This is a genomic window from Kitasatospora sp. NPDC018619 (assembly GCF_044391605.1).
Taxonomy (GTDB): domain Bacteria; phylum Actinomycetota; class Actinomycetes; order Streptomycetales; family Streptomycetaceae; genus Kitasatospora.
In genome coordinates this window covers 55,728-110,949 of the sequence record NZ_JBISAI010000023.1, presented here as the reverse complement: position 1 = coordinate 110,949, position 55,222 = coordinate 55,728, and the positions used below count along the sequence as shown (strand labels likewise).

The window sequence follows — 55,222 nt, the reverse complement described above, 5'->3', positions numbered from 1 at the left end:
TGGACAGCCTGGCCCTGATCGGCGAGGCCCGCCCCCAGGTCCGCCGGGACGGCGCCGCCCGGCAGGTCGGGGCCTCCGAGATCGTCCTCGACGACACCGTGCTGCTCGGCATCGGCGACAAGGTGATCGTCGACGGCGAGGTCACCGAGGCCGACGGCCTGGAGATCGACGAGTCGCTGCTCACCGGCGAACCCGACCCGGTCCTCAAGCAGCCCGGCGACCACGTGATGTCCGGCAGCTTCGTGGTGGCCGGCGCCGGCGCGTTCACCGCCACCAAGGTCGGCCGGGAGGCCTACGCGGCCCGGCTCGCCGAGGAGGCCAGCAAGTTCACCCTGGTCAAGTCGGAGCTGCGCACCGGCATCGACAGCATCCTGCGGATCATCACCTACCTGCTGGTCCCCACCGCCCTCGGTCTGATCATCAGCCAGCTGGCCGTCGAGGGCCGGGACTGGCAGGAGGCCGTCCGGCGCATGGTGGCCGGCATCGTGCCGATGGTCCCCGAGGGCCTGGTGCTGCTGACCTCGGTCGCCTTCGCGATCGGCGTGGTCCGGCTCGGCCGCAAGCAGTGCCTGGTCCAGGAGCTCCCGGCGATCGAGGGCCTGGCCCGGGTGGACACCGTCTGCCTCGACAAGACCGGCACCCTCACCGAGGGCGGCATGGACGTGATCGACCTGCGGGTGCTCTCGAACGGGGAGCCCGCCGCCGTCGACCGGGACACCGTCCAGCACGCGCTGGCCGTGATGGCCGGCGCCGACTCCCGCCCCAACCCGTCCATGCAGGCCGTCATCGACGCGTACGGGCGCGGCGACGACGGTGACCGCTCCGGCCACGACGGCTGGCGGGTGATCGAGGCGATGCCCTTCTCCTCCGCCCGCAAGTGGAGCGGCGTGCAGCTGCTGGAGCCGCAGGGCGGCGAGGCCAGCTGGCTGCTCGGCGCGCCCGACGTGCTGCTGCCCACCGGGCACCCGGCCCTGGCCGAGGTGGACGAGCTGGGCTCCCAGGGCCTGCGGGTGCTGCTGCTGGGCCGCACCCCCGCCCCGCTGGACTCCCCCGACCCGGCGGACGGCCTCACCCCGCTCGCCCTCGTGGTGCTCCAGCAGCGGCTGCGCTCGGACGCCGCCGAGACCCTGCGCTACTTCGAGGGCCAGCAGGTCCGGGCCAAGGTCATCTCCGGCGACGCGGCGGTCTCGGTCGGCGCGGTGGCCGCCCACCTGGGCCTGCCCGGCGCCGACCACCCGCTCGACGCCCGCACCCTGCCGAGCGACCCGCAGGAGCTCGCCGAGACCGCCGACCGGACCAGCGTCTTCGGCCGGGTCACCCCCCAGCAGAAGCGCCGGCTGGTCGGCGCACTGCAGTCCCGCGGCCACACCGTGGCGATGACCGGCGACGGCGTCAACGACGTGCTGGCGCTCAAGGACGCCGACATCGGCGTGGCGATGGGCACCGGCTCCGACGCCACCAAGGCGGTCGCCCAGATCGTGCTGCTGAACGACTCCTTCGCCACGCTGCCGTCGGTGGTGGCCGAGGGCCGCCGGGTGATCGGCAACATCGAGCGGGTCGCTTCGCTCTTCCTGGTGAAGACCGTCTACTCGGTCCTGCTGGCGCTGCTGGTGATCTTCACCCACTCGCCGTACCCGTTCCTGCCCCGGCACTCCACCGTGCTGTCCTCGCTGACCATCGGCATCCCGGCCTTCTTCCTCGCGCTCGCCCCCAACAACGAGCGCGCCCGCACCGGCTTCGTGAAGCGCGTGCTGCGGCTGGCCGTGCCCGGCGGCGCCATCGCCGGCACCGGCACCTTCGTCGCGTACTCGCTCGCCCGCGCCGACCACGCGACCGACCTCAAGGCCGACACCAGCGTGGCCACCCTGACGCTCTTCCTGATCGCCGTCTGGGTGCTCGCCATCGTCGCCCGCCCGTACAACTGGTGGCGGCTGCTGCTGATCGGCAGCATGGGCGGCGCCTTCGCGCTGGTCCTGCTGGTGCCCCCGCTGAAGACCTTCTTCGAGCTCTCCCTGGTCGGCTTCCGCGACCCGCTGACGGGCGTCGCCATCGCGCTGGTCTGCGGCATCGCCCTGGAGGTCGCGTGGCGCGTCATGAAGCGCCGCGGGACGGACTGACACGCCCTAGCATGACCCCCGAGAGGGGGTGCCGGATGGCACGCGGGAACGGGGACCTGGAGGCGTTCACCGCCTTCCTGGGCGGGCTGCTGGCGGCCGGGGCGGCCGCCCTGGCGATGGCGGGCGTCGGCCTGGCGGCCAGGCCGACGCCCCCGCTGAAGGCCGCGGCGCTGGTGACGCTCGGCGCGGTCTGGCTGACCGTCACCGTCACCCTCTACCGGCGCCTGCGGCTCCGGGCCGCCCGCACGGCTCAGCCCTCGAAGTCCCGGGCGGCCGAGAGCTCGTAGGCGCGGTCGGGCTCGCTGAGCGCGGCGAGCACCTCGAAGCGGCGGTGCCACTGCCCGACCGACCAGGCCAGCCCGGCGGCGAGGCCCTCCGGGGTGGCCGCGTGCAGCAGCCCGGGCACCGGCGGGACGTCGAACTCGTCGTCCTCGTCGGCGGCCTCGGCCAGCTCCGGTTCGTACGGCGGCTCCGGGGCGTCCGCGCCGGTGTCCCAGCGCCAGTCCACCGCCGCCTCGGCACCGTCCGGGCCGACGACCAGCAGCTCCTCGTGCTCCTCGTAGGCGACCGGGCAGCCGGGCAGCAGCTCCCGCACCACCGCGGGGACGCGGTGCAGCACGCCCTCGGAGAGCACCCGGCCGCCCGCCACCTCGCTGGCCAGCGACACGTGCAGCCGCTCGGCGAGGTCGGCGGCCAGGGCCGGGGCGACCGGCAGCAGCGGGTACGGGTGCAGCAGCTGGACCAGGTCGGGGGCGTCGGCGACGACCGCCTCGGTGGCGTCCACCACCACGGTGTGGGCCGGGCGGCGCCCGGTGGCCGGGTCCAGCGGCGGCAGCGCCCGCACCACGTCCAGCGGCTCGATCCGCTCGCGGTCCACCCGGGCCAGCGCGGTGTGGAGGCCGTGCAGCTGGCGGTGGCCCACCTCGGCGTCCGGGTCCGTCATCCGGTCCAGCACCTCGTCCGGCCCGTGCGGCTCGGCGAGCAGCGCGGCCAGCGTGGTGCGCACCCCGAGCGCGTGCAGGAACTGCTCGTCCAGGGTGGTGCGGGCCTCGTCGTACAGGCCGCGCAGCAGCGGGTCGGCCCCGGCGGCGCGCAGGCCGGCCGGCTCGCGGCCCCCCAGCACCGGGTGGTCGCGCAGCCACCAGGCGGTGTACGGCGGCAGGTCGGCGTACGAGCCGTCCGGCAGCAGGGTGCGCACCGGGGCGACCACGGCCTCCCGGTACGGCGGGCGGGCCAGCGCGGCGAGCGCCTGGGGCCAGGCGTCGTCGTCCACCAGGTCGAGGTCGCGCACGGCCAGCAGCTCGGCGGCCACCGGCGGGACGCCTACCGCCTCGTCGGCCTGGAGCGCCTCCAGCGCGTCCTCGGCCCACTCGGCCAGCCCGTCCGGCGCCTCGTCCAGCAGGCCGGTGGGGTGCCCGCCGGCCGCGCGGTCGGCCGGGGCGGTGGGGTCGAGCCGCTCCAGGTCGTCCGGGTCGAGCACCACGTCCTCGGCGCGGACCAGCACGAAGTCGGCCAGCACGCCGACGGCGGCGAGCACCTCGGGGCCCCAGCGCTCCAGCAGCTCGTCGTCCACCCAGCCGGCGTCCTCCTCGCGCGCGAGCGCGGCGAACGGGCTTCCGGGCAGCACGAGTTCGCCGGCCCGGGCGGGCTCGCCCTCGTCGTCGAGCAGCGCCAGCCGGGCCAGCCAGGGGTGGCTGCCCGGCTCGGCGGCGGCGGCCTTCACCAGGGCCAGGACGGCGTCGGCGAGTTCGAGCGCCGCGTCCGGGTCCTCCTCGGCCAGGTCGTAGGAGCGGGCGACGGCGGCCCGCACCTCGGGGGTGTCCAGCACCCCGGCCGGGGTGGCGGTGCCGGCCCCCAGCCTGGCCAGCAGCGGGTGAGCGGCCTCCGGGTGGGCCAGCCGCAGGTCGAGCGCGGCGAGCGCGTCGGCCAGCGAGCCGGGGTAGCCGGGGAAGGCCGCCCAGTCGGCGTCCTCGGAGGGCAGCAGGACGCGCCGCGGCCCGGTGACGGTCCGCCCGTCGGCGAGCGGGACGGGCAGCGCGCCGAGCGCCTCCGGGTCGGCCGCGCCGAGCGCCGCGTACAGGTTGCGCCACCAGGCGGGCTCGCGGTCCAGGCCGCCGAGCTGGTCCACCACCTCGGCCAGCGGCACCCGGCGCACGTCCAGCACCCGCAGCTCGGTGCGGCGCTCCAGGCCGGCCGGCAGCAGCCCGGGGAAGATCGGCGCGAGCGCCTCGACCACCGAGCCGTCCGCGCCCTCCAGCAGCGTCGCGTCGCGCGGCCGCAGCGCGGGCGTGCCCTCCTCGACGGGCGCCGGGTGCGGCAGGAACGGCGTGCCGGGCAGCCGGGAGAGCACCGCGGCGCGCAGCGCGTTGTCCAGCGCGCCCCGGCCGAGCGGGGCCGGGACGAGGCCGAGCGAGCCGAGGTCGGCGCCCCGGGCGCGCAGCAGCTCGGCGTAGCCGTCGGCGGCCCGCTCGGTGAGGAAGTCGGCCAGCGGCCCGGGGGCGACGTGCCGGCGGGTGGAGTCCAGCGGGTAGGAGGCGATCAGCAGGGCGGGCAGGCCGACCGGCTCGTCGCTGGGAGTGGGGGCGTGCAGCACGGCGGCGGTCGCGGGCCGCTGCGGGGCGCCGTCCGGGCCGACCGGGACGGCCCAGGTCACCGTCCAGTACGGGCGGGCGCGCTCCTCGGTGGGCCGGTCCGCCAGCAGTTCGGCGGCGAGCGTGCCGGAGGTGCCGACGGTCTGCCAGACCGTCCGGCGCGGCAGGCCGCCCGCGTCGTCGGTGACGGTGACCTCGGTGACGCCGTCCGGGCGCGGCTCGGCGGCGTCCCGGGTGAGCGTCCGCACGCCCTCCGGGGTCTCCACCACGACCTCGCGCAGGCCGGGCAGGGTGAGCAGCAGCGCGTCGTCGATCCCGGCCAGCAGGCGGCGGGTCAGGTCCTCGGCGGCGGCGTCCCGCAGCGGCAGCACGACCACCGTGTCGTAGCCCGCCGGGGCCGGGCCCTCGGCCGCGAACGGCAGCCGCAGCAGCGGCACGTGGCCGTCCCGGCGGCGCAGCTCGTCGGCCAGCCCGGGCTGGGCCCCGGCCAGCGCCCTGGCCTCGCCGAGCGACCAGCGCACCCCGCCGCCGGCGCTCAGCACGGCGGGCTCGTCGGTGACGGCGAGGACGGCGGCGAAGCCGACCCCGAACCGGCCCGCGGCGGGCACCTCACCGCGCTTGGAGGAGGCGCGCAGGGTGGACAGCGACTCGACGGCGGCCGCGTCCAGCGGGGCGCCGGTGTTGGCGGCGGCCAGCACGCCGTCGGCGAGGGTCAGCCGCAGCCGGCCGGGGCCGTGCCCGGCACGGACCGCGGCATCCGCCGCGTTCTGCGCCAACTCGACCACCAGGCGGTCCCGGTAGCCGCCGAGCGCCAGCTCCTCCTCCGCGTTGGCGTCCTCCCGGAACCGGGCCGGCGAGGCGGCCCAGGCGTCCAGCACCCGCCGGCGCAGCGCGGCGCTCCCGAAGGGGTCCGCGAGGTGCTCGTCCGTGCCGCTGCCGATGATCCGAGGTTCCACTGGACCTGCCGCCTTCCGCTGCCCTGTTCGTCGTAGGGCATTCTTCCCTGCCCCACCGACTGCTCCCGACCACCGGCCGCCGCCGGCGGCCCGGCCGGGGCCGGGAACACCGCGGCCCGCGCCGGTCGGTGACCGGTGCGGGCCGCGGTGGCGGTTCGTTCGGAAGGGGCCCCGGGGCCGGGGCGGCCGGGCTCAGGAGTGGCCGAGCTCCTCGGCCGGGGCGTCGGGCTCGACGGACCCGGAGGCCCGGTCGGGGTGCAGCGGCAGCGGCTCGACGACCAGCTCGTCCAGGATCAGCTCGGACGGCGCCGGCGGGGCCGGGATGACGGCCGCCTCGGAGTGCCCGCCGCAGCCGTACGCGAAGGAGACGATCTGGCCGTCGGCCGGGCCGAACTCGTTGCCGCACACGCCGAAGGCCTGGCCGAGCGAGCCGCCGATCGGGATCAGGAAGCCGCAGCTCGCGCACGAGGCCGGGGCGGCCTGCGCCATCGCGGTCTGCGGGCCGTGGGACTTCTCCCAGCGCTCGGCGGCCAGGTGCAGGCCGAGCCGGGAGAGCACCCGGCTGCGGCCGAGGCCCAGCTCCTCGGCGACGGCGTTGATCCGGGCGCGGGCCGGGGCGGGCTGGACGTGCGGGTCGGTGACGACCAGGTCCTCGTCGTCCGCCAGGGCGACGGCGGAGTTCGGCGCCGGCTCGTCCTCGCCGGTCCAGCCGGGCTCCAGCCGCAGGTCGTCGGCGCCGGTGGGCAGCAGGTCGCCCGGGCCCATGTCGCCGGGGCGCAGCCGGTCGCTCCACGGCACCCACTCGGGCGCGAGCACCGCGTCGGGGCCGGGCAGCAGCACGACCTCGTCCAGGGTGACGTTCTTGGCGCGCGGCGCGCGGGCGACGGTGACCGCCCAGTGCCAGCCGCGGTAGGCGGCGTCCAGGCACTCGAAGGTGTGGGTGACGACGCGGTCGGCGTCGGCCTGGACACCCAGGTGCGGCCCGACGGCCTCCGCGCCGACGGCCTCCTCGGCGGCCTGGCGGGCGAGTTCGACGGCCTCGGCACAGAGCCGGTCGGGGGTACGGCTTCGCATCGCAGCACTCACGGCGTCGATTCTCTCCCAGTTCTTCTGTCGCCCACGGCGTGTTGCCTGTTCCGTCGCGGCTCGGTGTCCCTCGTCCATTCTGCGCGACCGGAAGCCCGCTCGGGTACCGGCCGCGCCGCTCGACCGGCCTGCCGGCGCCCCGGCGCCCCGGCGGGTCGACCCTGGGCAGGCTACCCGCCGGTCGGTGCCCCGGCACAGTCCGGGGCGGAGACGACCGTTCCGGGGGCCGCGCCGAGCGGGGGCCGGTCCCGCGTCGGCCCGGCGATTCTGGGGCAGGATGGGCTTGTGGCGGACCACGACCCGTCGCAGCACGCACTGCGCGCCCCGCAGGCCGGCAGCCCCGACCAGGCGGACGCCGTGCCGCGACAGCAGCCTCAGGTCCCCGGCGCGGGCGAACCGCAGCCGGCGGACGGCCCCGGGGCGCCCGGCGCCCCGGTGGACCCGTCCGTCGCGGACGGGGCGGACACCGGGAACGGGGCGGACACCGGGATCGGCGAGAACGGCGAGGAGGCCCCCGAACCCCGCCGGAACCTCCTGCTCCGCACCGCCTCCGCGGCCGGCGCCCGCACCGGCAAGGTGGTGCACGGCACCGGCCGCCGGATCCGCCGGGCCACCGCCGCCGAGGGCGCGGGCGAGACCGGCCTCGCGAAGCTGATCGAGCTACACGCGCTGAACTCCTTCGGCGACATGCTGATCACCGTCGCGCTGGCGTCCACCATCTTCTTCTCGGTGCCCACCGGCGAGGCCCGCGGCCGGGTCGCGCTCTACCTGCTGATCACGATGGCCCCGTTCGCCCTGCTGGCCCCGGTGGTCGGCCCGCTGCTGGACCGCCTGCCGCACGGCCGCCGGGCCGCCATGGCGATGGCCATGCTGGCCCGGGCGGTGCTGGCCTGGACGATGGCCGGGGTGATCGTCGGCGGCGGCATCGCGCTCTACCCGGAGGCGCTCGGCGTGCTGGTCGCCTCCAAGGCGTACGGGGTGGTGCGCAGCGTGGTGGTGCCCCGGCTGCTGCCGAGCCGGCTGTCCCTGGTGAAGGCGAACTCCCGGGTCACCCTGGCCGGGCTGCTGGCCACCGGGGTGGCGGCCGGGGTCGGCGGCCTGCTGCACCTGATCGGGCCCGGCTGGCCGCTGCGCGGCGCCTTCCTGGTGTTCGTGATCGGCACCCTGATGGCCTTCCACCTGCCGCCCGCGGTGGACTCGGCCAAGGGCGAGCAGCGCGCCGTCCTGCACGCCGAGGTGCACGGCGAGGGGCCGCACCTGATCCCCCACCGGCCACCGCCGGTCAAGGCCTCGCTGCGCACCGTCGGCCCCTCGGTGATCCTGGCGCTGCGGGCGATGTCGGCGATGAAGTGGCTGGTCGGCTTCCTGGTGATGTTCCTGGCCTTCCTGCTGCGGGAGGAGCCGATCGGCGGGCTGCGGCCGACGGTGGCGCTGGGCGTGGTGGCGGTGGCGGCCGGCACGGGCAACGCGCTGGGCTCGGTGCTCGGCTCCTGGCTGCGCACCCGGGGGCCGGAGGCGACGGTCACCGCGATGCTGCTGCTGGCGACCTGCGTCACGGCGGCGGCCGCCCTCTGGTACGGCGTGGTGACGGTGGTCCTGGTCGCCGGGGTGTCCGGGATGGCCGCCTCGCTGGGCAAGCTGTCGCTGGACGCGCTGATCCAGCGCGACGTCCCGGAGGCGGTGCGGACCTCGGCGTTCGCCCGCTCGGAGACCCTGATGCAGCTGTCCTGGGTGGCCGGCGGCGCGGTCGGCATCCTGCTGCCGCTGAACGGGAAGCTGGGGCTGTCGATCGCCGCCGGGGTGGTCGGACTGGTGCTGCTGTGGACGCTGCGCTCGCTCGTCCGGGTGGGCCTGCGGCGCCGCCCGTCCGCCCCCCGGGTGGCCTGATCGGACGGGGCGGCAACACGCGGTACCGACCCCCGCGTCGCGTGATCGGCCCGGCCCGGTAGATTCTGACGCATGAGCCTCAATTCCCGTGCCATCGCCGCCCTCGGCGCCGTCGTCGTGGTCGGCGCCGCCACGGTGGGCACCTCCGTCGCCATCGCCGCCGACCAGACCGAGCACAGCTCCCACCGGGCCACCCTCACGGTCGGCAACTCCTCGATCACCGCGGACCCGCTGTGCTGGAACGGCGGCAGCCCGATCACCGAGGACCTCCAGCAGCAGTGCCAGGACAAGGCCACCGAGGCCCTCAAGAACGGCACCCTGCCCACGTCGGACGTGGTGGGCAGCGACCGGGTCGGTGTCGGGGTCTCCCCGAACGTGGCCGACACCGGCTGGTGGGCCTTCACCAACGGCGGCTCCAGCGGCCAGGGCGGGCGCTTCAGCCTGTTCTCGTACGCCAAGGGCCCGACCTGGTCGGGTGCCCAGCAGGCCAACAAGGTGCTGAACGCCAGCGGCAAGACCCTGGTCACCGTGGTCGAGGGCGACAAGAACTCGGACAACCCGATCGCCGTCTGGTACTTCCAGCTGAACACCCAGGACAGCTGACGGTCCCGCGATGACCGCGCACGCCGTCGCCGACGGCCGGGACGGGCGGCCGGGCCCCGCACGGGCCCGGCTGCTCGTCGTCGTCGCGGTGGCCGCCGAGGCCGAGGCGGTGCTGCGCGGCCTGCCCGGCGGGTCCGCCGCGCTGCCGCTGCCCGGCGCCACCCTGCACCGCGGTGCGGAGGTGCCGGTGGACGTGCTGGCCGCCGGGGTCGGCCCGGCCGCCGCCGCGGCCGCCGCCTCCGCCGCGCTCGCCGCCCACCCGTACGCGCTGGCCGTCTCGGCCGGGATCGGCGGCGGCTTCGCCCCGCACGCCCCGGTCGGCGCCACCGTGCTGGCCGACGCGATCGTGGCCGCGGACCTCGGCGCCGAGACCCCCGAGGGCTTCGCCGACGTCGCCGAGCTGGGCTTCGGCACCGTCCGGCACCTCCCGCCGCCCGCCGCCGTCGCACTCCTCGGGCCGGCCCTCGGCGCGGTCGTCGGCCCGGTGCTGACCGTCTCCACCGTGACCGGCAGCGCCGGACGGGCCGCCGAGCTGGCCGCCCGCCACCCGGGCGCCGCGGCCGAGGCGATGGAGGGCTTCGGCGTGGCCGAGGCCGCCGCCCGGTACGGCGTGCCGGCCCTCGAACTGCGCACCGTGTCCAACCCCGTGGGGCCGCGCGACCGGGCCGCCTGGCGGATCGGCGAAGCACTGGCCGCCCTGGAGCGGGCCTTCGCCGCCCTGCCCGTCCACGAACTGGCCGCCACCCCCTACCCGATCGAGGAGGCCGGCCGTGGCTGAACGGCTGAGCGTCGCGTACTCGCCCTGCCCGAACGACACCTTCGTCTTCCACGCCTGGGCGCACGGCCTGGTGCCCGGGGCGGACGCCCCCGAGGTGACCTTCGCCGACATCGACGTCACCAACGGGCAGGCCGAGCGCGGCGAGCTGGACGTGCTGAAGATCAGCTACGGCGCGCTGCCCTGGGTCCTGGAGGAGTACGCCCTGCTGCCCTGCGGCGGCGCGCTGGGCCGCGGCTGCGGCCCGCTGGTGCTCACCCTGCCGGGCGTCGCCTCCCCCGCCGACCTGGCCGGGAAGACCGTCGCGGTGCCCTCCGAGCGCTCCACCGCCTACCTGCTGTTCCGGCTCTGGGCGGCGAAGGCGGTGCCGGGCGGCTTCGGCGAGATCGTCGTCCTGCCGTTCCACGAGATCATGCCCGCCGTCCGGGACGGCCGGGTGGACGCCGGCCTGGTGATCCACGAGGCCCGCTTCACGTACCGGCAGTACGGCCTGCACAGCCTGGCCGACATGGGCGAGGCCTGGGAGCGGGAGACCGGCCTGCCGATCCCGCTGGGCGCGATCGTCGCCCGGCGCTCGCTCGGCGCCGAGCGGCTGCGGGCCGTCGCCGACGCGATCCGCTCCTCCGTCCGGCAGGCCTGGGCGGACCCTGCGGCGAGCCGCGGGTACGTGCTGGCGCACGCCCAGGAGATGGACCTGGACGTGGCCGAGCAGCACATCGGGCTGTACGTCACCGAGTTCACCGAGGACCTCGGCGAGGAGGGCTACGCGGCCGTCCGCGCGCTGCTCACCCGGGCCGCCGCGGAGGGGCTGGTGCCCCCGCTCGACCCGGGTGCGCTCGCGTTCTAGCTAGGGCCTGTTGCGGCCCTGGTCAGACGTCGAACTGGTCGGCCACCGCGCGCAGCAGGCCGGCCAGCTTCTGGCCGGTCGGCTTGGCGGGGTAGCGCCCGCGCTGGAGGCCGGGCAGCACCGCGTCCAGCGTGGTGATCAGGTCCTGGACGATCGGCGCCATGTCGTCGGCGCTGCGCCGCTGGGCGGCGGCCACCGAGGGCAGCGCCTCCAGCAGCTGCACGGCCATCGCCTGGTCCCCGCGGTGCCCGGCGACCACGCCGAACTCGACCCGCTGGCCCGGCTTCAGCGATGTGACACCGGCGGGCAGCGCCTTGGTGTGGACGAAGACGTCGCCGCCGTCGTCGCGCGACAGGAAGCCGAAGCCCTTCGTCTCGTTGAACCACTTGACCTGGCCGGTGGGCATCTCGAACAGTCCTCGAATGGGTGTGAGGGATCCCGGCCCTGGCCGGGGATCACTGGGTGGTGGGAAAAGGCGGCCGACCTCGACTCGACGCCGTGGGCGTTCGCGGTCGGCACGCGGTCAGGAGCAGACTAACCGTCCGTCACTGCCTCATCCGCGTCCCGCGAGGGAACCGCGTTCCGAGGCCCGGTCGGGGCGGCGGGAACGGGATCTCGCGGTCACGGGCGACCCGGCACTGGCACGGCCGGGGCGCGGCTCCGCGCGGTCCATCGGCTCACACCCCCGGGTCTGAGGACGCGGGGCGCACCTGTAGCGCCCCTCGGCACCCCGTGCATACCCCCGCTCAACAGGGATCAAAACGTTCAGCTGCCGGGAAACTGCGCAACGTGACCGGCCCGCTCCGGTGGCCCCGCCCGGCGGCGGCTCTGCCAGACTGGGGGCAGTTCCGACCGGCCCGTAGGAGTGTGCAGACGTGAGCAGCCAGAGCGCCGACCCCGGCGACGTGTACGTCAAGGCCGGGGCGATCGTCTTCGGTCTCGGCGCGCTCGCCACGCTGGTCACCTTCGTCCCGCTGTTCCTGCACCTGACGCCGCTGCCGACGGCCGCGTACTGGCTGAGCATGCTGATGCCGGCCGGCTTCCTGGCGGCGCTGACCGGGCTGCTGCTGAACGCGCGCGCCCAGCGCCGCCGGACCGGCGCCGCCGGCTCCTGAGGCCCCGCGCGGGAGGTCCGGAGCCCCTAGGCCCGGCCGGCGAGGTGCCCGGCGAGCCAGCCGGGGAAGTCGGTGAGGGCGGCCAGCACCACGTCCGCGCCCGCCTCGCGCAGCTCCCGCGCGCTGTACGGGCCGGTGGGCACGCAGACCGCGACGGCGTCCGCGTGCCGGGCCCCCCGGATGTCGCCGAGGTGGTCGCCGACGTAGACGCTCGCGCCGTGCTCGCGCAGCGCCGCGCCCTTGGTCTCCGCCCACAGGTCGCCGATCACGGCGTCCGCGGTGAGCCCGGCGTGCTCCAGGTGGAGGCGGGCGTTCGGCTCGTACTTGCCGGTGATCACCGCGACCCGGCCGCCGTGGGCGCGGACCGCCTCGACGGCGTCGTACGCGCCGGGCAGGGCCACGGTCGGGGCGAAGGCGTGGTCGCGGTAGAGCTCGCGGTAGCGGGCGACGGCCTGCTCCACCTCCTCCTCCGGGAACCAGTTGCGGATCTCGTCGTGCAGCGGCGGGCCGAGCCGGGTGACCGCCAGGTCCGCGTCGATGGGGGTGCCGGTCTCGGCGGAGAGCGCCAGGTACGTGGCGTGGATACCCGGTCGGGTGTCCAACAGCGTCATGTCGAGGTCGAAGCCGACGGTGAGCGGAGCGGGCGGGGTCGCGGGCATGGCGTCAGGCTACCCAAGGACGGTTCGGACCACGACGCGATTTGCCCGGGCTTCCCGGCTGAACTTAGGTTTGCCTGAGTTGTCTGCGGAGAGGGCCCATGACCGACACCAGCGCGCCGCCCGGTGCGCCCCGCGCGCCGCGGCGCCGAATACTGTGGCTCGCCGCCGCACTCGCCGTCCTGGCCGCCGCGGTGCTGCTGAGCCTGGCGGTCGGCAGCCGGACCGTCCCGTTCGGCGCCACCCTCGACGCCCTGCTGCACGGCGGCGGCACCACCGACGCCGTGGTGGTCCGCGAGCTGCGGGTGCCGCGCACGGTCGTCGGGCTGGCCGTCGGCGCGGCGCTCGGCCTGGCCGGGGCCGTCATGCAGGGCCTGACCCGCAACCCGATCGCCGACCCCGGCATCCTCGGCGTCTCCCAGGGCGCGGCGGCCGGCGTGGTGGTCGCGATCTCCGGCTTCGGCGTCTCCACCCTCACCGGGTACGTCTGGTTCGGCTTCGTCGGCGCCGTGGTCGCCACCGTGGTGGTGTACGGGCTCGCCGGGCGCGGCCGGGGCGGGGCCACCCCGATCAAGCTGGCCCTGGCCGGCTCGGCGACGTCCGCCTTCATCGCCTCGTTCAACACCCTGGTGCTGACCACCGACGCGGCCGCCATGGACCGGTTCCGGTTCTGGCACGTCGGCTCGCTCTCCGGGCGGACCTCGGACGTGGCCTGGCAGCTGCTGCCGTTCCTGGCCGTCGGCACGGTGCTGGTCGTCGCGGTGGCGCGCGGGCTGGACGCCCTGGCGCTCGGCGACGACACCGCGAAGGGGCTGGGCGCCCGGACCGGCCTGGTCCGGGCGGTCGGCGCGCTCGGCGCGACCGTGCTGACCGGCTCCGCGGTCGCGGCGGCCGGCCCGATCGCCTTCGTCGGCCTCGCCGTCCCGCACGCGGCCCGTGCGGTGGCCGGCGCCGACCACCGCTGGGTGCTCGCCTTCTCCGCCGTCCTCGGCCCGGCGCTGCTGCTGCTCGCCGACACCCTGGGGCGGGTCCTGTTCCCGCCGTCCGAGGTCCCGGCGGGCGTGATGACCGCCCTGGTCGGCGTCCCGGTGCTGGTGGCCCTGGTCCGCCGCCGCAAGGTGGTGGCGGCATGACGTCGGTGTCGCTGCGCGGCTACTCGGCCGTCCGGGCCGGGCGGGCGTCGTTCCTGGTGCACCGGCGCTCGGTGGCCGTCGCCGCCGGGCTGCTGGTGGCGCTGGCGGCGACGGTGGTGGCCTCGCTCTGCCTGGGCGAGTCCACCGTCGCACCGGGCGAGGTGGTCCGGGTGCTGCTCGGGCGGCCGAGCCAGCACGAGCTGGTGGTCGGCGAGTTCCGGCTGCCCCGGGTGGTGGTCGGGCTGCTGGTCGGCCTGGCGCTCGGGCTGGCCGGGGCGCTGATCCAGACCGTCGCCCGCAATCCGCTGGCCAGCCCCGACGTGGTGGGCGTGACCTGGGGCGCGACGGCGACCGTGGTCGGCCTGACGGCGTACGGCGTGGTCGGCTCGACCGGGCAGGCGCCGTACGCGGCGGTGGCCGGCGGCCTGGTGGCCGGGCTGCTGGTGTACGCGCTGGCCTGGCGCCGGGGTCTGCACGCGCAGCGCTTCGTCCTGATCGGCATCGGCATCAGCGTCGCGCTGTCCTCGCTCACCTCGGTGTTCCTCACCAAGGGGGACGGCTTCCAGGCCCAGGCCGCCAAGGTCTGGATGACCGGCAGCCTGAACGGCGCCGGCTACGACCAGGCCGGCCGGCTCGCCTGGGTGCTGCTGGCCGCCCTGCCGGTCGCGCTGTGGGCGGCCCGCGCCCAGCGGTCGATCTCCTTCGACGACGCCACCGCCGTCGGCCTCGGCCTGCGCCTGGACCGGATCCGCCTCGGCATGGCGCTGCTGGGCATCGTGCTGGCCTCCTGCGCGGCCGGGGCCGCCGGGCCGGTCGACTTCGTCGCGCTGATGGCCCCGCAGATCGCGCTGCGGCTGGCCCGCTCGGCGCAGATCCCGCTGTTCTGCTCGGCCCTGACCGGCGCGCTGGTGGTGGTCCTCGCCGACCTGGTCGCCCGGCGCCTGCTGGCTCCGACGGAGCTGCCGGTGGGCGTGGTGACCGGCCTGGTCGGCGCGCCGTACCTGATGTGGCTGCTGATCCGATCCCGCCGTGGAGGTTCCTGATGCCCGAACACCGTCTGGAGGCCCGGGGCCTCACCCTGGCCTACGAGGCGCGCACGGTCGTCGAGGACCTGGACGTGGCCGTGCCGGACGGGCGGGTGACGGTGATCGTCGGCCCGAACGCGTGCGGCAAGTCGACCCTGCTGCGGGCGCTCGGCCGGCTGCTGAAGCCGGCCCGCGGCGCGGTGCTGCTGGACGGCGAGGAGCTGGCGCGGATCCCGACCAAGCGGATCGCCCAGCGGCTCGGCCTGCTGCCGCAGTCGCCGACCGCCCCCGAGGGCATCTCGGTGGCGGACCTGGTCGCGCGCGGGCGCCAGCCGCACCAGAGCTGGTGGCAGCAGTGGTCGCCGCAGGACGAGGCGGCGGTCGCGGAGGCGCTGGAGCGCACCTCCACCGCCGACCTGGCCGAGCGGAGCATGGACGAGCTGTCCGGCGGCCAGCGCCAGCGCGCCTGGATCGCGATGGCGCTCGCCCAGGGCACCGACATCCTGCTGCTGGACGAGCCGACCACCTACCTGGACATCGCACACCAGGTGGAGGTGCTGGACCTGGTCCGCCGGCTGAACGTCGAGCGCGGCCGGACGGTCGTCGCGGTGCTGCACGACCTCAACCAGGCGGCCCGGTACGCGGACCACCTGGTGGCCATGCGGGACGGCCGGGTGGTGGCGCAGGGCGCGCCCCGGGACGTGGTGACGGCCGAGCTGGTGCGGGAGGTGTTCGGGCTGGACTCGGTGGTGGTGCCGGACCCGGTGACCGGCACGCCGCTGGTGGTGCCGGGCGCGCCGTGGGCGGCGCTCGCCGTGGACGGCTCCCCCGCTTAACGGCACTTTAGCCACCATTTCGGACATAATCGACGGCGCCCCGACCCCGCCGCCAGAGGACCGCCGATGCCCCGGATCTCCCGCCGCACCCTGCTCACCGGTCTCGGCACGGGCGCGCTCACGGCGGCGGCCGGCTGCACCGCCCGGCGCCCCGCCCCGGCGGCGGCGGACGCCGGGGCCACCGGCGCCTCGCCGACCCCGGCGCCGGTGCCGTCGGTCACGGTGGACACCGCCACCGGGCCGGTGGTGGTGCCGGGCGCGCCGCTGCGGGTGGTCGTGCTGGACACCGACGCGCTCGACTCCGCGCTGACCCTCGGGATCACCCCGGTCGGGGCCGCGCTGCCGGCCCGTGACACCCGCTACCCCGAGTACTGGCCGGCCTCCCGGACCGCCGGGATCCGGCTGGTCGGCCCGGCCGGGTCACCGGACCTGCCGACCGTCCGGGCGCTGCGGCCGGACCTGATCCTCTCCAACCGGACCCGCGACGGCGACCGCTACGAACAGCTGCGGGAGATCGCCCCGACCGTGCTCACCCAGACCGCCGGCGCGCCCTGGAAGGGCGACTTCCAGCTGCACGCCCGGGCCCTGGGCCGGGAGGCGGCCGCGGCGGCCTTCGTCGGCTCGTACCAGCGGCACGCCGGGCAGGTGGCCCAGGCCCTGGCCGCGGCGAAGCTGTCGGGGCGCAAGGTCAGCCTGGTGCGGTTCGTGGAGGGCGGCGGCATGCGGGTCTTCGGCCGGCAGAGCTTCCCCGGGACGGTGCTCGCCGACGCCCAGGTCGGCCGGCCGGACGCGCAGAACACCGACCAGTCCGACGTCGAGGTCCCGCCGGACCAGCTCGCCCGGGCCGACGGCGACCTGCTGCTCTACGCGACGTACGGCGATCCGGAGCTGTCCGGGGCCACCGCCGTCCTGGCGAGCCCGGGCTGGCAGGCGCTGGGCGCCGTCCGGGGGCACCGGGCCTTCCCGGTGGACGACCAGCTGTGGTTCCAGGGCATCGGGTACACGGGGGCCAACTACCTGCTGGACGAGTTGCAGCGCTTCCTCGGGGCCTGAGGCGGTGCGAACCGCCGGACGGTCGGGCCCGGCAGGGGGCCGTTCGCACCCGCCGCCGCCCGGCCCGCACCGGCCGCCCGGCCCGTCTCCGCACCCGCCGCGGCGCCCGCGCGCGCAGCGGCCGGCCGAGCGGGCCCGTACGCACGGTGGTGGCGGTGCGGTCGGGCGGCCGGACGGTCACCGCGGCCGCATCGCCACAGCCAGCCTCGCGCGCAACAGCCGTACCGCCGGGGACTGTTGGTCACGGCGGACGACCAGCCCGAGCCGGGCGCAGGTGGTGGCGTCGACCAGCGGGACGGCCCGCAGCCCGGCGCCCGTCGCGGAGGAGGCGCTGAGGACCGCCACACCCGCGCCGCGCTCGGCGAGCCGCAGCAGGGCGGCCGGGGAGCTGGCCTCGATGTCCACCCGCGGGTCGAGGCCGAGCCGGCGGCAGGAGTCCTGGTAGGCCGCGCGCAGGCCGGTGCCGGGAGGCAGGCAGAGCACCTTCTCGTCCCGCAGGTCGGCGAGCCCGAGCCGGGCCCGGTCGAGCGGGTGCCCGGCGGGGACGACGGCGGCGATCGGCTCGTCCACCACGACGGTGGCCTCCAGGCCGGGAACGGCCTCGCCCGTGTAGCCGATCAGGGCCAGGTCGAGCGAGCCGGCCAGGACCTGCGCCTGGAGGTCGTCGGAGTGCCCCTCGTGGAGGCTGAGTTCGATCCCGGGGTGGCTGCGCCCGAGGTCGGCGACGGTGTCCAGGAACGGCGGGATCGAGCAGCCCATGATCATGCCCAGTCGGACCCGGCCGCGGACGGCGTCGGCGAACTCGGCGGCCGTGTGCCGGATCGCGTCCAGGGTGGCCAGGGCGTTCTTCGCCAGCGGCAGGACCGCCTCACCGACCGGCGTGAGGCGCACCTGCCGGCCGGCCCGGTCAAGCAGTTGCTGGCCCAGTTCGCGCTCCAGCTTCGCCACCTGGGTGCTGATCCCGGACTGGCTCACGTTCAGCCGGGCCGCGGCGGCGGTGAAGGTGCCCTCGTCGACCACGGCGGCGAAGTAGCGCAGCTGGTGCATCTCCATGACGGACGACGATAGGCGACCGCGCACTCCCGCGACCGCCGGACGCCACCGCCGCTCGATGCGCCCGCCACCGGGCCCGGGAGCGCCGGGCCCGGGAGCGCCGGACACCCCGCGGCCCCGCACGGGCGGGCCGTGGCCGCACGGGGGCGGTCACGGCTCGCCGGGTGTCCCCCCGGTGGGCGTCACCGGCGCGGGTCCGTGCCCCGGACCGCCTTGCCCTGCACCTGCCCCGCCTTCGCGCCGGGCAGTTCGGCCTCGATGCGCTCCTTGCGCACCTGGCCGGTGACGGTCTGCTCCTCGACACGCTCCTCGGTCACCAGCCGCACCCGTTCGACCGGGACGGCCTCGGTGCGCACGACCGGGCGCTCCGCGTGCAGGGTGACTTCGTACTCGGCCTCCGCGATGGACTCGCCGGCCATCGCGGTGCCCCGGTCGGCGGCCGTGATGGGCTCGTGCTCGATGTGGACCTCCTCGTGCCGGATCGGCACGGTCTGCCGTTCCTCCTCGGTGACGACGTACTTGTGCAGCTTCGCGTGGCCGGACTCGTACCGCTCGACGCCGACGCGCATCCGCTCCTCGGAGCGGGTCATCACGCCGTCCTGCTCCGCGCGGGTCCCGGCCCGCCCGGTGACGGCGCCCGGGGCGGCCGCGGCGCGCGGGGTGGCGGCCGAGGCCGAGGCGGAGCGGCCGGCGGCGGCGCCGGTGACGCCACCGGTACCGGCGGCGGGCGTCCCGGTCCGACCGGTCGTCCCGGTGGTCCCCGCAGCGGCGGTCCCGGCGGCTGCGGTCCCGGCGGCGGCCGCCGTGCCCCCGCCCGCGCCGGGCCGGTTGGCGGCCCTCCAGGCCTCGTCGAGGTCGATGCCGTAGTGCTGGTAGAGCCGGCGCTCCTCCCCTTCGGAGAGGTGGCCGCCGCGGTCGACGTCCACCAGCGGAGCGTCCTTGACCTTCTCCTTGGGGTAGGGCACCTCCAGGTGGTCGCCGACGACCCGGGCGTCGCGGATCGGCACGAACGACTCGCTCGCCCCGAACCATCCGGTCTTGACGCTGACCCACTCCGGCTTGCCGGTGACGTCGTCGAGGTACATGTGGTCGGCCTTGCCGATCCGGTTGCCCCGTGCATCGTGGACGGGGTGGTGCAGCATGGAACGGGCCTGCTGTTCGGTGATCACGATTCACGCCTCCTTCACATTCCAGCGATGAGCGCCTTACCGGGCCGGGCAGTCCGAAACCCCTTCAGCTGACTTTCACTCAGCGTGACGCCGACGCCGCCCCGCTCACGCAGCGCACACTTATCCATAACGATCAGAGATGGACTCCATCGGATGCATCTGTTGGACGGATGGCAGAGCCGGTCGGAGGATGGAGGCATGACGACGACGAAGAGCGCACGCGAGACCGCCGAGACCTACTTCACCGCCTGGGAGGCGGGTGACTTCGAGACCCTCCGCGGCCTGCTGGCCGACGACGTCGACTTCGTGGGCGCCCTGGGCACGGCCTCCGGGGTGGAGGAGGCGCTGGCCGGGCTGAAGGGGCTCGGGCAGGTGCTGGAGAAGATCGACGTGAAGGTCCGGGTGGCCGAGGGCGACGAGGTGATCACCTGGTTCGAGCTGTGCACCCGGATCGCCCCGCCGGCGCCCACCGCGAACTGGATGCACGTCGAAGCCGGGAAGGTCACCCGGATCCGGGTGACCTTCGACCCGCGCGGGCTGCTGGCCGGTTTCGGCAGGTGAGCGGCTCCGGGCCACCCGCCGGAGCCGGACGGGCCCGGCGGGCCCCGCTCGGCCACCCACCCGGGCGGGCACTCCCGGGAGCGGCGCGGAACGCGGCGCGCTACGACCGGAGGGAAGCCCCCGCTCCCGCCGGGAGCCCGGTTTGAGCGGATCGACGCCCCCGGCCCCCACCGTCGGCGCCGCCCTGCACCCGGTCGCTCCGGACGGCAAGGCCGGCCCGGCCTGCTCGGCCTCGCCGAGCGCGTCGCGCTGTTCGGCGGCGAGCTGACGGCCTCGCCCTACCGCTCGGGCTTCCGGGCCACCGCCACCCTGCCGCACTCCCCGCCGCCCGGCCCGGCGGACCGACCGCCCCGGGGTGCCCCCGGACCGCGCCTCAGGACGGCTCCGGCTGCTGCGCGTACCTGGTCGTGAACCCCAGCACCGCCACGTACCGGCCCTCGGCCGGCCCGGTGACCTCGCCCGGCCGCACCGGCTGCCAGGCCAGGTACTCGGACCGCTGCCCCTCGTCGTTGCGGTAGCGCCGCTCGCCGTACTTCTCGTACCAGTGGTCCTCGCCGGAGGTCAGGAGTTCGGGGCCCGGATACCGGGCGACGCTCACGGCCAGCTCGGTGCGCACCGCCTCGTCCGCCGCCTGCCGGAACTCCACCGACGGGTCGATCGGCCTGGCCGCCGCCTCCGCCACCTCCTCCGGGGTCGGGTCGGCGGGCGGCTGGTGGGCGTAGTCGTCGGCGGCGACCAGGCCCGACCACACCTGCGTGCTCCGCCAGCCCTCGCCCTCCAGGTAGCGGTCCAGGTCGGCCAGCCGGGCGCGCACGTCCGCCCCGTCGAAGGCCAGGTACACGTTCACGGTCCGCTCGCAGGCCGCCGGCAGCCACTTGCCCCGGACGAACAGGTCACCGCGGTAGTCCGTCCGGCACACGTCGACCGTCGAGTTCCCCAACCCCTGGGCCCAGGGCAGCAGTTCGGGGATCCGGCCGATCCGTTCGGCCATCCGTTCCCCGGCCGCCCGGCGCGCCCCCTCGGTCTCCGGCGCCCGCGCCAGCCCGTGGACGTCCGGCGCGGGCGGAATGGCCGTGTCGCGGTAGTGCCGCCACCCCGCCCAGCCCCCGCCCAGGAACGCCGCCCCCAGGACCGCGACCAGCGCCCACCGCAGCCAGACCCGCACCACGTCCACCTCCGGTCGCCGCCCACCCCGCCCAGGCATCGTACGGGCGCGAACGCGCCGGCGGGACGGGCGGTGCCGTGCCCGCGGCCCGGCGGAGCCGGACTCCCGTGCACGGCACCGGTGTTCGGGCGGCCGGCTGGGAGGCTCAGGCCCCGGCGCGGATCGGCTCGCCCGTCCGGTGCAGGTGGGCGAAGATCTCCCGGTAGGAGCGGACCAGGCCCGTCTCGCAGTACGGGACGCCCTTCTCGGCGCAGAACTCCCGGGTGATCCGGGCGGCCCGGCCGAGCGCCGGGGTCGGCATGCTGGGGAAGAGGTGGTGCTCCACCTGGTAGTTGAGGCCGCCCATCACCGCGTCGACGACCGGCCCGCCGCGGACGTTGCGCGAGGTGAGCACCTGGCGGCGCAGGAAGTCGAGCCTCATCCCCGGCGTCACCATCAGCATGCCCTTGTGGTTCGGCGCGAAGACGCAGCCCAGGTAGACGCCGAGCAGCGCCTGGTGCACGGCGAGGAAGGCGACCGCCTTGCCGGCCGGGAGCGCCGCGAACACCAGCCCGAAGTAGCCGAGGAAGTGCACCACCAGCAGTGCGCCCTCCAGCACCGGGCGCTTCATCGTGGGGGCGCGCAGCGCGCGGAAGCTGTTGAAGCTCAGGTTGAGGCCCTCCAGCAGGAGCAGCGGGAGGAACAGGTACGCCTGCCGGCGGCCGATGAACCGGGCGAGGCCGCTCGCCTGCCGGGCCTGCCGCTTGGACCACACCAGGAGGTCGGGGGCGACGTCCGGATCCCGCTCCTCGTGGTTCGGGTTGGCGTGGTGGCGGGTGTGCTTGTTCATCCACCAGCCGTAGCTCATGCCCATCAGCAGGTTGGCGGCGATCCGGCCGCCGACCTCGCTCGGCAGCCGCCGGTCGAAGACCTGGCGGTGCGCCAGGTCGTGGGAGAGCAGGCCGATCTGGGCGAAGACGGCGGACATCACCGCCGCCAGACCGAGCTGCCACCAGGTGTCGCCCAGCGCGAACAGGGCGTACCAGCCGCCGAGGAAGGCGGCGAGCACCAGGCCCGCTCGGAGGGCGTAGTAGCCGGGGCGCCGGTCGAGCAGGCCCTCGGCGGCTATCCGGCGGGTCAGCTGGGCGAAGTCGCTGCCACCGGCCCCGGGCCGGGAGGCGGGGGCTTCGGGCGCTTCGGGCGTCATCACGGGCTGCGTGGGCATGCCCCGAGTCTGCTGGCGCCGGGCGGCCCGCAGAACGGGGAGAGCACCCGTCCCGTACGGGTGTTAACCCCCTCCCGGCGAGGGGTGCCAGCCCCGCCGCACCGGCCTCGCCGGTACCCGGCCGCGCGCCAGGCGCCCACGCGGGGGCACCGGCGCTACCCCTGCTGCGGCGGGCGCCGGCGCAGGGCCAGGAGCAGCAGGACCACGGCCGACAGCGCCGCGGCCAGCCGCAGCACGTTCGGCGCCGACGACCAGCTGATCGCGCCCAGCGGCGAGCCCGACTGGAGGCCGCCGCCCTGCCCCCCGGCCTCCTTGGCCTGCCGCATGGAGTAGAGGGTGGTCGCGCTCATCGTGATCAGCGGGATGCCGAGGACCACGAACTTCCGCGTCAGGTCGGAGAGCTGTCGGGACAGGTAGCCCAGCCCCCAGCCGGCCAGCATGGCCGGGAGGAAGCCGGAGACCGCCCCGCCGACCAGCAGCGCGGCGGAGAGCAGGAGCAGCGGGGAGGGCTTGCGGGCGGGCGCGTCCTTCCCCGCCTCCTTGCCGCCCTCGGCCTTCGCCGCCTCCTTCGCGCCGCCCTTCCCCGTCCCCCACAGCGTGCCGCGGCCCTTCCCGGCCGGGGCCCCGGCCGGCGCGGCGGGAGCGGCGGGAGCCGACCTGAGCCAGCCCCTGCGGGCCTTCCCCTGCTTCGGGTCCGCGGCGGGCGCCGCCGGCTCCGGCACGGGCTCGGCGTCCTCGGCGGTGCGCTGCTCGGGGATCGGCTTCGGCGCGGGCCTCGGCCCGTCCGAGAAGTCGAAGAGCGTCATCGTCCACGGGCCGGTGCTCGACACCGTCGGCGGCGGCGGGGCGTCCGCCCGCTCCGCGGCGGCGCTCTCCGGCAGGTGCAGCGGTACGGACGGGATGCCGGCCGCGCTCGGCGCCGGCGGGTCGTACACGCTGTCGGGGTCGTGGTCCGGGGGCGCGGGCACGGCGGCGGACCGAGCACCCTGCACCCCTCCGGCCCCGTCCCCGCCCGGGCCCCCGTCGGCAGCCGGGCCGGAGCCGGCGTCCGGGCCGCCGGCCGGGCGCTCGCTCCACGGCCCGCTCTTGCGCCACCACTCGCCGTCCATCCCCGACCACCCGCCTCGCCCGTACGGCCGCCCACCGAACCGCCCTCGGCGTGACGCTACCCACCCCGCCCCCGCCCGCGCGAGTCCGTCCGCCGGTCCGGGCGATCCCACCGGGGCGGCCGCCCGCGCGACACCCGGCCGTCCCCGCGCCCGACTAACCTAGGTCGAATGACCACACAGCAGGGCCCTCAACGCCGGGGCAGGTCCGCCACCGGCCCGCGCACCCTCGCCGAGGAGCTGCGCGCCCGTCCCGACGACGCGCTCGCCGCCCTGCTCCGCTCCCGCCCCGACCTGCTGAACCCCGTCCCCGGCGACCTCACCCAGCTGTCCGCCCGGCTCTCCTCGCGGGCCTCCGCCCTGCGCGCCCTGGAGCGGCTCGACCGCTTCACCCTCCAGGTCGCCGAGGCCCTGGCCACCGCCCCGGACGGCACCTCGCTGAGCACCGTGCGCACCCTGCTGACTGGCCCGGCGAAGGTCAGGCCGCACCCCGGCGCGACCCCGCTCACCCCGGCCGACCGGTCCGCCGTCGCCACCGCCCTGCCGCGCGCGATCGCCACCCTGCGCGACCGGGCCCTGCTCTGGGGCCCGGACAACGCGCTGCGTCTGGTCCTCGCCGTCCGCGAGGCGCTCGCCCCGACCGCCGCCAACCCCGGCCGCACCGGCCTCGGCCCCACCCTCGCCGATGCCACCGCCGGCATGTCCCCGGCCCGGCTGCAACAGCTGCTCGCCTCGGCCGGGCAGCCCGGCACCCCCGACCCGGTCAGTGCCGTCGCCGCGCTCACCGCGCTGCTCACCGACCGCGCCCGCTGCGCCGCGCTGCTCGACACCGCGCCCGAGGCCGCGCTGCGGCTGCTGGAGCGGCTGGTCTGGGGCCCGCCCACCGGCACCGTGCCGGACGCCGCTCGCCCGGTCACCGCCGAGGACGCCAAGAGCCCCGTCGAGTGGCTGCTCGCCCGCGGCCTGCTGCTGCCCTCCAGCCCCGGCAGCGTGGTGCTGCCCCGCGAACTCGCCCTGCACCTGCGCGGCGGCCGCACCCACCGCACCGTCGAACCGGTCCAGCCCGAGCCGGCCCCCGCCGCCGCCCCGCGCGACCCCGGGGAGGTGGACGGCGCCGCGGCCGGCCAGGCGCACACCGCGGTCAGGACCGTCGAGGAGCTGCTGGACGGCTGGGGCCTCACCCCGCCGCCGACCCTGCGCGCCGGCGGCCTCGGCGTCCGCGACCTCAAGCGCACCGCCCAGGCCCTGGAGAGCACCGAGCAGCAGACCGCCTTCTGGCTCGAACTCGCCTACACCGCGGGGCTGCTGGCCCCCGACGGCGAGGTGGACGAACGCTGGGCCCCCACCCCGGGGTACGACGCCTGGCTGCACCTGGACACCGCCGAGCGCTGGACCGTCCTGGCCACCGCCTGGCTCGCCGCCACCCGCGTCCCCGCCCTCACCGGCACCCCGGACGGCCGCGGCAAGCCGCGCGCCGCCCTCGGCCCCGAACTCGACCGCACCCTCGCCCCGTCCGTCCGCCGCGCCACCCTCGCCCTGCTCGCCGAACTCCCGCCCGGCACCGCGGCCACCGCCGAGGAGCTCCTGCCCGCCCTGCGCTGGCAGCGCCCGCTGCGCGGCGGCCCCACCGGCCCGGACGGCCGGGAGCTGCGCGACGACCTCACCGCCTGGACCCTCGACGAGGCCGAACTGCTCGGCGTCACCGGCCGCGGCGCCCTGGCCTCCCCCGCCCGCGCCCTGCTCACCGCCGAGTCCGACCCGGCCGAGGTGCTCGCCCCGCTTCTCCCGCAGCCGCTGGACCACGTGATCCTCCAGCCGGACCTCACCGCGATCGCCCCCGGCCCGCTGCTCACCCCGCTCGCCCAGGCCCTGGCCCTGTGCGCCGACATCGAGTCCAAGGGCGGCGCCACCGTCTACCGCTTCACCCCGGCCTCGGTGCGCCGCGCCCTCGACGCCGGCCGCACCGCCGCCGACCTGCGGGCCTTCCTGGAGCAGCACAGCCGCACGCCCGTCCCCCAGCCGCTCGGCTACCTGATCGACGACGTCGCCCGCCGGCACGGCGTCCTGCGGGTCGGCGCCGCCTCCTCCTACCTGCGCTGCGACGACCCGTCCCTGCTCGGCGAGGTGCTCGCCGACCGCCGCTGCGCCGACCTGCGGCTGCGGCTGCTCGCCCCCACCGTGCTGGCCTCCCAGGCCGCCCCGGACGTCCTGCTCGCCGCCCTGCGCGCGACGGGCTACGCCCCGGCCGCCGAATCCGCCGACGGCGACGTGCTGATCACCCGCCCGGACAGCCACCGCACCCCGCCGCGGACGGCCCCCGTGCCCGTCCCCGACGGCCCGCCCGCCCCCGACGACACCCTCCTCGCGGCCGCCGTCAAGGCCATCCGGGCCGGCGACCGCGCCGCCACCGCCGCCCGCCGCGACCCCGCCCCCGACCCGCGCCGGCTGCCCCGCACCGCCGCCGCCGAGACCCTGGCCGCCCTCCAGACCGCCGTCCTGCTCGGCGAACGCATGTGGATCGGCTACCTCAACGCCGAGGGCATCGCCAGCCAGCGCATCATCGACCCGGTCAAGGTCGAAGGCGGCTTCGTCACCGCCTTCGACCACCATGCCGACGAACTCCGCACCTTCGCCCTGCACCGCATCACCGGCGTCGCGGAGCTCGACGAGTGACGCCGGGCCTCAGTGCCCCTGCTGCGCCTCCTTCAACTTGTCCTGGACGGCCTTGTCCGCCAGGCTGCCGATCTGCCCCTGCCCGACCGGCACCGCACCCCCGGTGACGGTGTCCGCCAGCAGGAACCCGGGAGCCGCGAGCAGCCCGCCGGGCCCCTCGCCGATGCCCGCGAGGGCGTGGGCCGAACCGGCCGAGGAGGCGGTGGCCGCGAAGGCCGAGCCCATCAGGGCGAGGGCGGTGAGAACACGCTTCGACTTCTTCATGGCCTGCCCAACGAGCCGGCCCGCGCCCTGGTCACTGCGACGGCTCCCGCGCACCACCCGCGATGCGGGACACTGGAGGGTCTGCGTCAATCCACCCTGTCAGCCAGTGGAGGGCTTCCCCGCGTGAACGACGGACCGCTCATCGTCCAGAGCGACAAAACTCTTCTCCTGGAGATCGACCACCCCAGGGCCGCCGACTGCCGGCGCGCCATCGCGCCGTTCGCCGAGCTGGAGCGGGCGCCGGAGCACGTGCACACGTACCGGGTGACGCCGCTCGGCCTGTGGAACGCGCGGGCGGCCGGGCACGACGCCGAGCAGGTGGTGGACGCCCTGGTGACGTACTCGCGCTACCCGGTGCCGCACGCCCTGCTGGTGGACGTGGCCGACACCATGGGCCGCTACGGGCGGCTCCAGCTGGTCAAGCACCCGACCCACGGACTGGTGCTCACCACCACCGACCGGCCGGTGCTGGAGGAGGTGCTGCGCTCCAAGAAGATCGTCCCGCTGGTCGGCGCCCGGGTCGACCCGGACACCGTGGTGGTGCACCCCTCCGAGCGCGGGCAGATCAAGCAGGTGCTGCTCAAGCTCGGCTGGCCCGCCGAGGACCACGCCGGGTACGTGGACGGCGAGGCGCACCCGATCGACCTGGACGAGGACGGCTGGCAGCTGCGCCCGTACCAGGCGCAGGCCGTCGAGGGCTTCTGGCACGGCGGCTCGGGCGTGGTCGTGCTGCCCTGCGGCGCCGGCAAGACGCTGGTCGGCGCGGCGGCGATGGCGCACGCCAAGTCGACCACGCTGATCCTGGTCACCAACACCGTCTCGGCCCGCCAGTGGAAGCACGAGCTGGTCAGGCGCACCTCGCTGACCGAGGACGAGATCGGCGAGTACAGCGGCACGAAGAAGGAGATCCGCCCGGTCACCATCGCCACCTACCAGGTGATGACGACCAAGCGGAAGGGCGTCTACGCCCACCTGGAGCTGTTCGACGCCCGCAACTGGGGCCTGGTGGTCTACGACGAGGTGCACCTGCTGCCCGCGCCCGTCTTCAAGTTCACCGCCGACCTCCAGGCCCGCCGCCGGCTCGGCCTGACCGCCACCCTGGTGCGCGAGGACGGCCGCGAGGGCGACGTGTTCAGCCTGATCGGCCCCAAGCGCTTCGACGCGCCGTGGAAGGAGATCGAGGCGCAGGGCTACATCGCGCCCGCCGACTGCTGCGAGGTGCGCGTCACCCTGACCGACTCCGAGCGGCTCGCCTACGCGACCGCCGAGCCGGAGGAGCGCTACCGCTTCTGCGCCACCACGGCGACCAAGCGGCGGGTGGTGGAGGCCCTGGTCAGGAAGCACGAGAAGGACCAGACGCTGATCATCGGCCAGTACATCGACCAGCTGGACGAGCTCGGCGAGGCCCTGGACGCCCCCGTGATCAAGGGCGAGACCAGCAACGCCCAGCGGGAGAAGCTCTTCGACGCCTTCCGGAACAAGGAGATCGGCGTCCTGGTGGTCTCCAAGGTCGCGAACTTCTCGATCGACCTGCCCGAGGCCACCGTGGCCATCCAGGTCTCCGGGACCTTCGGCTCCCGCCAGGAGGAGGCCCAGCGCCTCGGCCGGGTGCTGCGCCCCAAGGCGGACGGCCACGCGGCGCACTTCTACTCGGTCGTCGCCCGGGACACCGTGGACCAGGACTTCGCCGCCCACCGGCAGCGGTTCCTGGCCGAGCAGGGCTACGCGTACCGGATCATCGACGCGGACGACGTGCTGTAGCGCGCCCGGGCAGCCGTAGCAGGCCCGGAGGCCTCAGTACCGGACGCCGTCGCGCCCGAGGAAGATCACGCGCGCGGCGGTGTCCAGGGCGATGCCGACGTTGCGGACGGCGGTGCTCAGCGGGTTGCGGTGGCGCCCGGAGGCGGCGGTGGCGCCGGACGGGCCGGATCGGGGGGTTCGGTTCGTGGTGCTCATGTCTTCAACGGTAGGCACCCGACCGGCCGTCGGCATCACTCCAAAGGCCGTATCCGCAGGTGCGCGGGTCGTCCTGCGGGTGTACGGCGCCCCCGGGGACGGGTAGGGGCGAACCCCGGGCCCCGGGTGGGGGCGGCCCCGGGACGGGCGCGGCTGGAACCCCCGGGCACAGGGGTCTAAGATCGTCCGTCTGCCCCCTCCCGAACCGTGGTACCTGCTGAACGCCCGCAGGCAGCCGGGGGAGGTGTCGACCGCTCGGCAACCGGTCGACGTACCCACCGTGAGCTCCTACGATCCGCTGCGCCCGCCACCGGGGGCAGCCGGGAAGGTTCGCTGTGCCCGCCACCCCCACCACCGACCCCCTGCAGCGCGAACGCGAGCACCTGGCCGCGTCCAGGGCCGCCCTGCGCGCGATGCGCGAGGACGTCGAGTCGCTCGACATCAGCGACGTGACCGGCTCCTGGGTCACCGCGCTCGTCCTGCAGAACCAGATCGAGGCCAGGATCGCCGCCCTGGCCGACCTCTCGCACACCCCCCTGTTCTTCGGCCGCCTCGACTACCTGCACGCGGTCAGCGAGGACCTGAGCGAGGGCAGCGGCGGCGAGAGCTTCTACATCGGCCGCCGGCACGTCCACGACGCCGACGGCGACCCGATGGTGATCGACTGGCGCGCGCCGGTCTCCCAGCCGTTCTACCGGGCCAGCCGCACCGACCCGATGGACGTCGAACGCCGCCGCCGCTTCGGCTACACCGGCGGCGAGCTCACCGCCTACGAGGACGAGCACCTCACCGACCCGGCCGAGGACGAGACCTCCTCCGCCCTGCTGGCCGCGGAGATCGAGAAGCCCCGCGTCGGCCCGATGCGCGACATCGTCGCCACCATCCAGCCCGAGCAGGACGAGATCGTCCGCTCGGACATCACGGGCACCATCTGCGTCCAGGGGGCGCCCGGCACCGGGAAGACCGCCGTCGGCCTGCACCGCGTCGCCTACCTGCTGTACGCGCACCGCGAGCGCCTGGCCCGCACCGGCACCCTGGTGATCGGGCCGAACAACGCCTTCCTCTCCTACATCGAGCAGGTGCTCCCGGCCCTCGGCGAGCTGGACGTCGCCCAGGCCACCGTGCAGCAGCTGGTCGGGCACGTCGAGGTGAGGGGCGAGGACTCCCCGGAGGCGGCCCGGCTGAAGGGCGACGCCCGGATGGCCGAGGTGCTGCGCCGCGCGGTGCGGTCGGGCATCGCGCTGCCCACCGAGCCCTGCGTGGTGGTCCGCGGCTCCCGCCGCTGGCGCGTGCCGGTCTCCGAACTGGTCGCGATCATCGAGGAGTTGAAGGACCGCGAGGTCCGCTACGGCGCCGCCAGGGAGGCCCTGCCGCAGCGCATCGCGCACGCCGTGCTGCTGAAGATGGAGCAGGGCGGCGAGGCCCCGGACGACCGGGTGCAGGACGCGGTGGCCCGCAACAGCGCCGTCAAGGCCGTGGTCAAGGAGTGCTGGCCGGCCGTCGACCCGGCCAGGCTGGTGCTGCGGCTGCTCTCCGAGCCGGAGTTCCTGGCCGAGTGCGCCGAGGGCGTGCTGACCGCCGAGGAGCAGCGGGCGGTGCTGTGGCCCAAGCCCGGCCGCTCGGTGAAGACCGCCCGCTGGACGGCGGCCGACGCCGTCCTGGTGGACGAGGCGACCGACCTGGTGCAGCGCACCCCCTCGCTCGGGCACGTGGTGCTGGACGAGGCCCAGGACCTCTCCCCGATGCAGTACCGCGCCGTCGGCCGCCGCTGCACCACCGGCTCGGCGACCGTCCTCGGCGACCTCGCCCAGGGCACCACCCCGTGGGCGACGGCGAGTTGGCCGGAGGCGCTGCACCACCTGGGCAAGCCGCAGGCGCACATCGAGGAGCTGACCAAAGGCTTCCGGGTGCCCGAGGAGGTCATCGCGTACGCCTCCCGGCTGCTCCCGGCGATCGCCCCCGGGCTGGCCCCGGCCTCCTCGGTCCGCGAGGCGCCCGGCTCGCTGACGATCCGCCGGGTCGCCGACGGGGAGACCACGCAGGCCGTCCTGGCGGCCTGCCGGGAGGCGCTGGAGCACGAGGGCTCGACCGGCCTGATCGCCGCCGACGCCCGTGTCCCCGGGCTCGCCGAGGCGCTGACCGCGGCCGGGCTGCCGTACCTCTCCCCCGGCGACGAGACCAGCGCCGAGGCCCGACTCACCCTCGTCCCGGCCTCGCTGGCCAAGGGCCTGGAGTACGACTACGTGGTGCTGGACGAGCCGGCGGCGGTGGTCGCCGGCGAGCCGGACGAGCGGACCGGCCTGCGGCGGCTGTACGTGGCGCTGACCCGCGCCGTCTCCGGGCTGACGGTGCTGCACGGACAGCCGCTGCCCGAGCAGTTGAGGTGAGGCGCGAAGGGGCCGGTCCACGGACCGGCCCCTTCGGGCACCTGCTCAGGCGTCGATCAGCGCCCGCCACTCGGCGACCCTGGCCGGGTCCACCGGGGTGTTCCAGCCGTCGACCCGCACCGCGCCGCCGACGTGGAAGGCGTCGAAGCCCTCCGCCCGCAGCTCCTTCAGGTGCTCGGCCCGCAGGCCGCCGCCGATCAGGATCCGCTGCCGGTAGCCGGGCTCGCCGGCCCGGGCCAGCTCGGCCGACAGCACCTCGCGCCCGGCGTCCACCCCGGCGGCCGCGCCGGAGGTGAGGAAGGTGTCCAGGCCGGGCAGCCCGCCGACGGCGGCCCGCAGGGCGGCCCGGTCGGCGCTGTGGTCGATCGCCCGGTGGAAGGTCCAGCGGCAGCCGGCGATCGCCTCGGCGACGGCCGTGGTGGCGGCGAGGTCGACGGCGCCGTCGGCGTCGAGGAAGCCGAGCACGAACTCCTCGGCCCCCTCGGCCCGCAGGGCCGCGGCCCGGGCGCAGAGCGCGTCCACGTCGCCGGGGGCGAAGCCGTCCCGGATCCGCAGCATGACCCGCAGCGGGAGGCCGACGGCGGCCCGGATCCGGCCGAAGTCCTCGACGGACGGGGTGAGTCCGTCGGCGGCCATGTCGGTGACCAGTTCGAGCCGGTCGGCGCCGCCCGACTCGGCGGCCTGGGCGTCCTGGGGCGTCAGCGCGATGACTTCGAAAATTGGTCTAGACATATTCGACAGACTGCCACATCCGGCGGCCCCCGGCGAGCCCCGGCGGCCCGCAGGGGGCCGATCCGGTCACGGCGTCCGGCCTCCGCCGGCCGCGCCGCCCGGACGCCTGCCGGTCAGGCCGCCCCGCCGGCCGCCCCGACCACCCCGACCGCCTCCGCCCGGCCGAACCGGTGCACCGCCACCGCCACCAGGACCAGCACCGCCACCGTGGGCATCGCCGCCGGCAGCAGGTGCGAGAGCCCGCGGGAGCCGCGCCAGATGTTGAACAGGCAGCCGGGCCCGGTCAGCACCAGCACCGCCACCCCCACCGCGGTCGGCGCCACCCGCCCGCGCAGCCCGGCGAAGGTCAGCAGCAGCGGGACGATCAGCATCACCACGAACCACGGCAGGTCCAGCGGGAAGGTGGTGTCGTCCCAGCCCTGGGCCGCCTCCAGCAGCCCGCCCACGGCCCCCGAGGCCAGCACCAGGCCGCCGGTGCGCCAGGTCGGCCCGGGCAGCAGGTCGGTCGGCGCCGCGGCCAGGAGCAGCGCGGCCAGCACGAACGGCAGCGAGGCCATCCCGATGTAGCCGCTCCACCACGCGTCGAAGGAGGAGACCCACACGGCCTCCGCCAGCTGGTAGAGCCCCACGGCACCCAGGACCAGCGCGCTGCCCCGCACCACCGTCCACCGCCCCAGCAGCACCGCCACCGCGAGCAGCACGGCGGCCACCGGCTGGCAGAGCGTCGCGAAGTAGACCTTGTACGGGTCCTCCCAGGCCAGCCAGTTGGTGATCCGGTACGTGGTGGCCCCCCAGGCCACCAGCGTGGCACCGGCCACCGCCCCGGCGAGCATCGGCGCGAGCAGCGCCAGCAGCCGGCCGGCCGCCGTGGCGCCGGTCAGCCCGAGCCGCAGCCGCAGCCCGTACACCGCCAGCCCGAGGCCCTCACGGGCGACCGCCAGCCGGCCGCCCCCGGCCGTCGTGTCGGCGAACACCTCGGCCAGCTCCTCGCCGCGCTCGCGGCGGTACCGCGCCGGGTAGGCCTGGAGCGCGGCCCGCAGCACCGCCGAGGGCGCGGGACCGATCACCGGCATGGTCATGAGAGTCCTCCCCCCGCGGCGGGCCGCCCCTGCGACCCGCTCCTGCCCGGCAGCATCGACCGGAGCCTCGTCAGCCGGCGCTCGGCCTCGGTGGCGACCGCCCGCAGCCGCTCCGCCTCGGCGGCCAGCGCGTCCCGGCCGGCGGCGGTCAGCGCGTAGCTGCGCCGGGCGCGGCCGTCCACCACCTCCTCGGCGGCGACCTCGATCAGTCCCTGGCTCAGCAGCCGGTCGAGCGCCCCGTAGAGCGTGCCGGTGCGCATCTTGACCCGGCCGTCGGAGATCGCGGCGATCTCCTGGATGAGCGCGTAGCCGTGTCTCGGCGCGTCGGCCAGGGCGGTGAGCAGCAGCAGCGTGGGCTCCTGCATGGAGCGTTCTGTCATACGACTACATATATCGTCAACCTACCTATAGGTCCAGTGCCCGGCCCGGCCGCCACAATGGTCGCCATGCCGACCACCGAGCCCGACCCGCCCGCCACCGCGGCCGACCGCGACCCGCTCACCGAGGACCCGCTCACCGAGGACCTGCTCACTGCCTGGACCGCCCTGCTGCACCGCTGCGGCGCCGCCGTCGACCCCGAGCCGTACGGCCGGGAACTGCTGCGCCGCTGGTCGGAGCCGCAGCGCCGCTACCACACCGCCGCACACCTGCACGCGGTGCTGGGGCGGATCGACGAGCTGGCCGGGCACGCCGCCGACCCGGAGGCCGTCCGGCTCGCCGCCTGGTTCCACGACGCCGTCTACCGCCCCGACCGCTCCGAGAACGAGGAGCGCAGCGCCGCCCTCGCCGTCCGGGCGCTGACCGCCGCCGGGCTGCCCGCCGAGCGGGTCGCCGAGGTCGAGCGGCTGGTGCTGCTCACCGTCGGCCACGACCCCGCCCCCGGCGACCGCAACGGCGAGGTGCTCTGCGACGCGGACCTCGCCGTGCTCGGCGGCTCCCCCCAGGCGTACGCGGCCTACGCGGCCGCCGTCCGCGAGGAGTACGGCTTCGTCTCCGAGCCGGACTTCCGGGCCGGCCGGGCGGCCGTGCTGCGCCGGCTGCTCGCCCTGCCGGGGCTCTACCGCACCCCGGCGGCCCGCGAGCGCCTCACCGCGGCGGCCCGCGCCAACCTGACCGCCGAACTCCGCCGGCTCGCCGCCGAGGAGGGCTGAGCCCGGCGCCCTAGACCAGCTTGCCCACCGGCGCCACCACCGCCCCCCGCTTGCCGCACACCCAGTGCGGCTCCGGCCCCAGCTCGGGCTCCACGCCCAGCGCGTGCGGATCCCCGTCGGCCGCGCAGTCGGTGCACAGCGGCCAGCGCCCGTACGCCTCCAGCAGCGCGTCCTGGACGTCCTGGGCGACCAGCCCGAGCACGTACTCGGTGCCGTCCGGCCACTGCTCCAGCCACCAGCGGCGGTGGGTGACGGCCTGCTCCACCAGCGAGACGACGGCGGCGTCCGCCACGTCCCGCGCGGTGAGGTCGGCCAGGATCAGTGCCCGCGCGCTGTGCAGGGCGGTCTCGATGTCGTCGGAAGCCATCCGTCCATTCTCCGTCGAGTCGTCCCCGACGCCGAAACGCCGGAACGCCGTGTGGGCGGCCCCCCGAAGGGAACCGCCCACACGGACGAGGATCAGCCGATCCGACCGGGTACCCGGCGGGATCAGAAGTCCATGTCACCGCCCGGCATGCCGCCGCCGGCGGCCGCGGCGGCCTTCTCCGGCTTGTCGGCGATGACGGCCTCGGTGGTGAGGAACAGCGCCGCGATGGAGGCGGCGTTCTGCAGCGCGGAGCGGGTGACCTTGGCCGGGTCGATGATGCCCTCGGCGACCAGGTCGACGTACTCGTTGCTGGCGGCGTTCAGGCCGTGGCCGGCGGGGAGGTTGCGCACCTTCTCCACCACGACGCCACCCTCCAGGCCGGCGTTGGTCGCGATCTGCTTGATCGGGGCCTCCAGCGCGACCTTGACGATGTTGGCACCGGTGGCCTCGTCGCCCTCCAGCTCCAGCTTGTCGAAGGCGACACCGGCCTGCAGCAGGGCGACGCCACCACCGGCGACGATGCCCTCCTCGACGGCGGCCTTCGCGTTGCGGACGGCGTCCTCGATGCGGTGCTTGCGCTCCTTGAGCTCCACCTCGGTGGCCGCGCCGGCCTTGATGACGGCCACGCCGCCGGCCAGCTTGGCGAGGCGCTCCTGGAGCTTCTCGCGGTCGTAGTCCGAGTCGCTGTTCTCGATCTCGGCGCGGATCTGGTTCACGCGGCCCGCGACCTGCTCGCTGTCGCCGCCACCGTCGACGATGGTGGTCTCGTCCTTGGTGATGACCACCTTGCGGGCGGTGCCCAGCAGGTCGATGCCGGCGTTCTCCAGCTTGAGGCCGACCTCCTCGGAGATGACGGTGCCACCGGTGAGGATGGCGATGTCGCCGAGCATGGCCTTGCGGCGGTCACCGAAGCCCGGGGCCTTGACGGCGACGGACTTGAAGGTGCCACGGATCTTGTTCACGACCAGGGTCGACAGGGCCTCGCCCTCGACGTCCTCGGCGATGATGACGAGCGGCTTGCCGCTCTGCATGACCTTCTCCAGCAGCGGGAGCAGGTCCTTGACCGAGCCGATCTTGGAGTTGGCGATGAGGATGTACGGGTCCTCGAAGGTCGCCTCCATGCGCTCCAGGTCGGTGGCGAAGTAGGCGGAGATGTAGCCCTTGTCGAAGCGCATGCCCTCGGTGAGCTCGAGCTCCAGGCCGAAGGTGTTGCTCTCCTCGACGGTGATGACGCCTTCCTTGCCGACCTTGTCCATGGCCTCGGCGATCAGCTCGCCGATCTGGGTGTCGGCGGCGGAGATGGAGGCGGTGGAGGCGATCTGCTCCTTGGTCTCCACGTCCTTGGCCTGGGCCAGCAGCTCGTCCGAGACGGCGGCGACGGCCTTCTCGATGCCGCGCTTCAGGGCCATCGGGTTGGCGCCGGCGGCGACGTTGCGCAGACCCTCGCGAACCAGGGCCTGGGCGAGCACGGTGGCGGTGGTGGTGCCGTCACCCGCGACGTCGTCGGTCTTCTTGGCGACCTCCTTGACGAGCTCCGCACCGATCTTCTCGTACGGGTCCTCGAGCTCGATCTCCTTGGCGATGGAGACACCGTCGTTGGTGATCGTGGGGGCGCCCCACTTCTTCTCCAGCACGACGTTGCGACCCTTGGGGCCGAGCGTGACCTTCACTGCGTCGGCGAGCTGGTTCATGCCACGCTCAAGGCCGCGGCGAGCTTCCTCATCAAAGGCGATGATCTTGGCCATCAGAAGTGGTCCTCCGGGACACGGTCGACTGCTCGGACCAAGGGGTGCCCGCGACGGACGGCCCTGGTGCGCGGAGGTCCATTCCCCTGCCGCTCCCCGGGGGCCTCACCGACCCGGTCCGCTGTCACTCTCACACTGTGAGTGCTAACGCCAATGATTAGCACTCCGGGTGGTCGAGTGCAAGCCCAATCGGCGATCCGCGAGCCGACGCCGGGGTCCGCCGGGGAACGCCGACGGGCCCGCGCGACGCGTGTCGCACGGGCCCGTCGAGAAGCGAGTGGTCACCAGCCGAAGGGCCGCGCCGAGCTCCTGGAGCCGGAAGGGGTCAGACCGCCGCGCGGACCATGTCCGCCTGCGGGCCCTTCTGTCCCTGGGAGATCTCGAACTCGACCCGCTGGCCCTCCTCGAGGGTGCGGTAGCCGTCCATCTGGATCGCGCTGTAGTGGACGAAGACGTCCGCACCACCGTCGACCGCGATGAAGCCGTAGCCCTTCTCCGCGTTGAACCACTTGACGGTGCCCTGAGCCATTCCGAACTCCCCTAGTGCTGTGCTGGCCCTTCACGTGCCCGCAGGTCGCGGGCCCGGGTTGGTTGAAGGCCGGCCCGGGGAACCCCCCCTGGGCGCAGCCGTGCACGCCGCAACCCTCCGCACGGACCGCCGGGCGGCTTCCGGTGAGCGGGTGATTGCGTCGACCGCCGCTGAATGTATCCGGATCGACGCCCTCTGCAACAGGGCCAGCCGCCGGTAATTCCGCTCCGGCGTCAGGGGACAGGACGGGCCGAATCGGAATAATCTCGGCATTCCACGCGGGACATAGCGGACGAATTACTCAAACGTCCGCAGGAATTCTGACATCTGCCTGACATGTTTCACGCGCCGCTCCGCGCGGCCGGACACCCCCGGGCCGAGCACTGCGGGGGCCGAAAGGGAATCCCTGTTCCCAGCCGAGCCACACTCTACTCCGACTCCACCGGGAAATATTCCGGCCGGAATGCACGCGGTCGCCCGCGCATACGGGAAGCGGAATTCCGTACGCGCGGGCGACCGCGGGTTACCGGCGCCGGGCTCAGCAGCCGCCGGCGACCGCCGGGATGATCGAGATGCTGGCGCCGTCCCTGATCTCGGTCGCCAGGCCCTCGGCGAAGCGCACGTCGTCGTCGTTCACGTAGACGTTGACGAAGCGGCGCAGCTTGCCGGTGTCGTCCAGGATGCGGGCCGAGATGCCCGCGTGGTTCTTCTCCAGGTCGGCGACGACCTCGGCCAGGGTGGCACCCTCGGCGGTCACCTCGGCGGCACCGCCGGTGTAGGTGCGCAGGATGGTGGGGATGCGGACGTTGGCGCTCATGACTCTCCTTGCGGGGGCGGGGCCTATCGGGTGGTTCAGGCGGACACGAGGCCGGCGGCGCGGAACGAGTCCAGCGTCGGGCGGATGACGGCGGTCATCCCGGCGTCGGAGACGGCGTCCAGCGTCTTCAGGCCGTCGCCGGTGTTGATCGCGACGGTCTCCTTCGACGGGTCCAGTTGGCCGGTCTCGACCAGCTTCTTCAGCACGCCGACGGTCACCCCGCCCGCGGTCTCGGCGAAGATGCCCTCGGTCCGCGCCAGCAGCCGGATCGCCGCCACGACCTCGGCGTCCGTGACGTCCTCCACCGCGCCGCCGGTGCGGCGGGCGATGTCCAGCACGTACGGGCCGTCGGCCGGGTTGCCGATCGCCAGCGACTTGGCGATGGTGTCCGGCTTGACCGGCTTGATGACGTCCCGGCCGGCCTTGAACGCGGCCGACACCGGCGAGCAGCCCTCGGCCTGGGCGCCGAAGATCCGGTACGGCCGGTCCTCGACCAGCCCGAGCCTGACCAGCTCCTGGAGGCCCTTGTCGATCTTCGTCAGCTGCGAGCCCGAGGCGATCGGGATCACGATCTGCTCCGGCAGCCGCCAGCCGAGCTGCTCGCAGATCTCGTACGCCAGCGTCTTCGAGCCCTCGCCGTAGTACGGCCGCAGGTTCACGTTGACGAAGCCCCAGCCCTCGCCGGCCGGGTCGCCGATCAGCTCCGAGCAGAAGCGGTTCACGTCGTCGTAGTTGCCCTCGATGCCGACCAGCTCGCCGCCGTACACCCCGGCCATGACGACCTTGCCCTGCTCCAGGTCGTGCGGGATGAACACGCAGGACCGGAACCCCGCGCGGGCCGCCGCCGCTCCCACCGCGCCGGCCAGGTTGCCGGTGGAGGAGCAGGACAGCGTGGTGTAGCCGAACGCCCGGGCCGCCTCGATCGCGCAGGCGACCACCCGGTCCTTGAACGAGTGGGTCGGGTTCCCGGAGTCGTCCTTGACGTGCAGCCGGGCGGTGAACCCGAGCTCCCGGCCCAGGTTGTCCGCCTTCACCAGCGGGGTCCACCCGGGGTTCAGGTTCGGCTTGGACGCGACGTCGGCCGGCACCGGCAGCAGCGGCGCGTACCGCCAGATGGAGGCCGGACCGGCCTCGATCCGCCGGCGCAGCTCCTCGGCGCCCTCGCTGCCGAACTCGTAGGCGATCTCCAGCGGGCCGAAGCACTCCAGGCAGGCGAAGCTGGGGCCGAGCGGGAAGCGGGTACCGCACTCGCGACAGGACAGCGCGGCGGCCGGGCCGAGGTCGACGGAAACGGGTGTGGCGGTGTCGATAGCCATGATGGCGAGGCCTCTCTCCTCATCTTCCCCGTGGCGCGGTCGCGACACGGGCCGGAATTGGCACCTGTCCCGCCGGGGCCTGTCGTCGACAGCCGCGCGAGAAGGTTGCCGGGACGTCAACGGGCCGTTCCCTCAGTCCCTCTGGATGAGCTTGTGAAATTGTGGTGGTGCGCAACGGAGACCCCGGCGTGCAAAGGTCCGACCGCTGTACGAAGACTGTATCCGAAGGCGTCAACCCTGAACGGGACCGTCCGCCACGCGAGATGGCCCGTCCCACCGACCTCGCCGAGGAGACCTCCGTGCCCGCCGAACCGACCCCCGAGCTCCTCCCGCAGGCGGCGTCCTGGCTGCGCCGCCGCTCCTGGAGCGCGGCCGACCGGCCGGTGCGCACCCTCCTCGCCGCCAAGGAGCGCACCGGCCGCACGGTCAGCGTGGTCCTCCCCGCCCTGGACGAGGAGGCCACCGTCGGCGACATCGTCCGCACCGTCCGCCGCGAGCTGATGGACCGCCTCCCGCTCGTCGACGAACTCGTCGTCGTCGACTCCGGCTCCACCGACGCCACCGCCGCCGTCGCCGCCGGGGCCGGCGCCCGGGTGGAGCACCGCGACCTGATCCTCCCCCGGCTGCCCGCCGTGCCCGGCAAGGGCGAGGTGCTCTGGCGCTCGCTGCTCGTCACCCGCGGCGACATCGTCTGCTTCGTCGACGCCGACCTGCGCGAGTTCGACCCGGCCTTCGTCTCCGGGATCGTCGGCCCGCTGCTCACCGACGAGTCCATCCAACTGGTCAAGGCCATGTACGACCGCCCGCTGGAGTCCGACGGCGCCGTGCTGCCGGCCGGCGGCGGCCGGGTCACCGAACTCGTCGCCCGCCCCCTGCTCAACCTCCACTGGCCCGAGCTGGCCGGCTTCGTCCAGCCCCTCGGCGGCGAGTACGCGGCCCGCCGCTCACTGCTCGAACGGCTGCCCTTCCCCACCGGCTACGGCGTCGAGCTCGGCCTGCTGGTCGACGCCCTGGAACTGGTCGGCCTGGACGCCCTGGCCCAGGTGGACGTCGGGGTCCGGCACCACCGCCACCAGGACGGCCAGGCGCTCGGCCGGATGGCCGCCACCATCTACCGGACGGCCCTGGAGCGCCTCGACCGCACCCACCGGCTCAAGGCCTCCGCCGACCTCGTCCACCCCCACCTCACCCAGTTCACCCGCGACCCGCGGACCCGCGCCTTCACCGCCCACACCCACCCGGTGACCGCCCTCGAACGCCCCCCGATGCACACCGTCCCCGAATACGCGACCCGCCACTGAGAGGCCCGGACGGGGTTTGCCACCCCGGGCCCCCGGCAACATCCCAACCATGGGCGATCACACGACCAACCGTTCGAGCGCGACCGGCACCGCCCCCGTCCTGGTGGCATCCAACCGGGGACCGGTGTCCTTCAGCACCACCGCGGACGGCACGCTGACCATGCGGCGCGGGGGCGGCGGCCTGGTCTCCGGCCTGTCCGCCATCGAGGACCCGAACGCCGTCTGGGTCTGCGCCGCCCTCGGCGACGCCGACCGCAGAGCGGCCGCCGAGGCCCCGCACGGCCGCCTCGACCTGGCCGGCCACGAGGTCGGCGGCCAGGCCGTGCGCATGCTGGACATCGACCCGCAAACCTTCGCCCGCGCCTACAACGGCGTCGCCAACTCCACCCTCTGGTTCGTCCACCACCTGCTCTACGCGACGCCCACCGCCCCCTCCTTCGACGCGGACTTCCGCACCGAGTGGGCCGCCTACCGGGCCTACAACGAGGCCTTCGCCGAGGCCCTCGCCGCCGAGGCGGCCCCGGACGCCGCCGTCCTCGTCCAGGACTACCACCTCTCGCTGGCCCCGGCCCTGCTCCGCGAGGCCCGCCCCGACCTGCGGATCGGCCACTTCTCGCACACCCCCTGGGCCCCGCCCGAGTACTACCGGCTGCTGCCCGACGACGTCGCCGAGGCCGTCCTCACCGGCATCCTCGGCGCCGACCGGGCCGGCTTCCTCACCGAGCGCTGGGCCCGCGCCTTCGCCGACTGCTGCGCGTCCGTCCTCGGTGCGACCGTCGACCACGAGGCGCTCACCGTCACCCACCGCGGCCGCACCACCGCCCTCGGCGTCCACGCCCTCGGCGCCGACGCCGACTTCCTGCGCGAGCGCGCCCACCGCCCCGACGTCGACGAACGCCTCGCCGCCCTCCGCGCGGCCGTCGGCGACCGGCGCACCATCGTCCGGGTCGACCGCACCGAGCTGAGCAAGAACATCGTCCGCGGCCTCCAGGCCTACCGGCACCTGCTCCGCACCCGCCCCGAGTGGCACGACCGGGTGGTGCACATCGCCTTCGCCTACCCCTCCCGCACCGACCTCGCCGAGTACCGGAACTACACCGCCGCCGTCCAGGACCTGGCCGCCGCCATCAACGCCGAGTTCGCCACCGCCACCTGGCAGCCGCTGATCCTGCACGTCGACGACGACTTCCCGCGCTCCCTGGCCGCCTACCGCCTCGCCGACGTGGCGCTCGTCAACCCGATCCGGGACGGCATGAACCTGGTCGCCAAGGAGGTCCCGGTGGTCTCCGACCACGGCTGCGCCCTGGTCCTCTCCCGCGAGGCGGGCGCCCACGCGGAGCTCGCGGACGACGCCCTCAGCGTCAACCCGTACGACGTCATCGCCACCGCCGACGCGCTCCACGCCGGCCTGGCCATGAGCCGGGAGGAGCGCGCCGACCGCACCAAGCGCCTCGCCGCCGCGGCCACCGCCCTCCCCCCGCAGCAGTGGTTCCTGGACCAGCTCAACGCCCTGTGAGCTCGTCCCCGAGCGCCGTCAGCAGCTCCACCACGCCCTCCGGCCCGCCCACGACCAGGTCCGCCCGGTCGGCCAGCTCGCGCACCGGCGCGTCCCCCACCGCGCCGGCGCACACCAGCAGCCCGGCCAGCCCCTGCGCCCGCTGCTCCTCCACCGCCGCGAAGGCCGCCACGTCCCCCAGGTCGTCCCCCGCGTAGAGCACCGACCGCGCCCCGCGCTCCCGCAGGAACCCGGTCAGCGCCGCCCCCTTGTCCACCCCCGGCGGGCGCAGCTCCAGCACCAGCCGCCCGGGCTCCACCACGAGTCCGTGCGCGGCCGCCAGCTCCCCCACCGGCGCGCGCAGCAACTCCAGCACCCGCTCCGGTTCCGCCGTACGGCGGGTGTGCACCGCCACCGAGCGCCCCTTGTCCTCCACCCACGTCCCCTCGGGCGCCCCCACCCGCTCCAGCACCCCCGGCAACGCGGCCCGCGCCCCCGCCACCCCCGGGTGCACCTCCGGCGCCGAGACCACCCCGGCCTCCCAGCGCTCGGCCCCGTAGTGCCCCAGCACCACCAGCCCCGGCACCCCGGCGAAACCCCCGTACTCCGCCGCCACCCCCGCCGGCCGCCCCGTCACCACCACGGCCCGCACCACCGGCGCCAGCCGCCGCAACGCCCCCACCACCCCCGGATGCGCCCTCGCCCGCCCGGGATCCGCCACGATCGGCGCCAACGTCCCGTCGAAGTCCAACCCGATCACGGCATCCCCGGGCGCCGCCAGGATCGCCCGCAACCCGTCCCGCCCCGCCTCGGTACCCGGCACCACCATCTCGTCAAAACCCATACCGCCCCCCTACCCCGGAGCACCCCCATCACCCCTCCCCCAGCCCCGCTCCCACCCCACCCCTCCCCGCTCCCACCCCACCCCTCCCCGCTCCCACCCCACCCCTCCCCCCCTCCTCCCCCCTCCCCTCCCCTCCCCAGCCACGTTCCCGCCCCTCCCCCTCTGGCGAGAGGGACGCGCTGCGGAAGGGGGCGGCGCAGGGGGTGGGTGCGGAGAGGGGCGTGACGGGTGATTTTCAGACTGCCCACGCCACCGGGCGCCCCACCCACAGCACCGGCAGTCTGAAAATCATCCAGCCCCCGGAGCCCCCCCCCCCCCCCCCCCCCCCCCCCCCCCCCCCCCCCGCCCCCCCCACACCCCCCCCCCCCCCCCCCCCCCCCCCCCCCCCCCCCCCCCCCCGCCACCCACCCTCCCGAGAGCCCCCGTCAACGAGCCGCCCGCCGGGCCTCCCGCACCCGCCGCAACCGGTTCACCAGCACCGGCGCGTGCGCCAGCGCCTCCTCCCGGTCCAGCAGCCCGTTCAGCACCTGGTAGTACCGGGTGGAGGAGAGCCCCAGCTCCTCCCGGATCGCCCGCTCCTTGGCCCCCGCCGTACGCCACTGCCGCCCCTCCAGCGCCAGCACCGCCCGCTCCCGCTCGCTCAGCTCGCCCACCGGAAACACCTCCGTCCACCACTACGGAGTGTCATTCTCCCGCCCGACCCCGACACACACTGCTCGCCCCACCGCTCCCCGGCGCCGACTACCGTCACCCCCATGACCACGCCCAGCTTCGCCCTGCACGTCCCGACCGCCGACCTCGACCCCGACCCGCTCGACCCGGCCCGGATCGTCTCCGGCACCCCCGAGGTCACCGGCAGGGTGCTCTCCGACGACGGCCGCCACCTGCGCGGCCTCTGGCAGATCACCCCCGGCGTGGTCACCGACGTCGAGGCGGACGAGATGTTCGTGGTGCTCAGCGGCCGGGCCACCATCGAGATCGAGGGCGGCCCGACCCTGGAGGTCGGCCCCGGCGACTGCGCGGTGCTGCGCGAGGGCGACCGCACCACCTGGACGGTCCACGAGACCCTCCGCAAGGCGTACGCCATCACGCTCCCCTGACGGCCGGCCGGCCCGCACCGGGGCCGCCCGGGCCCCGGTGCCTACTTGCGGACCTTCGCCGCCTCCCGCACCGCCGCGTCCTGCAGCCCCCCGAGCACCTGCTTCGGGTCCCCCGTCACCGCCTGCCCGATCCCCGCCTTGATCCCGTTGCTGACCTCGCCCCAGGCCGGATCGCCGAACGGGTAGAAGCTCGCGTTGGTCAGCCCGACGGCGAACTGCTTGAGGTCCTCGTGCTTCGGGTCCGAGGACATCTGCGCGAACGCGTCCTGGGTGACCGGCAGCAGGTTGTACTGCTCGTCGAACTTCAGCTGGTTGTCCTTGCCGTACACGAAGGACAGGAACTTCTTGATCTCGTTCTTGTGCCCGTTGGCCTTGAACGCCATCATCCAGTCCGCGACCCCGAGGCTCCCGGTGCGCCCGATGCCGTCCTTCTTCGGGATCGGCGCCGTCCCGAACTCGATCTTCCCGGCGGTCGCCATCCGCAGCAGGGTCGGGTGCCCGTTCAGCATCGCGACCTTCCCGGCGGCGAAGTCCTGGAACACCGGGGTGCGGTTCATCCTGCCCGGGTCCGGGTACGTCAGCCCGGTGGCCACCAGGTTGTTCTTCAGCCAGCCGAAGGTCGCCTGGTTCTGGGCGCTGTCGATGGTGTAGTTGCCGACGTCGTCGGAGATGCTGCCGCCGCCGCTCAGCGTCCACAGCATCGACTCGGCCGGCGCCTCCTCCGGCCCCAGCGGCAGCCCGTACGGGGTCACCCCCGGCACCTTGGCCTTGATCTTCTCGGCGTCCTGCCGCAGCTCGTTCCAGGTGGCCGGCGGCTGGGCGATCCCGGCCTGGCGGAACATCGCCTTGTTGTAGAAGAGCACCCGGGACGAGGAGACGAACGGGATCCCGTACTGCGTCCCGAGCACCTGTCCGGCGTGGGCGAAGGTGTCCAGGAAGCGGGCCTGGGTCTCCACCGAGAGCACGTCGGAGGCCGGGTACAGCCGGTCCGCCGCGACCTGGTCCGCGAAGCCGCCGGTCTGGAGCAGGTCCGGCGACTTGCCGGCCGCGATCATGTCCTCGACCTTCTTGCCGATGTCGGTCCAGCTGTCCACCTCGACGCTGACCCTGATCCCGGGGTTGGCCGCCTCGAAGTCCCGGGCGACGGCGTCCCAGTAGTGCTGGGAGTTGGTCTCGGGGCTCTCCCCGTAGTCGGCCGCGACCAGCTTGAGGGTGACCGGTCCGTCGTCCTGCCCGCCGCAGGCACTGACCGCGGTGAGGACCAGTGCTCCGGCCAGCGCGCCGCCGAGCACACGGGTGGGAACGTGGACGCGCCTGTTCAACGCGGGTACCGCCTTCGGGGGGATGGAACGGAGGGTGAACAACGGCCGGAAGGGGGGAATCCGGCAGGGGACGCGCAACACTGCCAAACCCTCCGCCCACCGGTCCACACCACCGGCCCGGGCCGCCCCAGTAGTTACCGAAGTGCTCGGCGTCATTGCACAATGCGCAACAAAACCCCCGCGCACCCCGCCCCGCACCCGCTCCGCCCCCCGGCCCCGCACCCCGGCGCAAAGCCCCGCACACCCCCGCAGCTGCGACAAAGCTCACCCAGTATGGACCAGACCAATCCGACAACTGGACTAGACCTCTTAGACCCGACCAAGGGAAACTGTCCCCCGTGAAGCACGTCATCGCACTCGATGTAGGCGGCACCGGCATGAAGGCCGCGCTGCTCGCCCAGGACGGCTCCGTGCTGTTCGAGGCACGCCGACCGACCGGGCGGGAGCACGGCACGGACGCCGTCGTCGCCGCCATCCTCGACTTCGCCACCGACCTGGCGGACGAAGGCCGCAACCGCTTCGGCGTCGGCCCGCTCGCGGCCGGTGTGGCCGTCCCGGGCACGATCGACGAGAAGAACGGGATCGCGGTCTTCTCCGCCAACCTCGGCTGGCGCGAGCTTCCGCTGCGCCGGCTGCTCGGCGAGCGCCTGTCCGGGCCGGACGGCGGCGCGATGCCGGTGGCCCTCGGCCACGACGTGCGCTCCGGCGGCCTGGCCGAGGGCCGGCTCGGAGCCGGCCGCGGCGTCGACCGCTTCCTGTTCGTCGCCCTCGGCACCGGCATCGCCGGCGCGATCGGCATCGACGGCCGGATCGAGGCCGGCGCGCACGGCTACGGCGGCGAGATCGGCCACGTCGTGGTCCGCCCGGGCGGCCCGCAGTGCGGCTGCGGCGCCCGCGGCTGCCTGGAGACGCTGGCCTCCGCCTCCGCCGTCTCCCGCGCCTGGGCCGAGGCCAGCGGCGACCCCGACGCCGACGCGGCATCCTGCGCCGCCGCGGTGGACGCCGGGGACGACCGCGCCCTCGCGGTCTGGCAGCGGGCGGTCGACGCCCTGGCGGACGGCGTCGTGCTGGCCCAGAGCCTGCTCGACCCGTCCACCGTGATCGTCGGCGGCGGGCTGGCCGAGGCCGGCGACACGCTCTTCACCCCGCTGCGCGCGGCGGTCACCGGGCGACTGACCTTCCAGATGCCCCCGAAGGTCGTACCCGCCATGCTCAAAGACACCGCCGCGTCCCTCGGCGCGGGCCTGCTCGCCTGGGATCTGCTCTCGATGGAGGTGACCGCGTGACCACCGCGGACCGTGACCGTACTGTCCTGGCCGGAGCCCGGCTGGTCCTGCCCGGCGGCGTCGTCGAGGGCGACCGCCTCAGCGTCGAGGGCGAGCGCATCGCCGGCCTCGGCGGCGACACCGAGCCCGGCGACCTCGACCTGACCGGGTACACCGTCGTCCCCGGCTTCGTCGACCTGCACGTCCACGGCGGCGGCGGCGCCTCGTACGCCTCCGGCATCGCCGAGGAGGCGCTGCTGGCCGCCCGCACCCACCTGGAGCACGGCACCACCACCACGGTGGCCTCCACCGTCACCGGCGAGATCGACGAGGTCGCCCGCCAGGCGCACGTCCTCTCCGAACTCGTCGAGGACGGCGTCCTGGCCGGCATCCACTTCGAGGGCCCGTTCATCTCCCACAACCGCTGCGGCGCCCACCGCCCCGACCTGCTGCGCGACCCCGACCCGGCGCTGGTGCGCAAGCTGGTCGACGCCGCGCGCGGCCACGCCAGGATGGTCACCCTGGCGCCCGAGCTGCCCGGCGGGCTGGACTCGGTCCGGATGCTCGCCGACCTCGGCGTGATCGCCGCCGTCGGCCACACCGACTCCGACTACGCCACCACCCTGGAGGCGATCGAGGCCGGCGCCACCGTCGCCACCCACCTGTTCAACGCCATGCCCGGCATCGCCCACCGCGCCCCGGGGCCGATCGTGGCGCTGCTCGAGGACGAACGGGTCACCGTCGAGCTGATCAACGACGGCGTGCACCTGCACCCCTCCGTACTGGACCTCGCCTACGGCACCGCCGGCGCGAACCGGGTCGCCCTGATCACCGACGCGATGGGCGCGGCCGGCATGGGTGACGGCCTCTACCCGCTCGGCCCGCTCCAGGTCGAGGTCAGGGACGGCGTGGCCCGGCTGGTCGAGGGCGGCGCGATCGCCGGCTCCACCCTGACCCTGGACGTGGCGTTCAAGCGCTCGGTCACCGTCAACGGGCTGAGCCTGGAGCAGGCCGTCGAGTCGCTGTCCGCGACCCCGGCCCGGCTGCTCGGCCTGAGCGACTCGGTCGGCTCGCTGGAGGCCGGCAAGCTCGCCGACCTGGTCGTGGTCGACTCCGCGAGCTACGACCTGGCCGCCGTGATGCGCCGCGGCCGCTGGGTGCTCGGCGGCGACAAGTTCCCCGCCGTCACGTCCGCCTGAACGACGCCGACGGCCGCCCGTCCCCGCGCGGGGACGGGCGGCCGCGGTGCGTCCGGGGGCGGGCTCAGCCGCCGTAGGGCTCGACGGTGATCTGGTCGACCAGGACCGAGCCGGACGGCAGGCTGAGGGTCACCGAGTTCGAGCCGGCCTGGAACTGCGGCAGTATCCAGGTGTTGTACCAGGCCGACGCCTGGTCCTTGGGAGCCGGCCCGTAGACCTTGTAGGTCACGCCGCTCGGCCAGTCCTTGCCGTTCACCGCGGCGCCGCCCTTGAGCTCCGCGCCGGAGTAGTTGTAGTGCACGGACAGCTTGTACGTCCCGGCGGTGGCGATCTCGCCCGTCCAGGTCACCGAACCGCCCGGCTGGAGCGTCAGGTAGCTGCCGTCGGCGGACTTGGCGCCCTTGACGCTGTTGCCGGAGGGCGCGTTCTGCCCCTGGAGCTGGCCCGCGTCCACGGTGGTCGGGCCGGAGATGGCGCTCGCGCTCGCCGAGGCGGGGGCGGTCGGAGCGGTGCTGGCCGGCGCCGGGTTGCCGGTGACCGGCGGGGCGGCGGTGGTGGTGCCGCCCTTGGCGCCCCTGTCGCCGTCCGGATCCCCGGTGGACAGGGCTATGCCCGCCCCGATCGCTATCGCCGCGACCACGGCGACCGCACCGATCACCGCACCCTTGCTCCGGCCGCTGCTGCGCGGCTCCTCGCCCGGCTGCGGCCGGGAGTGCTCCGCGTAGCGCGTCTGCTGGGTGGGCGCGGCACCGTACTCGGGCTGCTGCACCGGCCCGGGCTGGCCGTACGGGGCCTGCGGCTGACCGCCCTGGTACCCCTGCGGCGGCATGCCCTGCTGGCCGTACGGCTGCTGCGGCTGCTGGGCCCGCCCCGGCGGGTAGTGCTGGCCGTACTGCGCGCGCCCGACCTCCATCGGGCGGCTGTACGGGGTGCGCGGGACGCCCTGCTGCGGCTCGGCCGACTGCCCGGTGGAACCGTCGGCCGGACGGTACAGGTAGCCGAACGGGTCGTCGTCCTGCGGGGCACCGCCCCCCTGGCCCTCGGGCGCTCCGTTGCTGCCGGCGCTCGTCACGGTGGTCTGCTCCCCCATCCGGTGCGCCGCCTGCGGCGGGCGGCGCAGATCATGGACGCTGTCGTACCGGGAACCCTACCTGTCGTATGTGACGGCGGGAAAAGAACCCTTGACAACCCGCGGGTAACCGGGGGCGGGCCGGATGCCCGCGGCCCCCCGGCGGGGCCGCTGGCTCAGCCCGCGCGCCGGTGCGAGCGCTCGCCGCGCGCCCCGCGCACCGCCCCGCCGCGGGCCCGCTTCTCGTCGTACATCCGCTCGTCCGCGGTCTGGAGCACCTCCTCGATGCTCATCCCGCAGCCCGCCCAGCCGACGCCGAGGCTCACCCCCACCCGCATCGCCCGTCCGTCGATCCGCATCGGCGGGATGATCGCGCCCCGCAGCCGGTGGGCGAGGTCCTTGGCCTCCTCGCGGCCGATCCCGTCGGCCAGCACCACGAACTCGTCGCCGCCGAGCCGGGCCACCGTGTCCCCGTCCCGGACCGCCTGGCTCAGCCGCCGGGCGACCTCGACCAGCACCGCGTCGCCCGCGTTGTGGCCGAACCGGTCGTTGATCGACTTGAAGCCGTCCAGGTCGCAGAAGAGCACCGCGAGCCCCTTGTCCACGGCCGCCGCGCCGCCGGAGCGGAACGGCGCCGACCAGGCCTCCCCGCCCGGCCCGTACTCGGCCGGGACGACCGCGTGCACGTGCTCCCCGTAGCCCGGGCCGAGCCCGCTCGGCGGGCCCTCGGGGCGCCCGTAGCCGTGCGCCGGCCCGGCGTACGGGTCGGCGCCCTCCAGCCCGTCGTACGCCGTGTGCGCGCTGTAGGAGTCCGCCGGGTACCCGTACGGCTGCGGGTAGGCCGCCTCGACGACCTGGCCGGCGGCGGCGCCGACCGGCTGCGGCTGGGCGCAGAGCCGGCGGGCCAGCCGGGCCTTGAGCTCGGCACCGTTCGGCAGTCCGGTGAGCGCGTCGTGGCTGGCCCGGTGGGCGAGCTGGAACTCGTGCCGCTTGCGGTCCTCGATGTCCTCGACGTGGGTGAGCAGGAAGCTCGGACCCTCGGCGGCGTCCGCGACGATCGAGTTGCGCAGACAGACCCACTGGTAGCCGCCGTCCCGGCGGGACAGCCGCAGCTCCGCGCGGCCGCTCTCGGCGCTGGTGCGCTCCAGCAGCGCCCGGTCCTCGGGGTGCACGAGGTCGGCGAAGCTCTGCTGGCGCAGCACCGCCCGGGGCCGGCCGAGCAGCCGGCAGAGCGCGTCGTTGACCCTGGTCAGCTGGCCGCGCCCGGCGCCGTGCAGCTCGGTGATCGCCATCCCGCTGGGCGCGTACTCGAAGGCCTGGCGGAAGCTCTCCTCGCTGGCCCGCAGCGCCTGCTGCTCCTTCTCCAGGCGGGCCAGCGCGCGCTGCATCTCGGCCCGCAGCCGGGCGTTGCCGATCGCGATGGAGGCCTGCAGCGAGAACATCTCCAGCGCCTCGCGGGTCCACGCCCCGGGCCGCTTGCCGCTGCGCGGGCGGTCCACCGAGAGGACGCCGAGGAGGTCGCCGCCGGCGCTGTACATCGGGGCGAGCAGCCCGTCGGCGGGGTGCCAGTCGTTGGCGTACACGGGCAGCGGGCCGTCCCCGATCCAGCGCGGGATGTCGCTGGCGACGGCCCAGCCGCGGTCGTACGGCAGGAAGCGCAGGGTGCCCCAGTGGTCGCTGACGCCCAGCAGCCGCTCCCAGGACTCCCGGGAGCCGACCTGGCCGAGCAGCACGGAGGGGCCGCCCATCGGGCTCTCCTCCAGCTCCCAGACGGCCGCCACCACGAGGTCGCCGTCCGGCCGGACCAGGCTGACCGCCGCGGCGTCGAAGCCGAGCCCGTGCACCGCGCCCTCGACGACGGCCTGGAGCGTGCCGGCGAGGCTGCGGGCAGCGTTGAGGTCCGCCACGACCCGGTGCAAGGTGCGGAGGGTCGCGAGACGGACGTACGGCTCCGACTCGGCTTCCATGCGGGGGCTCCCCGGCTGCTTCGGATAGTTCGTGATTGGTTATCGTCCGATTGCCAGAAGAACTGAATCACAGGGAGCACAGCGCTCGGCACGCTCGGTCAGCAATAGGCCATCACTTGTGACTTAAATCACACGACACTAATGCGCCCTTAATCAGTTCATCTGTCCCATAGCAGGACATACCGCGCTATCGGCACATTTCTCGTGGTCGACCGCATTGGCCGCGGGCTGAAGCCGAGTGCGCCCGCCGGTCCGGCTGCTTCACTCCTGGGGGTGAGTTCGGCCACCGGGCGCAACCCTTCGGCCGGACCGCGGGTCCTACGACCAAGGCCCGATGCCGTTCCCCCCGGGTGACGACTACCGTGCGGTACGTGCACCCGTCCCCGCAGCCCGAAGCTGCCTCCCACGCCACGCCCGACGAGTTCCGGGCCGCCCTCTCCCAGCTCGCCGCCGGCGTGAGCCTGGTGACCGTCCACGACCCGGACGACGGCGAGGACGTCGGCATGACCGCCACGTCCTTCCTCTCGGTGTCGCTGGAACCGCCGCTGGTGCTGATCTCGGTCCGCGAGGACTCCCGGATGGACGAGGTGCTCTCCCGCACGGACACCTGGGCGGTCTCGGTGCTCACCGAGGGGCAGAAGACGCTCGGCTCCCGGTTCGCCATGAAGGGCCGGCTCAGCGACCGGCTGCTGTTCGCGGACACCCCGCACCGCCGCGGCCCGCACACCGGCGCCCCGCTCGTGGAGGGCGCGCTGGCCACCGTCGAGTGCCGCACCGAGCAGCGGATACCCGCCGGCGACCACACCCTGCTGCTCGGCCGCGTCCTGGAGGCCGCGGTTCCCGACCCGGGCGGCCGGCCGCTGCTCTACTTCCGCGGCGGCTACCGCGCCCTGGGCTAGGGCCGGTCCGACAGTTCCCGCCGGGTGCGCGACGCGAACTGCCAGACACACCCGGGGCCGTCTACTCGCCGCCGCGCGGCGCCCGGCGGCCCTGCTTCAGCTCGGAGCGGTGCCGCTTGTTCTCCAGCCGCCGCTGGACCATCCCGCGGCTCGGCCTGGTCGCCCGCCGGGCCTTCGGCGGCGGGGCGCACGCCTCGGTCAGCAGCGCCGCCAACCGGGCCGCGGCCGCCTCGCGGTTGCGCCACTGCGAGCGGAACTCGGAGGCCTGGACCACCAGCACCCGGCCGTCCACCAGCCGGCCGGCCAGCCGCTCCAGCGCGCGCTCGCGCCACACCTCGGGCAGCGCCCTGGTCGAGGCCAGGTCGAAGCGCAGCTCGGCCTTGGAGTCGGAGGTGTTCACGTGCTGGCCGCCGGGGCCGGAGGAACGCGAGAAGCGCCAGACGAGCTCGGCGTCGGGGACGACCACCGACCCCCGTACGCGGATGGGCTCGGACATGCGTCCATCATCCCGCGCCCGCCCCGCCCGGTCACCCGGTTATCGGTACGCCCCGGGGTTTCCGCACCCGGTTACCCCCGCGCGCCCCGAGCCCCGACAATGGCCTGTGTGATCGAGCTCGGCTACTCCCTCTCCAACCGCTTCCCCGACCCCCCGCAGACGGACTACCGCACCGCGTCCGTGCACGCCCTGCGGTACGACCTGTTCTGCGGCGACGTCTACCTGGACGGCGAGGGCTCGGAACTGTCCACCGCCTGGGGCTGGGTGCCGGTGCTCGACTTCGCCTGGGCCCTGTGCGACATCGCCGAGCTGCTGGACCGCGACCCGGACGGCGGCCGGGCCGCCCGGGTGCAGACCGCCGACCTCGACTTCACCCAGAACACCGAGCTGCTGCGCTTCGCCCGCCGGTTCAACTGGGTCGAGGTCACCGCCACCTGGCTGCCGGACGAGCCGCCGGTGGTCGTCCGCCACGGCGAGCTGCGGCGCGAGGCCCGGGACTTCCTCCAGGACACCCTGGCCGACCTCTTCGACATGCACCCCGACCTGGCCGACAACCCGAACATCTGGACACTGCAGGGCCGGTTCCCGCGGACCTGACACCGGCTTTGCCCGAGCTTTGCCCTCCGATGGCGGGCCGCGAAGAATTCACGGCAGCCGTGGAACCAAGCCCCCGGACAATCGCGTTGTCCCGGGAAATAGCGAACGAAACGAACGAAGGGACTGCACCGTCATGCCTGTGAGCCTCTCCAAGGGTGGCAACGTCTCGCTGACCAAGGAGGCCCCCGGCCTGTCCGCGGTCACCATCGGCCTGGGCTGGGACGTCCGCACCACGACCGGGACCGAGTTCGACCTCGACGCCAGCGCGATCGTCCTGAACGCGAGCGGCAAGGTGCTGTCCAACGCCCACTTCGTCTTCTTCAACAACACCAGCACGCCGGACAACAGCGTCGTGCACACCGGTGACAACCGCTCCGGCGAGGGCGAGGGCGACGACGAGTCGATCAACGTCAACCTGTCCGCCCTGCCGGCCGAGGCCGCGAGGATCTCCTTCCCGGTCACCATCTACGACGGCACCGCCCGCGGCCAGAACTTCGGCCAGGTCCGCAACGCCTACATCCGCGTCGTGAACGCGGCCGGCGGCGCCGAGATCGCCCGCTACGACCTCTCCGAGGACGCCGCCACCGAGACGGCGATGATCTTCGGCGAGCTCTACCGCAACGGCACCGAGTGGAAGTTCCGCGCCGTCGGCCAGGGCTACGCCTCCGGCCTGGCCGGCATCGCCCAGGACTTCGGCGTCCAGATCTGACGCACCCGCGGACGAGGCCGCGGCGCGGGAAGTCGGTCCGACCGACCTCCCGCGCCGCGGTCCTTCCGTCTCCGGGCCGGCCTCAGCGCGAGGCGCGCAGCTGCGGCAGCTGGATCAGCTCGGTCTCGTCCTCCGGCGTCAGGTCCACCACCGCCGGCCCGTCCTGCTCCGGCTGTTCGACCGACTCCGCCGCGCGGGCCTCGGCCTCGGCCTTCGCGGCCACCGCCTCGTCCCCCACCACGTCCGCCAGGTCGGCCCGCTCGCCCAGTTCGGCGACGCTGCCCACCGCCGGAGCCGGGGCCGCCGGGCGCGCCGGGGCGCCCGCACCGCGGCCGAAGAAGCTGAAGCCCTGCCCGCGCGCCTGCCCGGGCTGCGCCGGGCGCGGCCGCTGCCGCTCCACCGGAGCCGGCGCCGCGGCGGGCACGGGCTGCGCGCCGCCGAGCTGACCGACCGTCGCGGTCAGCGCCGGACGCACCGGCGCCGCCGGAGCCGCCGCAGCCCGTCCGGGCGTGGGCACCGAGGGAGCCACCGGGGCCGGCACCGCCACCGGCGCGGGCGTGCCCGCCCGCGGCTGTGCGGCGGCCCCCCGCAGGGCCAGCTGCGCGCCCGCCGTCCGAGCGCGCTGCGCCTCCTCCTCCGCCGCGCGGCGCTCCAGCACCCGCAGGGCGGCCGCCGCCCGCACGTACGCGGCCGGACTGGCCGGGTGCTTCGGACGGCTCGCGGCGAGCGCCCGCTGGGCCGCCTCGGCCTCCTTGAGCGCCTGCTCGGCCACCGCCACGGCCCGCTCGCGCAGTAGCCGGGCGATCTCGGTCTCGGCCTTCGCCAGCCGCGACTTCTCCGCCGTCAGGCGCCGCCCGAAGCGGGTGGCCCGCTCCTCGGCGACCTCCGCCGCGTACTCGGCCTCGGCCAGCTGCTCCTCGAAGCGCTCCTCGGCGCGCAGCCGCTGCGCCGCGGACATCTCGGCGGCCGCCCGGGCCGCCTTGTCCCGCTGGCGCAGCAGCAGCGCGAAACCGAGCGTCGCGATCACGGCCGCGACGCCCACCGAGCGCACCAGGACGGTGTCCTGACTGAAAAGCAGCGCGGCCAGTGCGGCGACCAGCAGCACGCCGGCGGCGGTGGGGGGAAAGGCCCGGCCGAGGACGGAGGAATGACGGTGGCGTCCGCGAGACATGCCCAAGAAACTAGCGTGCGAATTGGAGGCCTGTCAGCCCAGGGTCCCCTTCCGCCCTTGACAGGGGGTGGTTTTTACCGCACGTGCCCGGAACCTCACCCAAGATCACCAAGAAGGCCCTGGTCAGCGCGGTGGCGGCGCGGACGGCCGCTCAGCGGTGCGATGCCGCCGGGCCGCCCGGGTCGTCGTGGTTCTCCGGCAGCCTGCACACGTGCTGGATCCAGAGCGCCGCCGCGATCACCGCGGCCCCCGCCAGCACCGACAGCCCGGCCGTCACGGCCTGGTCCTTGCGGGCCGCCACGTCCAGCTCGCCCAGCAGGTAGATCCCGGCCCCCGCGTAGACGCCGGTGACCACCGCCGAGACCAGCGCGCTGGCCTGCCCCAGCACCACCGCCCGGGCCGCCAGCAGCGGGTCGACGCCCTTCGCCCCGGGCTGCCGCTCGCGCACCGCCTTCAGCCGGGCCCGCAGCGACAGCGCGGTCGCCAGCAGGATCACCGCCACCGCGGCCAGCACCACCGGCGCCGCGGCCGGTACGGCGGGCAGCGTGTCCACGGAGGCCCACAGCTTGGAGCCGGCCCAGGACAGCGCCGTCGTGGCGGCGGTGATGCCGATCAGCAGACGGAGGCGAAGCAGCTTCACTCGGAGGAGGTCCTTCCCGGGTTCCGGAACCGGCCGCCTGCCCCGGCAACCCGGCGCGGCGACGCCAGGCCACCGTACCGGGCCCGGCCGGGCCCCCGCGCGAACGGCGGACACCTACTCGTACGGCCGGGCCCCCGGCCGAGTTCCCCGGGCAACGGCCCCGGTCGCCGGCCCGGGGGCGGCCGTCCGGGCCTACTCCGGAAGCGTCAGCCGGATGTCCTCGCGGCGCTTCACGCCCTGCGCGTCCGGACCGCCCAGCGCGGCCAGCAGCGCGTCCACCCGCCCGTGCCCGGGCAGCTCGGCCTCCGGCTGGGCGTCCAGCCAGGGAGCGAGCACGAAGGCCCGCTCGTGCGAGCGCGGGTGCGGCAGCAGCAGCTGCGGGTCGTCGCTCAGCACGCCCTCGTAGGACAGGAGGTCGACGTCCAGGGTGCGCGGGCCCCAGTGGACGGTCCGCACCCGCCCGAAGGCGTCCTCGATGGCGTTGCCGCGCTCCAGCAGGTCCCGCGGGGGCAGCGAGGTGCGCAGCACCACGACCGCGTTGTAGTAGTTCGGCTGCTCCTCGGGGCCGCCGACGGCCTCGGTCTCGTACACCGCGGAGACGGCCTTGATCCTCAGCCCCGGGGTGTCGGCGAGCGCGTCGACGGCGCCCTGGAGGGTGTCCAGCCGGTTGCCCAGGTTGCTGCCGAGCGCGATCACCGCGCAGCGCTGGCTGTGCAGCGTGGTGTCGACGGAGTCCACCCGGCTCTCCAGGTCGAAGGTGCTCGGCGAGGCGGTCGGGTCGCTGGTGCTCATCGGAAAACGTCCTCTACATCGGATACCGGGTGCGCGGTGGGGGTCATGCGCGGCCCCGGTGGATGGTCACGGTCACGTCGTCGAACGGCACGGTGATCGGGGCGTCCGGCTTGTGCACGGTGACCTCGACCTCCTCGACCGCTTCGTGCTTGAGGCACTGGTCGGCGATGCGCTGGGCCAGCGTCTCGATCAGGTCCACCGGCTCCCCGGCGATGATCGCGGTGACCTCCTCCGCCACCAGGCCGTAGTGCGCGGTGCGGGTGAGGTCGTCTCCGGCCGCGGCGGGGCGGGTGTCCAGGTAGAGCACGAGGTCGACCACGAAGGTCTGCCCCTCGACGCGCTCGCGCTCGAAGACGCCGTGGTGGCCCCGGGCTCGCAGCCCCCGCAGGGTGACGCGGTCCA

53 protein-coding genes and 1 riboswitch (2 of these 54 only partly in view) are annotated in these 55,222 nt (G+C 75.1%); of the genes, 24 read left to right on the top strand and 29 right to left on the bottom strand.

Going from position 1 to position 55,222, the window contains the following annotated elements; genetic code table 11:
* Both ACH5AR_RS29225 and ACH5AR_RS29220 read left to right on the top strand, forming a co-directional pair.
* A protein-coding gene (locus tag ACH5AR_RS29225; protein ID WP_396304523.1) for an HAD-IC family P-type ATPase crosses the window boundary here: on the top strand, positions 1-2,117 show its 3' portion. It extends 343 nt beyond the left edge of the window; 2,117 of the gene's 2,460 nt are visible here — the last part of the coding sequence; its start codon lies beyond the left edge, outside the window; the stop codon is at positions 2,115-2,117.
* 35 nt (positions 2,118-2,152) lie between these two features.
* The gene (locus ACH5AR_RS29220) at positions 2,153-2,404 is read left to right on the top strand and encodes a hypothetical protein (protein ID WP_396304522.1); all 252 of its coding nucleotides are present in this window, start codon (positions 2,153-2,155) and stop codon (positions 2,402-2,404) included.
* On the opposite strand, the gene ACH5AR_RS29215 is transcribed toward ACH5AR_RS29220, so the two are convergent.
* Together ACH5AR_RS29215 and ACH5AR_RS29210 are read right to left on the bottom strand one after the other, a co-directional pair.
* Positions 2,368-5,664 (bottom strand): sacsin N-terminal ATP-binding-like domain-containing protein, encoded by a 3,297-nt coding sequence (locus ACH5AR_RS29215; RefSeq protein WP_396304521.1) that lies wholly within the window; start codon positions 5,662-5,664, stop codon positions 2,368-2,370. The genes ACH5AR_RS29220 and ACH5AR_RS29215 overlap by 37 nt on opposite strands.
* Positions 5,665-5,856: 192 nt before the next feature.
* The gene (locus ACH5AR_RS29210) at positions 5,857-6,738 is read right to left on the bottom strand and encodes a DUF3027 domain-containing protein (RefSeq protein WP_396304536.1); all 882 of its coding nucleotides are present in this window, start codon (positions 6,736-6,738) and stop codon (positions 5,857-5,859) included.
* 501 nt (positions 6,739-7,239) lie between these two features.
* Here ACH5AR_RS29210 and ACH5AR_RS29205 point away from each other — a divergent pair.
* The 4 genes from ACH5AR_RS29205 (at position 7,240) to ACH5AR_RS29190 (ending at position 10,862) form a co-directional block, all read left to right on the top strand.
* On the top strand, positions 7,240-8,637 hold the full coding sequence (locus ACH5AR_RS29205; protein ID WP_396304535.1) for an MFS transporter: 1,398 nt from the start codon (positions 7,240-7,242) through the stop codon (positions 8,635-8,637).
* A gap of 72 nt (positions 8,638-8,709) precedes the next feature.
* Positions 8,710-9,240: a hypothetical protein gene (locus ACH5AR_RS29200; RefSeq protein WP_396304520.1), complete on the top strand. Its 531-nt coding sequence runs from the start codon at positions 8,710-8,712 to the stop codon at positions 9,238-9,240.
* A 10-nt stretch (positions 9,241-9,250) separates the two neighbouring features.
* Positions 9,251-10,018, top strand: coding sequence for a futalosine hydrolase (locus ACH5AR_RS29195; protein WP_396304519.1), 768 nt, complete (start codon positions 9,251-9,253; stop codon positions 10,016-10,018).
* Positions 10,011-10,862, top strand: coding sequence for a 1,4-dihydroxy-6-naphthoate synthase (locus ACH5AR_RS29190; protein WP_396304518.1), 852 nt, complete (start codon positions 10,011-10,013; stop codon positions 10,860-10,862). Before ACH5AR_RS29195 ends, ACH5AR_RS29190 begins: the two co-directional genes overlap by 8 nt.
* A gap of 22 nt (positions 10,863-10,884) precedes the next feature.
* Here ACH5AR_RS29190 and ACH5AR_RS29185 read toward each other — a convergent pair whose 3' ends face one another.
* Entirely contained in the window at positions 10,885-11,268 is a 384-nt protein-coding gene (locus tag ACH5AR_RS29185; protein ID WP_396304517.1) for a cold-shock protein, read from the bottom strand.
* A gap of 469 nt (positions 11,269-11,737) precedes the next feature.
* On the opposite strand from ACH5AR_RS29185, the gene ACH5AR_RS29180 reads away from it, so the two are divergent.
* A complete protein-coding gene (locus ACH5AR_RS29180; RefSeq protein WP_396304516.1) occupies positions 11,738-11,977 on the top strand; it encodes a hypothetical protein in 240 nt (79 codons plus the stop codon).
* A 26-nt stretch (positions 11,978-12,003) separates the two neighbouring features.
* Here the strand turns inward: ACH5AR_RS29180 and ACH5AR_RS29175 are convergent, their stop codons facing one another.
* Positions 12,004-12,636, bottom strand: a complete 633-nt coding sequence (locus ACH5AR_RS29175; protein WP_396304515.1) for an HAD family hydrolase — start codon at positions 12,634-12,636, stop codon at positions 12,004-12,006.
* Between the two features lie 98 nt (positions 12,637-12,734).
* Here ACH5AR_RS29175 and ACH5AR_RS29170 point away from each other — a divergent pair, with 98 nt between their 5' ends.
* The 4 genes from ACH5AR_RS29170 to ACH5AR_RS29155 all read left to right on the top strand — a co-directional run bounded on the left by ACH5AR_RS29170 (position 12,735) and on the right by ACH5AR_RS29155 (position 16,680).
* Complete coding sequence (locus tag ACH5AR_RS29170) at positions 12,735-13,766, top strand: FecCD family ABC transporter permease (RefSeq protein WP_396304514.1); 1,032 nt, start codon at positions 12,735-12,737, stop codon at positions 13,764-13,766.
* Positions 13,763-14,809 (top strand): FecCD family ABC transporter permease, encoded by a 1,047-nt coding sequence (locus ACH5AR_RS29165; RefSeq protein WP_396304513.1) that lies wholly within the window; start codon positions 13,763-13,765, stop codon positions 14,807-14,809. Before ACH5AR_RS29170 ends, ACH5AR_RS29165 begins: the two co-directional genes overlap by 4 nt.
* Entirely contained in the window at positions 14,809-15,627 is an 819-nt protein-coding gene (locus ACH5AR_RS29160) for an ABC transporter ATP-binding protein (RefSeq protein ID WP_396304512.1), read from the top strand. Before ACH5AR_RS29165 ends, ACH5AR_RS29160 begins: the two co-directional genes overlap by 1 nt.
* Before the next feature lie 66 nt (positions 15,628-15,693).
* Positions 15,694-16,680, top strand: a complete 987-nt coding sequence (locus ACH5AR_RS29155) for an ABC transporter substrate-binding protein (RefSeq protein WP_396304511.1) — start codon at positions 15,694-15,696, stop codon at positions 16,678-16,680.
* Positions 16,681-16,857: 177 nt separating this feature from the next.
* Here ACH5AR_RS29155 and ACH5AR_RS29150 read toward each other — a convergent pair whose 3' ends face one another.
* Together ACH5AR_RS29150 and ACH5AR_RS29145 are read right to left on the bottom strand one after the other, a co-directional pair.
* The gene (locus ACH5AR_RS29150) at positions 16,858-17,733 is read right to left on the bottom strand and encodes a LysR family transcriptional regulator (RefSeq protein ID WP_396304510.1); all 876 of its coding nucleotides are present in this window, start codon (positions 17,731-17,733) and stop codon (positions 16,858-16,860) included.
* Positions 17,734-17,915: 182 nt separating this feature from the next.
* Entirely contained in the window at positions 17,916-18,902 is a 987-nt protein-coding gene (locus ACH5AR_RS29145) for a PRC and DUF2382 domain-containing protein (protein WP_396304509.1), read from the bottom strand.
* Between the two features lie 198 nt (positions 18,903-19,100).
* Here ACH5AR_RS29145 and ACH5AR_RS29140 point away from each other — a divergent pair, with 198 nt between their 5' ends.
* A complete protein-coding gene (locus ACH5AR_RS29140) occupies positions 19,101-19,463 on the top strand; it encodes a nuclear transport factor 2 family protein (protein ID WP_396304508.1) in 363 nt (120 codons plus the stop codon).
* 373 nt (positions 19,464-19,836) lie between these two features.
* Here the strand turns inward: ACH5AR_RS29140 and ACH5AR_RS29135 are convergent, their stop codons facing one another.
* The 3 genes from ACH5AR_RS29135 to ACH5AR_RS29125 form a co-directional block, all read right to left on the bottom strand.
* Positions 19,837-20,628 carry a hypothetical protein gene (locus ACH5AR_RS29135; protein ID WP_396304507.1) on the bottom strand — a complete coding sequence of 264 codons (792 nt, stop codon included), beginning with the start codon at positions 20,626-20,628 and terminating at the stop codon, positions 19,837-19,839.
* A 145-nt stretch (positions 20,629-20,773) separates the two neighbouring features.
* A complete protein-coding gene (locus tag ACH5AR_RS29130; RefSeq protein WP_396304506.1) occupies positions 20,774-21,832 on the bottom strand; it encodes a fatty acid desaturase family protein in 1,059 nt (352 codons plus the stop codon).
* A gap of 155 nt (positions 21,833-21,987) precedes the next feature.
* Positions 21,988-22,941 (bottom strand): hypothetical protein, encoded by a 954-nt coding sequence (locus tag ACH5AR_RS29125; RefSeq protein WP_396304505.1) that lies wholly within the window; start codon positions 22,939-22,941, stop codon positions 21,988-21,990.
* 168 nt (positions 22,942-23,109) lie between these two features.
* On the opposite strand from ACH5AR_RS29125, the gene ACH5AR_RS29120 reads away from it, so the two are divergent.
* Positions 23,110-25,611, top strand: a complete 2,502-nt coding sequence (locus ACH5AR_RS29120; protein ID WP_396304504.1) for a helicase-associated domain-containing protein — start codon at positions 23,110-23,112, stop codon at positions 25,609-25,611.
* A 9-nt stretch (positions 25,612-25,620) separates the two neighbouring features.
* Here ACH5AR_RS29120 and ACH5AR_RS29115 read toward each other — a convergent pair whose 3' ends face one another.
* Entirely contained in the window at positions 25,621-25,875 is a 255-nt protein-coding gene (locus ACH5AR_RS29115; protein WP_396304503.1) for a hypothetical protein, read from the bottom strand.
* Between the two features lie 123 nt (positions 25,876-25,998).
* Here ACH5AR_RS29115 and ACH5AR_RS29110 point away from each other — a divergent pair, with 123 nt between their 5' ends.
* Positions 25,999-27,636 (top strand): DNA repair helicase XPB, encoded by a 1,638-nt coding sequence (locus ACH5AR_RS29110; RefSeq protein WP_396304502.1) that lies wholly within the window; start codon positions 25,999-26,001, stop codon positions 27,634-27,636.
* Positions 27,637-27,669: 33 nt separating this feature from the next.
* Here ACH5AR_RS29110 and ACH5AR_RS29105 read toward each other — a convergent pair whose 3' ends face one another.
* Complete coding sequence (locus ACH5AR_RS29105) at positions 27,670-27,831, bottom strand: hypothetical protein (protein WP_396304501.1); 162 nt, start codon at positions 27,829-27,831, stop codon at positions 27,670-27,672.
* A 335-nt stretch (positions 27,832-28,166) separates the two neighbouring features.
* On the opposite strand from ACH5AR_RS29105, the gene ACH5AR_RS29100 reads away from it, so the two are divergent.
* Positions 28,167-30,218 (top strand): HelD family protein, encoded by a 2,052-nt coding sequence (locus ACH5AR_RS29100; protein ID WP_396304500.1) that lies wholly within the window; start codon positions 28,167-28,169, stop codon positions 30,216-30,218.
* 45 nt (positions 30,219-30,263) lie between these two features.
* Here the strand turns inward: ACH5AR_RS29100 and ACH5AR_RS29095 are convergent, their stop codons facing one another.
* The 3 genes from ACH5AR_RS29095 to ACH5AR_RS29085 all read right to left on the bottom strand — a co-directional run bounded on the left by ACH5AR_RS29095 (position 30,264) and on the right by ACH5AR_RS29085 (position 32,409).
* Complete coding sequence (locus ACH5AR_RS29095; RefSeq protein ID WP_396304499.1) at positions 30,264-30,950, bottom strand: copper homeostasis protein CutC; 687 nt, start codon at positions 30,948-30,950, stop codon at positions 30,264-30,266.
* A 113-nt stretch (positions 30,951-31,063) separates the two neighbouring features.
* Complete coding sequence (locus tag ACH5AR_RS29090; protein ID WP_396304498.1) at positions 31,064-32,029, bottom strand: hypothetical protein; 966 nt, start codon at positions 32,027-32,029, stop codon at positions 31,064-31,066.
* Complete coding sequence (locus tag ACH5AR_RS29085) at positions 32,026-32,409, bottom strand: PadR family transcriptional regulator (RefSeq protein WP_396304497.1); 384 nt, start codon at positions 32,407-32,409, stop codon at positions 32,026-32,028. The genes ACH5AR_RS29090 and ACH5AR_RS29085 overlap by 4 nt, the downstream gene beginning before the upstream one ends.
* Positions 32,410-32,466: 57 nt before the next feature.
* Here ACH5AR_RS29085 and ACH5AR_RS29080 point away from each other — a divergent pair, with 57 nt between their 5' ends.
* On the top strand, positions 32,467-33,180 hold the full coding sequence (locus ACH5AR_RS29080; RefSeq protein WP_396304534.1) for a hypothetical protein: 714 nt from the start codon (positions 32,467-32,469) through the stop codon (positions 33,178-33,180).
* 10 nt (positions 33,181-33,190) lie between these two features.
* Here the strand turns inward: ACH5AR_RS29080 and ACH5AR_RS29075 are convergent, their stop codons facing one another.
* From ACH5AR_RS29075 to thrC, 5 genes are all read right to left on the bottom strand, one after another.
* On the bottom strand, positions 33,191-33,547 hold the full coding sequence (locus tag ACH5AR_RS29075) for a hypothetical protein (protein WP_396304496.1): 357 nt from the start codon (positions 33,545-33,547) through the stop codon (positions 33,191-33,193).
* Positions 33,548-33,669: 122 nt separating this feature from the next.
* Positions 33,670-35,292, bottom strand: a complete 1,623-nt coding sequence (gene groL / locus ACH5AR_RS29070) for a chaperonin GroEL (protein WP_396304495.1) — start codon at positions 35,290-35,292, stop codon at positions 33,670-33,672.
* A gap of 325 nt (positions 35,293-35,617) precedes the next feature.
* Positions 35,618-35,821 carry a cold-shock protein gene (locus tag ACH5AR_RS29065; protein ID WP_030289665.1) on the bottom strand — a complete coding sequence of 68 codons (204 nt, stop codon included), beginning with the start codon at positions 35,819-35,821 and terminating at the stop codon, positions 35,618-35,620.
* Positions 35,822-36,359: 538 nt separating this feature from the next.
* Positions 36,360-36,638: a MoaD/ThiS family protein gene (locus ACH5AR_RS29060; protein ID WP_396304494.1), complete on the bottom strand. Its 279-nt coding sequence runs from the start codon at positions 36,636-36,638 to the stop codon at positions 36,360-36,362.
* Between the two features lie 35 nt (positions 36,639-36,673).
* Positions 36,674-37,954, bottom strand: coding sequence for a threonine synthase (gene thrC, locus ACH5AR_RS29055; protein WP_396304493.1), 1,281 nt, complete (start codon positions 37,952-37,954; stop codon positions 36,674-36,676).
* Positions 37,955-37,970: 16 nt separating this feature from the next.
* Positions 37,971-38,106: riboswitch (SAM riboswitch) on the bottom strand.
* Between the two features lie 111 nt (positions 38,107-38,217).
* On the opposite strand from thrC, the gene ACH5AR_RS29050 reads away from it, so the two are divergent.
* Both ACH5AR_RS29050 and ACH5AR_RS29045 read left to right on the top strand, forming a co-directional pair.
* Entirely contained in the window at positions 38,218-39,255 is a 1,038-nt protein-coding gene (locus tag ACH5AR_RS29050) for a glucosyl-3-phosphoglycerate synthase (RefSeq protein WP_396304492.1), read from the top strand.
* Positions 39,256-39,304: 49 nt separating this feature from the next.
* The gene (locus tag ACH5AR_RS29045; RefSeq protein WP_396304491.1) at positions 39,305-40,771 is read left to right on the top strand and encodes a trehalose-6-phosphate synthase; all 1,467 of its coding nucleotides are present in this window, start codon (positions 39,305-39,307) and stop codon (positions 40,769-40,771) included.
* Here ACH5AR_RS29045 and otsB read toward each other — a convergent pair.
* Together otsB and ACH5AR_RS29035 are read right to left on the bottom strand one after the other, a co-directional pair.
* Complete coding sequence (gene otsB, locus ACH5AR_RS29040; RefSeq protein WP_396304490.1) at positions 40,758-41,594, bottom strand: trehalose-phosphatase; 837 nt, start codon at positions 41,592-41,594, stop codon at positions 40,758-40,760. The genes ACH5AR_RS29045 and otsB overlap by 14 nt on opposite strands.
* 425 nt (positions 41,595-42,019) lie before the next feature.
* Positions 42,020-42,247, bottom strand: coding sequence for a DUF3263 domain-containing protein (locus ACH5AR_RS29035; RefSeq protein ID WP_396304489.1), 228 nt, complete (start codon positions 42,245-42,247; stop codon positions 42,020-42,022).
* Between the two features lie 102 nt (positions 42,248-42,349).
* On the opposite strand from ACH5AR_RS29035, the gene ACH5AR_RS29030 reads away from it, so the two are divergent.
* On the top strand, positions 42,350-42,694 hold the full coding sequence (locus tag ACH5AR_RS29030; RefSeq protein ID WP_396304488.1) for a cupin domain-containing protein: 345 nt from the start codon (positions 42,350-42,352) through the stop codon (positions 42,692-42,694).
* Between the two features lie 41 nt (positions 42,695-42,735).
* On the opposite strand, the gene ACH5AR_RS29025 is transcribed toward ACH5AR_RS29030, so the two are convergent.
* Positions 42,736-44,016 (bottom strand): extracellular solute-binding protein, encoded by a 1,281-nt coding sequence (locus ACH5AR_RS29025; RefSeq protein WP_396304487.1) that lies wholly within the window; start codon positions 44,014-44,016, stop codon positions 42,736-42,738.
* A gap of 338 nt (positions 44,017-44,354) precedes the next feature.
* On the opposite strand from ACH5AR_RS29025, the gene ACH5AR_RS29020 reads away from it, so the two are divergent.
* Together ACH5AR_RS29020 and nagA are read left to right on the top strand one after the other, a co-directional pair.
* The gene (locus ACH5AR_RS29020; RefSeq protein ID WP_396304486.1) at positions 44,355-45,302 is read left to right on the top strand and encodes an ROK family protein; all 948 of its coding nucleotides are present in this window, start codon (positions 44,355-44,357) and stop codon (positions 45,300-45,302) included.
* Positions 45,299-46,480 (top strand): N-acetylglucosamine-6-phosphate deacetylase, encoded by a 1,182-nt coding sequence (gene nagA, locus ACH5AR_RS29015; protein WP_396304485.1) that lies wholly within the window; start codon positions 45,299-45,301, stop codon positions 46,478-46,480. The genes ACH5AR_RS29020 and nagA overlap by 4 nt, the downstream gene beginning before the upstream one ends.
* Before the next feature lie 64 nt (positions 46,481-46,544).
* Here the strand turns inward: nagA and ACH5AR_RS29010 are convergent, their stop codons facing one another.
* The gene (locus tag ACH5AR_RS29010) at positions 46,545-47,570 is read right to left on the bottom strand and encodes a hypothetical protein (RefSeq protein WP_396304484.1); all 1,026 of its coding nucleotides are present in this window, start codon (positions 47,568-47,570) and stop codon (positions 46,545-46,547) included.
* 155 nt (positions 47,571-47,725) lie between these two features.
* Positions 47,726-49,516 (bottom strand): diguanylate cyclase domain-containing protein, encoded by a 1,791-nt coding sequence (locus ACH5AR_RS29005; protein WP_396304483.1) that lies wholly within the window; start codon positions 49,514-49,516, stop codon positions 47,726-47,728.
* Between the two features lie 362 nt (positions 49,517-49,878).
* On the opposite strand from ACH5AR_RS29005, the gene ACH5AR_RS29000 reads away from it, so the two are divergent.
* On the top strand, positions 49,879-50,415 hold the full coding sequence (locus tag ACH5AR_RS29000; RefSeq protein WP_396304533.1) for a flavin reductase family protein: 537 nt from the start codon (positions 49,879-49,881) through the stop codon (positions 50,413-50,415).
* A 61-nt stretch (positions 50,416-50,476) separates the two neighbouring features.
* On the opposite strand, the gene arfB is transcribed toward ACH5AR_RS29000, so the two are convergent.
* On the bottom strand, positions 50,477-50,911 hold the full coding sequence (gene arfB, locus ACH5AR_RS28995; protein WP_396304482.1) for an alternative ribosome rescue aminoacyl-tRNA hydrolase ArfB: 435 nt from the start codon (positions 50,909-50,911) through the stop codon (positions 50,477-50,479).
* 99 nt (positions 50,912-51,010) lie between these two features.
* Between arfB and ACH5AR_RS28990 the strand changes: the two genes are divergently transcribed.
* Complete coding sequence (locus tag ACH5AR_RS28990; protein ID WP_396304481.1) at positions 51,011-51,508, top strand: hypothetical protein; 498 nt, start codon at positions 51,011-51,013, stop codon at positions 51,506-51,508.
* A 133-nt stretch (positions 51,509-51,641) separates the two neighbouring features.
* The gene (locus tag ACH5AR_RS28985; protein WP_396304480.1) at positions 51,642-52,217 is read left to right on the top strand and encodes a TerD family protein; all 576 of its coding nucleotides are present in this window, start codon (positions 51,642-51,644) and stop codon (positions 52,215-52,217) included.
* Positions 52,218-52,299: 82 nt separating this feature from the next.
* Here the strand turns inward: ACH5AR_RS28985 and ACH5AR_RS28980 are convergent, their stop codons facing one another.
* From ACH5AR_RS28980 to folB, 4 genes are all read right to left on the bottom strand, one after another.
* Positions 52,300-53,388, bottom strand: coding sequence for a hypothetical protein (locus ACH5AR_RS28980; protein ID WP_396304479.1), 1,089 nt, complete (start codon positions 53,386-53,388; stop codon positions 52,300-52,302).
* A gap of 151 nt (positions 53,389-53,539) precedes the next feature.
* Complete coding sequence (locus ACH5AR_RS28975; protein WP_396304478.1) at positions 53,540-54,028, bottom strand: DUF3180 domain-containing protein; 489 nt, start codon at positions 54,026-54,028, stop codon at positions 53,540-53,542.
* 192 nt (positions 54,029-54,220) lie between these two features.
* Positions 54,221-54,820 carry a 2-amino-4-hydroxy-6-hydroxymethyldihydropteridine diphosphokinase gene (gene folK, locus ACH5AR_RS28970; RefSeq protein WP_396304477.1) on the bottom strand — a complete coding sequence of 200 codons (600 nt, stop codon included), beginning with the start codon at positions 54,818-54,820 and terminating at the stop codon, positions 54,221-54,223.
* 43 nt (positions 54,821-54,863) lie between these two features.
* A protein-coding gene (gene folB / locus ACH5AR_RS28965; RefSeq protein WP_224281670.1) for a dihydroneopterin aldolase crosses the window boundary here: on the bottom strand, positions 54,864-55,222 show its 3' portion. It continues 1 nt past the right edge of the window; the window shows 359 of its 360 coding nt (coding positions 2-360); only part of the start codon is in view: it crosses the right edge, with 2 bases visible at positions 55,221-55,222; the stop codon is at positions 54,864-54,866.

Coding starts and splice junctions, on each gene's coding strand:
- ACH5AR_RS29140 (WP_396304508.1), top strand. CDS start 19,101: ATGACGACGACGAAGAGCGCACGCGAGACCGCCGAGACCTACTTCACC.
- ACH5AR_RS28990 (WP_396304481.1), top strand. CDS start 51,011: ATGGCCTGTGTGATCGAGCTCGGCTACTCCCTCTCCAACCGCTTCCCC.
- ACH5AR_RS29195 (WP_396304519.1), top strand. CDS start 9,251: ATGACCGCGCACGCCGTCGCCGACGGCCGGGACGGGCGGCCGGGCCCC.
- ACH5AR_RS29200 (WP_396304520.1), top strand. CDS start 8,710: ATGAGCCTCAATTCCCGTGCCATCGCCGCCCTCGGCGCCGTCGTCGTG.
- ACH5AR_RS29125 (WP_396304505.1), bottom strand. CDS start 22,941: ATGGACGGCGAGTGGTGGCGCAAGAGCGGGCCGTGGAGCGAGCGCCCG.
- thrC (WP_396304493.1), bottom strand. CDS start 37,954: ATGGCTATCGACACCGCCACACCCGTTTCCGTCGACCTCGGCCCGGCC.
- groL (WP_396304495.1), bottom strand. CDS start 35,292: ATGGCCAAGATCATCGCCTTTGATGAGGAAGCTCGCCGCGGCCTTGAG.
- ACH5AR_RS29220 (WP_396304522.1), top strand. CDS start 2,153: ATGGCACGCGGGAACGGGGACCTGGAGGCGTTCACCGCCTTCCTGGGC.
- ACH5AR_RS29175 (WP_396304515.1), bottom strand. CDS start 12,636: ATGCCCGCGACCCCGCCCGCTCCGCTCACCGTCGGCTTCGACCTCGAC.
- ACH5AR_RS29160 (WP_396304512.1), top strand. CDS start 14,809: ATGCCCGAACACCGTCTGGAGGCCCGGGGCCTCACCCTGGCCTACGAG.
- ACH5AR_RS29045 (WP_396304491.1), top strand. CDS start 39,305: ATGGGCGATCACACGACCAACCGTTCGAGCGCGACCGGCACCGCCCCC.
- ACH5AR_RS29115 (WP_396304503.1), bottom strand. CDS start 25,875: ATGAAGAAGTCGAAGCGTGTTCTCACCGCCCTCGCCCTGATGGGCTCG.
- folK (WP_396304477.1), bottom strand. CDS start 54,820: ATGAGCACCAGCGACCCGACCGCCTCGCCGAGCACCTTCGACCTGGAG.
- ACH5AR_RS29085 (WP_396304497.1), bottom strand. CDS start 32,409: ATGACAGAACGCTCCATGCAGGAGCCCACGCTGCTGCTGCTCACCGCC.
- ACH5AR_RS29155 (WP_396304511.1), top strand. CDS start 15,694: ATGCCCCGGATCTCCCGCCGCACCCTGCTCACCGGTCTCGGCACGGGC.
- ACH5AR_RS29030 (WP_396304488.1), top strand. CDS start 42,350: ATGACCACGCCCAGCTTCGCCCTGCACGTCCCGACCGCCGACCTCGAC.
- arfB (WP_396304482.1), bottom strand. CDS start 50,911: ATGTCCGAGCCCATCCGCGTACGGGGGTCGGTGGTCGTCCCCGACGCC.
- ACH5AR_RS29010 (WP_396304484.1), bottom strand. CDS start 47,570: ATGGGGGAGCAGACCACCGTGACGAGCGCCGGCAGCAACGGAGCGCCC.
- ACH5AR_RS29005 (WP_396304483.1), bottom strand. CDS start 49,516: ATGGAAGCCGAGTCGGAGCCGTACGTCCGTCTCGCGACCCTCCGCACC.
- ACH5AR_RS29170 (WP_396304514.1), top strand. CDS start 12,735: ATGACCGACACCAGCGCGCCGCCCGGTGCGCCCCGCGCGCCGCGGCGC.
- ACH5AR_RS29185 (WP_396304517.1), bottom strand. CDS start 11,268: ATGCCCACCGGCCAGGTCAAGTGGTTCAACGAGACGAAGGGCTTCGGC.
- ACH5AR_RS29065 (WP_030289665.1), bottom strand. CDS start 35,821: ATGGCTCAGGGCACCGTCAAGTGGTTCAACGCGGAGAAGGGCTACGGC.
- ACH5AR_RS29120 (WP_396304504.1), top strand. CDS start 23,110: ATGACCACACAGCAGGGCCCTCAACGCCGGGGCAGGTCCGCCACCGGC.
- ACH5AR_RS29095 (WP_396304499.1), bottom strand. CDS start 30,950: ATGTCTAGACCAATTTTCGAAGTCATCGCGCTGACGCCCCAGGACGCC.
- ACH5AR_RS29165 (WP_396304513.1), top strand. CDS start 13,763: ATGACGTCGGTGTCGCTGCGCGGCTACTCGGCCGTCCGGGCCGGGCGG.
- ACH5AR_RS29105 (WP_396304501.1), bottom strand. CDS start 27,831: ATGAGCACCACGAACCGAACCCCCCGATCCGGCCCGTCCGGCGCCACC.
- ACH5AR_RS29130 (WP_396304506.1), bottom strand. CDS start 21,832: ATGCCCACGCAGCCCGTGATGACGCCCGAAGCGCCCGAAGCCCCCGCC.
- ACH5AR_RS29060 (WP_396304494.1), bottom strand. CDS start 36,638: ATGAGCGCCAACGTCCGCATCCCCACCATCCTGCGCACCTACACCGGC.
- ACH5AR_RS28980 (WP_396304479.1), bottom strand. CDS start 53,388: ATGTCTCGCGGACGCCACCGTCATTCCTCCGTCCTCGGCCGGGCCTTT.
- ACH5AR_RS29210 (WP_396304536.1), bottom strand. CDS start 6,738: ATGCGAAGCCGTACCCCCGACCGGCTCTGTGCCGAGGCCGTCGAACTC.
- ACH5AR_RS29090 (WP_396304498.1), bottom strand. CDS start 32,029: ATGACCATGCCGGTGATCGGTCCCGCGCCCTCGGCGGTGCTGCGGGCC.
- otsB (WP_396304490.1), bottom strand. CDS start 41,594: ATGGGTTTTGACGAGATGGTGGTGCCGGGTACCGAGGCGGGGCGGGAC.
- ACH5AR_RS28985 (WP_396304480.1), top strand. CDS start 51,642: ATGCCTGTGAGCCTCTCCAAGGGTGGCAACGTCTCGCTGACCAAGGAG.
- ACH5AR_RS29150 (WP_396304510.1), bottom strand. CDS start 17,733: ATGGAGATGCACCAGCTGCGCTACTTCGCCGCCGTGGTCGACGAGGGC.
- ACH5AR_RS29080 (WP_396304534.1), top strand. CDS start 32,467: ATGGTCGCCATGCCGACCACCGAGCCCGACCCGCCCGCCACCGCGGCC.
- ACH5AR_RS29050 (WP_396304492.1), top strand. CDS start 38,218: ATGGCCCGTCCCACCGACCTCGCCGAGGAGACCTCCGTGCCCGCCGAA.
- ACH5AR_RS29075 (WP_396304496.1), bottom strand. CDS start 33,547: ATGGCTTCCGACGACATCGAGACCGCCCTGCACAGCGCGCGGGCACTG.